54 protein-coding genes (1 of these 54 only partly in view) are annotated in these 57671 nt (G+C 70.1%); 36 read left to right on the forward strand and 18 right to left on the reverse strand.

Annotated features, from left to right (window positions below; translation table 11 throughout):
- The 5 genes from ABD211_RS00935 to ABD211_RS00955 all read left to right on the forward strand — a co-directional run.
- On the forward strand, positions 1–120 hold the final stretch of the coding sequence (locus ABD211_RS00935) for an amidohydrolase (protein ID WP_344125138.1). The gene continues 1512 nt to the left of window position 1, outside the view; 120 of the gene's 1632 nt are visible here — the last part of the coding sequence; its start codon lies beyond the left edge, outside the window; its stop codon occupies positions 118–120.
- A gap of 258 nt (positions 121–378) precedes the next feature.
- Positions 379–894, forward strand: a complete 516-nt coding sequence (locus ABD211_RS00940; RefSeq protein WP_344125141.1) for a hypothetical protein — start codon at positions 379–381, stop codon at positions 892–894.
- A 92-nt stretch (positions 895–986) separates the two neighbouring features.
- Entirely contained in the window at positions 987–2117 is a 1131-nt protein-coding gene (locus tag ABD211_RS00945; protein WP_344125143.1) for a carboxylate-amine ligase, read from the forward strand.
- A gap of 30 nt (positions 2118–2147) precedes the next feature.
- Complete coding sequence (locus ABD211_RS00950) at positions 2148–2804, forward strand: UbiA prenyltransferase family protein (protein WP_344125145.1); 657 nt, start codon at positions 2148–2150, stop codon at positions 2802–2804.
- A gap of 39 nt (positions 2805–2843) precedes the next feature.
- The gene (locus tag ABD211_RS00955; RefSeq protein ID WP_486336254.1) at positions 2844–4211 is read left to right on the forward strand and encodes a glutamate-cysteine ligase family protein; all 1368 of its coding nucleotides are present in this window, start codon (positions 2844–2846) and stop codon (positions 4209–4211) included.
- Positions 4212–5172: 961 nt separating this feature from the next.
- On the opposite strand, the gene ABD211_RS00960 is transcribed toward ABD211_RS00955, so the two are convergent.
- On the reverse strand, positions 5173–6819 hold the full coding sequence (locus ABD211_RS00960; RefSeq protein WP_344125147.1) for a pectate lyase family protein: 1647 nt from the start codon (positions 6817–6819) through the stop codon (positions 5173–5175).
- A gap of 157 nt (positions 6820–6976) precedes the next feature.
- Here ABD211_RS00960 and ABD211_RS00965 point away from each other — a divergent pair, with 157 nt between their 5' ends.
- Positions 6977–7885, forward strand: a complete 909-nt coding sequence (locus ABD211_RS00965; protein ID WP_344125149.1) for an SEC-C domain-containing protein — start codon at positions 6977–6979, stop codon at positions 7883–7885.
- A gap of 68 nt (positions 7886–7953) precedes the next feature.
- Positions 7954–8724, forward strand: a complete 771-nt coding sequence (locus tag ABD211_RS00970) for a hypothetical protein (protein ID WP_344125151.1) — start codon at positions 7954–7956, stop codon at positions 8722–8724.
- Here the strand turns inward: ABD211_RS00970 and ABD211_RS00975 are convergent.
- Positions 8700–10670, reverse strand: coding sequence for a GTP-binding protein (locus ABD211_RS00975; protein WP_344125153.1), 1971 nt, complete (start codon positions 10668–10670; stop codon positions 8700–8702). The genes ABD211_RS00970 and ABD211_RS00975 overlap by 25 nt on opposite strands.
- 174 nt (positions 10671–10844) lie before the next feature.
- Between ABD211_RS00975 and ABD211_RS00980 the strand changes: the two genes are divergently transcribed.
- A complete protein-coding gene (locus tag ABD211_RS00980; protein WP_344125155.1) occupies positions 10845–13127 on the forward strand; it encodes an MMPL family transporter in 2283 nt (760 codons plus the stop codon).
- Positions 13128–13129: 2 nt separating this feature from the next.
- On the opposite strand, the gene ABD211_RS00985 is transcribed toward ABD211_RS00980, so the two are convergent.
- Entirely contained in the window at positions 13130–14215 is a 1086-nt protein-coding gene (locus tag ABD211_RS00985) for a branched-chain amino acid aminotransferase (protein WP_344125157.1), read from the reverse strand.
- 95 nt (positions 14216–14310) lie between these two features.
- Here ABD211_RS00985 and acpS point away from each other — a divergent pair, with 95 nt between their 5' ends.
- The 15 genes from acpS to ABD211_RS01060 all read left to right on the forward strand — a co-directional run bounded on the left by acpS (position 14311) and on the right by ABD211_RS01060 (position 29439).
- Positions 14311–14766 (forward strand): holo-ACP synthase, encoded by a 456-nt coding sequence (gene acpS / locus ABD211_RS00990; protein WP_344125159.1) that lies wholly within the window; start codon positions 14311–14313, stop codon positions 14764–14766.
- Between the two features lie 309 nt (positions 14767–15075).
- Positions 15076–16230 (forward strand): DUF6421 family protein, encoded by a 1155-nt coding sequence (locus ABD211_RS00995; protein ID WP_344125161.1) that lies wholly within the window; start codon positions 15076–15078, stop codon positions 16228–16230.
- The gene (locus ABD211_RS01000) at positions 16223–17341 is read left to right on the forward strand and encodes a branched-chain amino acid aminotransferase (RefSeq protein ID WP_344125164.1); all 1119 of its coding nucleotides are present in this window, start codon (positions 16223–16225) and stop codon (positions 17339–17341) included. Before ABD211_RS00995 ends, ABD211_RS01000 begins: the two co-directional genes overlap by 8 nt.
- A gap of 31 nt (positions 17342–17372) precedes the next feature.
- Positions 17373–17891, forward strand: a complete 519-nt coding sequence (locus ABD211_RS01005) for a type 2 periplasmic-binding domain-containing protein (RefSeq protein ID WP_344125167.1) — start codon at positions 17373–17375, stop codon at positions 17889–17891.
- The gene (locus tag ABD211_RS01010) at positions 17885–19108 is read left to right on the forward strand and encodes an ATP-grasp domain-containing protein (protein WP_344125169.1); all 1224 of its coding nucleotides are present in this window, start codon (positions 17885–17887) and stop codon (positions 19106–19108) included. The genes ABD211_RS01005 and ABD211_RS01010 overlap by 7 nt, the downstream gene beginning before the upstream one ends.
- Positions 19105–20196 carry an aminotransferase class IV gene (locus ABD211_RS01015; RefSeq protein WP_344125171.1) on the forward strand — a complete coding sequence of 364 codons (1092 nt, stop codon included), beginning with the start codon at positions 19105–19107 and terminating at the stop codon, positions 20194–20196. The genes ABD211_RS01010 and ABD211_RS01015 overlap by 4 nt, the downstream gene beginning before the upstream one ends.
- Positions 20197–20229: 33 nt before the next feature.
- Positions 20230–20517, forward strand: a complete 288-nt coding sequence (locus ABD211_RS01020) for a 4Fe-4S dicluster domain-containing protein (RefSeq protein ID WP_344125173.1) — start codon at positions 20230–20232, stop codon at positions 20515–20517.
- Between the two features lie 17 nt (positions 20518–20534).
- Positions 20535–22091, forward strand: a complete 1557-nt coding sequence (locus ABD211_RS01025) for a coproporphyrinogen-III oxidase family protein (protein WP_344125175.1) — start codon at positions 20535–20537, stop codon at positions 22089–22091.
- 2 nt (positions 22092–22093) lie between these two features.
- Positions 22094–22375 (forward strand): acyl carrier protein, encoded by a 282-nt coding sequence (locus ABD211_RS01030; RefSeq protein ID WP_344125177.1) that lies wholly within the window; start codon positions 22094–22096, stop codon positions 22373–22375.
- Positions 22368–22946, forward strand: coding sequence for an RBBP9/YdeN family alpha/beta hydrolase (locus ABD211_RS01035; protein ID WP_344125179.1), 579 nt, complete (start codon positions 22368–22370; stop codon positions 22944–22946). The genes ABD211_RS01030 and ABD211_RS01035 overlap by 8 nt, the downstream gene beginning before the upstream one ends.
- On the forward strand, positions 22927–24414 hold the full coding sequence (locus tag ABD211_RS01040) for an amino acid adenylation domain-containing protein (protein WP_344125181.1): 1488 nt from the start codon (positions 22927–22929) through the stop codon (positions 24412–24414). The genes ABD211_RS01035 and ABD211_RS01040 overlap by 20 nt, the downstream gene beginning before the upstream one ends.
- The gene (locus tag ABD211_RS01045) at positions 24411–25784 is read left to right on the forward strand and encodes a S8 family serine peptidase (RefSeq protein ID WP_344125183.1); all 1374 of its coding nucleotides are present in this window, start codon (positions 24411–24413) and stop codon (positions 25782–25784) included. Before ABD211_RS01040 ends, ABD211_RS01045 begins: the two co-directional genes overlap by 4 nt.
- Before the next feature lie 98 nt (positions 25785–25882).
- A complete protein-coding gene (locus ABD211_RS01050) occupies positions 25883–27211 on the forward strand; it encodes an MFS transporter (RefSeq protein WP_344125185.1) in 1329 nt (442 codons plus the stop codon).
- Complete coding sequence (locus ABD211_RS01055; RefSeq protein WP_344125187.1) at positions 27171–28274, forward strand: ATP-grasp domain-containing protein; 1104 nt, start codon at positions 27171–27173, stop codon at positions 28272–28274. The genes ABD211_RS01050 and ABD211_RS01055 overlap by 41 nt, the downstream gene beginning before the upstream one ends.
- Entirely contained in the window at positions 28267–29439 is a 1173-nt protein-coding gene (locus ABD211_RS01060) for an ATP-grasp domain-containing protein (RefSeq protein WP_344125189.1), read from the forward strand. Before ABD211_RS01055 ends, ABD211_RS01060 begins: the two co-directional genes overlap by 8 nt.
- A 7-nt stretch (positions 29440–29446) precedes the next feature.
- Here the strand turns inward: ABD211_RS01060 and ABD211_RS01065 are convergent, their stop codons facing one another.
- On the reverse strand, positions 29447–30112 hold the full coding sequence (locus tag ABD211_RS01065) for a response regulator (RefSeq protein ID WP_344125191.1): 666 nt from the start codon (positions 30110–30112) through the stop codon (positions 29447–29449).
- Positions 30109–30906 carry a sensor histidine kinase gene (locus ABD211_RS01070; protein ID WP_344125387.1) on the reverse strand — a complete coding sequence of 266 codons (798 nt, stop codon included), beginning with the start codon at positions 30904–30906 and terminating at the stop codon, positions 30109–30111. The genes ABD211_RS01065 and ABD211_RS01070 overlap by 4 nt, the downstream gene beginning before the upstream one ends.
- A 158-nt stretch (positions 30907–31064) precedes the next feature.
- Here ABD211_RS01070 and ABD211_RS01075 point away from each other — a divergent pair, with 158 nt between their 5' ends.
- The 3 genes from ABD211_RS01075 to ABD211_RS01085 all read left to right on the forward strand — a co-directional run bounded on the left by ABD211_RS01075 (position 31065) and on the right by ABD211_RS01085 (position 34999).
- Positions 31065–31784, forward strand: coding sequence for an ABC transporter ATP-binding protein (locus ABD211_RS01075; protein ID WP_344125193.1), 720 nt, complete (start codon positions 31065–31067; stop codon positions 31782–31784).
- Positions 31781–34144 carry an ABC transporter permease gene (locus ABD211_RS01080; RefSeq protein WP_344125195.1) on the forward strand — a complete coding sequence of 788 codons (2364 nt, stop codon included), beginning with the start codon at positions 31781–31783 and terminating at the stop codon, positions 34142–34144. Before ABD211_RS01075 ends, ABD211_RS01080 begins: the two co-directional genes overlap by 4 nt.
- Before the next feature lie 84 nt (positions 34145–34228).
- Positions 34229–34999: a hypothetical protein gene (locus ABD211_RS01085; protein ID WP_344125197.1), complete on the forward strand. Its 771-nt coding sequence runs from the start codon at positions 34229–34231 to the stop codon at positions 34997–34999.
- A gap of 22 nt (positions 35000–35021) precedes the next feature.
- On the opposite strand, the gene ABD211_RS01090 is transcribed toward ABD211_RS01085, so the two are convergent.
- Positions 35022–35702, reverse strand: coding sequence for a hypothetical protein (locus tag ABD211_RS01090; RefSeq protein ID WP_344125199.1), 681 nt, complete (start codon positions 35700–35702; stop codon positions 35022–35024).
- 157 nt (positions 35703–35859) lie between these two features.
- Here ABD211_RS01090 and yidD point away from each other — a divergent pair, with 157 nt between their 5' ends.
- Positions 35860–36177, forward strand: coding sequence for a membrane protein insertion efficiency factor YidD (gene yidD, locus ABD211_RS01095; protein ID WP_344125202.1), 318 nt, complete (start codon positions 35860–35862; stop codon positions 36175–36177).
- A 39-nt stretch (positions 36178–36216) separates the two neighbouring features.
- Here yidD and ABD211_RS01100 read toward each other — a convergent pair whose 3' ends face one another.
- The 4 genes from ABD211_RS01100 to ABD211_RS01115 all read right to left on the reverse strand — a co-directional run bounded on the left by ABD211_RS01100 (position 36217) and on the right by ABD211_RS01115 (position 39302).
- On the reverse strand, positions 36217–36504 hold the full coding sequence (locus ABD211_RS01100; protein WP_344125205.1) for a branched-chain amino acid transporter permease: 288 nt from the start codon (positions 36502–36504) through the stop codon (positions 36217–36219).
- Positions 36443–37228, reverse strand: coding sequence for an AzlC family ABC transporter permease (locus ABD211_RS01105; RefSeq protein ID WP_344125207.1), 786 nt, complete (start codon positions 37226–37228; stop codon positions 36443–36445). The genes ABD211_RS01100 and ABD211_RS01105 overlap by 62 nt, the downstream gene beginning before the upstream one ends.
- A gap of 351 nt (positions 37229–37579) precedes the next feature.
- Positions 37580–38029: a DUF2000 domain-containing protein gene (locus tag ABD211_RS01110; RefSeq protein WP_344125209.1), complete on the reverse strand. Its 450-nt coding sequence runs from the start codon at positions 38027–38029 to the stop codon at positions 37580–37582.
- Complete coding sequence (locus ABD211_RS01115; RefSeq protein WP_344125211.1) at positions 38013–39302, reverse strand: hypothetical protein; 1290 nt, start codon at positions 39300–39302, stop codon at positions 38013–38015. The genes ABD211_RS01110 and ABD211_RS01115 overlap by 17 nt, the downstream gene beginning before the upstream one ends.
- A gap of 904 nt (positions 39303–40206) precedes the next feature.
- Here ABD211_RS01115 and ABD211_RS01120 point away from each other — a divergent pair.
- Genes ABD211_RS01120 through ABD211_RS01135 form a run of 4 tightly spaced genes read left to right on the forward strand, consistent with a single transcriptional unit; the run spans position 40207 to position 44362 of the window.
- A complete protein-coding gene (locus ABD211_RS01120; protein ID WP_344125213.1) occupies positions 40207–41466 on the forward strand; it encodes a M20 metallopeptidase family protein in 1260 nt (419 codons plus the stop codon).
- The gene (locus ABD211_RS01125) at positions 41450–42640 is read left to right on the forward strand and encodes an NAD(P)/FAD-dependent oxidoreductase (protein ID WP_344125215.1); all 1191 of its coding nucleotides are present in this window, start codon (positions 41450–41452) and stop codon (positions 42638–42640) included. The genes ABD211_RS01120 and ABD211_RS01125 overlap by 17 nt, the downstream gene beginning before the upstream one ends.
- The gene (locus ABD211_RS01130) at positions 42633–43250 is read left to right on the forward strand and encodes a class I SAM-dependent methyltransferase (RefSeq protein WP_344125217.1); all 618 of its coding nucleotides are present in this window, start codon (positions 42633–42635) and stop codon (positions 43248–43250) included. Before ABD211_RS01125 ends, ABD211_RS01130 begins: the two co-directional genes overlap by 8 nt.
- Positions 43247–44362, forward strand: coding sequence for an aminotransferase class I/II-fold pyridoxal phosphate-dependent enzyme (locus ABD211_RS01135; RefSeq protein ID WP_344125219.1), 1116 nt, complete (start codon positions 43247–43249; stop codon positions 44360–44362). Before ABD211_RS01130 ends, ABD211_RS01135 begins: the two co-directional genes overlap by 4 nt.
- Before the next feature lie 54 nt (positions 44363–44416).
- Here the strand turns inward: ABD211_RS01135 and ABD211_RS01140 are convergent, their stop codons facing one another.
- From ABD211_RS01140 to ABD211_RS01150, 3 genes are all read right to left on the reverse strand, one after another.
- Complete coding sequence (locus ABD211_RS01140; RefSeq protein ID WP_344125221.1) at positions 44417–45838, reverse strand: hypothetical protein; 1422 nt, start codon at positions 45836–45838, stop codon at positions 44417–44419.
- A gap of 248 nt (positions 45839–46086) precedes the next feature.
- Positions 46087–46749, reverse strand: coding sequence for a hypothetical protein (locus ABD211_RS01145; RefSeq protein WP_344125223.1), 663 nt, complete (start codon positions 46747–46749; stop codon positions 46087–46089).
- A gap of 9 nt (positions 46750–46758) precedes the next feature.
- The gene (locus ABD211_RS01150) at positions 46759–49290 is read right to left on the reverse strand and encodes a glycoside hydrolase family 5 protein (RefSeq protein WP_344125225.1); all 2532 of its coding nucleotides are present in this window, start codon (positions 49288–49290) and stop codon (positions 46759–46761) included.
- Between the two features lie 325 nt (positions 49291–49615).
- Here ABD211_RS01150 and ABD211_RS01155 point away from each other — a divergent pair, with 325 nt between their 5' ends.
- The gene (locus ABD211_RS01155) at positions 49616–50332 is read left to right on the forward strand and encodes a hypothetical protein (protein ID WP_344125227.1); all 717 of its coding nucleotides are present in this window, start codon (positions 49616–49618) and stop codon (positions 50330–50332) included.
- 55 nt (positions 50333–50387) lie between these two features.
- Here the strand turns inward: ABD211_RS01155 and ABD211_RS01160 are convergent, their stop codons facing one another.
- Entirely contained in the window at positions 50388–51470 is a 1083-nt protein-coding gene (locus ABD211_RS01160; RefSeq protein ID WP_344125229.1) for an LLM class flavin-dependent oxidoreductase, read from the reverse strand.
- Between the two features lie 46 nt (positions 51471–51516).
- Here ABD211_RS01160 and ABD211_RS01165 point away from each other — a divergent pair, with 46 nt between their 5' ends.
- Complete coding sequence (locus ABD211_RS01165; RefSeq protein WP_344125231.1) at positions 51517–52314, forward strand: NADPH-dependent oxidoreductase; 798 nt, start codon at positions 51517–51519, stop codon at positions 52312–52314.
- Here the strand turns inward: ABD211_RS01165 and ABD211_RS01170 are convergent.
- Positions 52238–52765 carry a hypothetical protein gene (locus ABD211_RS01170; RefSeq protein WP_344125233.1) on the reverse strand — a complete coding sequence of 176 codons (528 nt, stop codon included), beginning with the start codon at positions 52763–52765 and terminating at the stop codon, positions 52238–52240. The two genes, ABD211_RS01165 and ABD211_RS01170, sit on opposite strands and share 77 nt — an antisense overlap.
- 322 nt (positions 52766–53087) lie before the next feature.
- On the opposite strand from ABD211_RS01170, the gene epsC reads away from it, so the two are divergent.
- Positions 53088–53630 carry a serine O-acetyltransferase EpsC gene (epsC, locus tag ABD211_RS01175; protein ID WP_344125235.1) on the forward strand — a complete coding sequence of 181 codons (543 nt, stop codon included), beginning with the start codon at positions 53088–53090 and terminating at the stop codon, positions 53628–53630.
- Positions 53605–54519, forward strand: a complete 915-nt coding sequence (gene cysK, locus ABD211_RS01180) for a cysteine synthase A (RefSeq protein WP_344125237.1) — start codon at positions 53605–53607, stop codon at positions 54517–54519. Before epsC ends, cysK begins: the two co-directional genes overlap by 26 nt.
- Positions 54520–54682: 163 nt before the next feature.
- Here cysK and ABD211_RS01185 read toward each other — a convergent pair whose 3' ends face one another.
- Positions 54683–55444, reverse strand: coding sequence for an ABC transporter ATP-binding protein (locus tag ABD211_RS01185; protein WP_344125239.1), 762 nt, complete (start codon positions 55442–55444; stop codon positions 54683–54685).
- Positions 55437–56327, reverse strand: a complete 891-nt coding sequence (locus ABD211_RS01190; protein ID WP_344125241.1) for an ABC transporter permease — start codon at positions 56325–56327, stop codon at positions 55437–55439. Before ABD211_RS01190 ends, ABD211_RS01185 begins: the two co-directional genes overlap by 8 nt.
- A gap of 126 nt (positions 56328–56453) precedes the next feature.
- Between ABD211_RS01190 and ABD211_RS01195 the strand changes: the two genes are divergently transcribed.
- On the forward strand, positions 56454–57020 hold the full coding sequence (locus ABD211_RS01195; protein WP_344125389.1) for a TetR/AcrR family transcriptional regulator: 567 nt from the start codon (positions 56454–56456) through the stop codon (positions 57018–57020).
- 259 nt (positions 57021–57279) lie between these two features.
- Here the strand turns inward: ABD211_RS01195 and ABD211_RS01200 are convergent, their stop codons facing one another.
- Entirely contained in the window at positions 57280–57633 is a 354-nt protein-coding gene (locus tag ABD211_RS01200; protein WP_344125243.1) for a hypothetical protein, read from the reverse strand.
- Positions 57634–57671: the final 38 nt, after the last annotated feature.

The following is a 57671-nucleotide window of genomic DNA, read 5'->3' on the forward strand; positions in this document are numbered from 1 at the left end:
AAGGACGCCGACCTCACGGTCCTCGACCGCGACCCGTTCGACCACCCTGCGGACGAGATCGGCGCGACCCGCGTCGCGCGCACCTACATGCAGGGCGAACTCGTATACACGGCCAGTTGAACCGATGGCGTCTCAGATTGCGTGCGTCACCGGCATCATCTATTAGATCAAGATCAATGTGACGGTGACCTCTACTCCCCCAAACCGGGACGTGATGACCGCGCGCCACGCGCGTCGATCGGCCGGCCCAGGTGCTCGCGAGTGTCTGGGTAGCTTCCCGTGAACTTCTCCACGGTCGGACCGTACATTCGGCCAATGGTCGCGTCTGCTATTGCCAGCTAATGTAGGCGACCTAGTCAAGCTGGAACGAGGTCAGCGATGGACGGCAATAGTCTCACCTTAGCTTTTTCGCTGCTGTCCGTTCTTCTGGCGGGAATCGCGCTTGCGCGAACATGGTGGCACACCAGCCGTGATGTCCGGATTTCGACAACTGCGACCGAGGTGCAAGTCGTTGCAGATTTGTACCGCCAGGTTCGCGAACCAGAATTTCTCGCACACCTGAACGCGGTCCTCAGCTGTCCAAAGGATTTGAAGCTCGACAAGGGTTTCGAATCACTACCTGACCCGGTCAAGAAGAGCGCATACTCGGTTTGCTACTTCTTTGAGCATCTCGGCGTCCTGATTGCCAACGAACTGATCCCGTCAGACACCATTCTCGCGACGATGTCCTCTCTCATGTCGCGCGCCTGGATCTCGCTCGAGGAAGCGATTACGGCGGAGCGCCAGTATCGTCAGCGGACCTATCCGCCTGACGTCAGTAGTACGTTCCTTCCGCACTATGAGATCGCCGTCCGGATGGCAAAAGAGCGAGCTGCCAGGCTCAGTTCTTCCTGATTGAAGTGCACTTCAAATTCAGGAATTGACAAGAGCGAATCGCAGAGATATTCTCGATGTCCGTACATTACCGTGTTGTCCTCTAGTCATCGGTGGAGTCATCGACCAATCCGGGGGGCTGGCTCTTGGGGTGGCAGCTAGGAGTCGAAGAAGAGTTCTTCGTGGTCGATACAAATACTCTCCATGTTGCTCCGCTCGCCCCGAGTATAATCGACGCACTTCCGCCGCACATGCGTCAGTTTATTAAGCTCGAATTAACCCCACTGCAGGTTGAGTTGGCTACGCCCATCTGTCGTTCGGTAGAAGAACTCGGGGTGGCGATAGCCGAACTCCGGCAGTACGCTGTCGACGCTGCGGCGAAGTTGGGTTGCCGCCTACTAGCGTCGGGGACGCCACCGCTCGACCGGGCGGGTCCGCCTCCGATTTCTGTCGGTGAGCGATACGCCGTTCTGCACCGTAGGTTCGGAAACCTTATCAATGAGCAGGGCACGTGTGGAACCCATGTTCACGTCGCAGTGCCGAATCTAGCTGCGGCGGCACGCGCGTGCTCGTACATAAGGCCGTGGCTGCCGGCGCTTGCATGTCTCACCGCTAACTCACCTTTTTACGAGGGGACAGATACTGGCTACGCGAGTTGGCGGACAGTGCTGTTGTCTCGATGGCCGACCATTACACCGCCGCCTCCGATGAATTCTGACCTAGACTACGCTCTTGCGCTGGAATCGCTGAATGCGCACGGTGTCGCGTTCAATCCGCAAACCGTTTATTGGTGGGTTCGGCCAGCACCGCATTATTCAACCGTGGAGATCCGCATTGCGGACAGCCAGCAGGACGTCTCGGCGGTTCTACTCTACGCATCTATTGCTGCCGCGCTCGTCGACGCGGCGCTTGCACCCGGTGCCACTAATGTTCCGGTCACGCTGGACACCGACGAGCTACGACTCGAGATCTGGCGGGCCGCCCGCTATGGAACCGAAACAATTCTTCGTTCGCCGGTGTCCGGACTGCGAGTAGGTTTCTGGCAGCTCTTTGACGAGCTAATTGCCACATTGGCCCCATACTTTGCGGCCACGGCGGACGCGGAGGCAATCTTCGGCCTCATCTCGGCGATGAGGGGTGCTGCCAATGGTGCGATACGACGGCGGGTGGCGCGTAATGGCAGATATCTCAGCGACATTGCAGGTGAATTTGCTATCGACGGTCGAAAACGGACACCACACTGACGTAACGCCGGATCGCCGGGAGTTCCTTCAATGGAAGACCAAGACGTTCGCCGGGCTCGCACCGATAGGGCCGTACTGAACTATTTCGGCCAGTTGCGAATGTATTCATACGTCGATCTGTTACTGCTGTTCGGCGCGGTTCGTAGCGGCATCATCCATGCTGTGCTGGCCAGCCTGCTGTGGTTCGGATTTCTCATTCACCTTGAATGGCGCCATCGTGACCGCGGGAGGGCACTATGGCCCTGGTACATGTGGGCTGTGCCGTGGCTCCTCGTGGTTCTGTTGTGGCATGATTTGACGGTTTTGATCTTTCTGGCCTGCGCCTGCTTCTATTCGCTTAAAAAGCGATTCAGGCCCATCGCTGCCGTATCCCCGGTACTTAATGGTGCGTTGAAGGCGATGCTGATTTTGGGGGCATCCGTTACTGCGGGAATGCTAGCGTTAGTGTTTGTGCTGACAGCCATTCGAAACCTTCTCGGTGACGTGCGGGATGCTGCAAAGGACGCCCGCGAGGGTGTGCGGTCTATTCCGGTTCTACTTGGCTACGTCGGGTCAAATAGGTATGTCTATCCGGCCGGCCTGATTACCACATCGGTTGTCTGGACGCTAGTCGGTGAAATCCCCATCTACTGGCTGGCTGCCGCAATCGTTGTTCAGGCGGCCACGTATCGCCTCACGCCCCGTTGATCGTATCTCTACGGATGTATAGTTGTAGCAAGGAGTGACATGGAGTCTCGATCAGGATTGACGCGAGACGAACTCACGCGCTACTTTTCGGGTTCGCAATCTGGATCAGCGCGCGTCGGGATCGAGGTCGAGTGCGGAGTCGTCGATCGGCAAACGGGCCTGAGCGCTGCGTATCACGGAGAGCTGGGAACCCGCCGGCTTCTCGAGTGTATTAGTTCCGAACTTGCTGGCACTCCCTACGTGGACGAGGGGCACCTGATGGGTGTCGCGTTACCTACGGGAGCGCGCTTCTCACTCGAATTGGGTGGCGCACTTGAGTATTCCTCTGCAGCTTTTTCTTCGCTTGGTGCCCTGATCCCATCCGCGGTTCGCGATATAGGTCATGCCGCAAGGGTCGCTGATCGAATCGGGCTGGCTCTCCTGGCAACGGGCATGCTCCCCGTTACCCCGGTCGACCGCATACCGTGGATTCCGAAAGCCAGAGTTGAGATCATGCGCAACTATTTTCGGGAGCTCGGCATCGCCGGATCTCTGGCTGAAAGCGTGATGGGTCTAACGCTTTCAATACAGACCACTCTTGATTATTTTTCGGAGGAGGACCTTGCTTCGAAGCTCTCGCTACTTGTCCTCGCTTCACCTATCCTTGCGGCAGCGTTTGTCAATTCACCGTTTGAGGCGGGCGCGGTGACGGGAGTCTTGTCCCGGCGACTTCACTGCTGGCAGCGCGTAGATCCCGCGAGATGCGGCGTTTTGCCCTTTGGCGTCCGATCAGCGGCGCCCGGAGGTGACTTGGTCGATTGGGCGCTGCAACTGCCGATGATTTACCGAGTTCACGCCGGGCGGACGACGACGGTGCCCCCCGTGGCGTTCTCCCAGATCCTGCTCAACGGCTTCGACGATGGCTCCCGTCCCGACCTGTTTGACTGGGAGTGCCATCTTTCGCAAGTCTGGCCACACGTCCGGGTTCGAAAGACGCTTGAGACACGGGCCTTTGACGCCCTGCCATGGCCAATGTTCTCCGCCGCACCCGCGTTTTGGGCGGGTCTGGCGTACGACGATCGCTCGCTGGCGGAGGCGTTGGAGTTGCTTTCATGCGTCACGGTGGAGCATCTTAGAGATCTCACTAGTGAGGTCCCGATCAAGGGGTTGGGGGCGACCTGCGGCGGTCGATCGGTTCTGCACCTCAGCGCTGAGCTGTTAAGACTGGCACACCGAGGGCTGCTCAGACGTGTCGAGCAGAATATCGAGCCTAGTTGGGTACCTGACCTCCTGGATCCGTTGCTGGACGTTGTTACCTCCGGTGTCACCTTTGCCGAACGTAGTCTGCGCGAGTGGGGTGAATCCGTGTCATCGTCGCCACTGTCCTTTGTGGATGCGGTTACTATCGGCGGGGCCCGGCGGCGGTAGAGGCCGTCCAGACGACCTGTGGATTCGGCGTAGCGGTATTCGGTGCAGAGGGGGTCAAGCTAACCGGTCGCCATCGAGGTGACGTCGGCCATTGCGGCGACGCAAGTCAGCCGGTTTCGAGCTGGTCGACTGGCTTCTTGCGGCGCCCGGCGCGACGTTCGAGGACGTTGTCCGGCGTTCGGCGCCGTCCGACGCTGGTTCTTCCCAGGCACACCGCCCACCCGAGCGCGGCGGTTCAGGTAAGCGGCCTGTTCCTGCCCCGGCCTGGTCATCGAGGTGGAGGAGGTCACGGCCAGGGTAACGGCGTGACCGGCGGCGCGGCGCGCTCGATCAGCGTCTCATCATCACGGTGCGCCGAAGCCGACCGATTGCGTGATCCACCGGCGGTACAACGAGTCGGCGCTGGTCAGAGCTGGTCCGGACGGGAATGTCGGTAAGGATCGTGGTCGCTGAGTGGACCATCTAATACCATATTTACCGGATAGGTTCAATCGACTGCTCTTGGACCTTCCCCTTGAGGGCAACCGCCTCGATGAGACATGTCCGCACGCGCAAACTGCCGGCCAGTGGGCTGGCCTTGGCCGTCCTGGCGACCGCTGCCGCCGCCTGCGGCGACAGCATCACCGGGTCGTCGACCGCCGCCGGCGAGCCGGTCTCCGGGGCACGCTGACCTTCGACGACCCCGTGCCGTACGCGACGTGGGTTCCCACCAACTCGATCTGGTCCAACAGCCAGATCCCCGGCAACGTCGGCGAGCGACCCGCTCGACGGCGGAGGATGTCAATACATCCGCCACTACAACGCCGATGTCTGGATCTCCAACAGTGCCGGCGCTGCCGGCACCGCCCAGACCGCGACCGCGTGGGCGCAGGACAGCACCTGGTACATCGCGGCGCCCTGGGTGCCGTAACGACAGCGACGCGGCCGCCCCATCAATCGGGGCGGCCGCGCACCGACCGGATCAGATCTTGCCGACGCCCGCCTGGGCGGTCACCGTCGCCTTGACGGTGCCCGAGTTCTGCGCGGTGTAGCTGTACGGGACCGCGGCCACCGAGCCGTTGGTCTCGCACGGCCCGGAGTTGGTCAGCGCGTTGTCGCGCGCCACCAGCCGGCCCGGGTCGGAGTCCGCGTACCCGCTCGCGGACCAGCACGCCTGCTGCACGTTCTCGAAGACGTTGCCCTCGACGAGCACCCCGGCGTTCATCGTGGACGCGATCGCGTACGACGAGGTGTTGTTGTTGATGTTGGTGTAGTAGTTGTTGAACACGTGGACGGTCTCGCCGAAGCGGACCCGGGGGCTGCGCTCGAAGGTGCGGTCGAACCAGTTGTGGTGGTACGTGATCCGCAGGTGTCCGGTGTCCTCGCCGGAGTTGCCGTCGGAGTGGCCGACGAGCGAGGTCTTCCAGTGGTCGCGGATGATGTTCCACGAGACCGTGATGTAGTCACCCGCGTGGGTGATGTCGATCATGCCGTCGTAGAAGTCGACGTCGCTCTCGATGGTGCTCCACATGGTGTTGTGGTCGATCCAGATGTGGTCAGCGTTCTCGATCTGGATCGCGTCCGTGCCGGGCACGCCGCGGATGTTCAGGTTCTGGATGATCACGTTGGCCGGCGACATGTCCTCGATGTTGAGGGTCGTGCCGGACAGACCCGAGCTCGCGCCGACGCCCCGGATCGTCTTGTTAGCCGTGACCTCCACCGTGCCCGAGCCGGCGAGCATGCCGCTGACCAGGATCGTCCGCGCGCCCGCCGCCTGCGCCTGGGTCCGGAAGTCGGCCCAGGTCGTCACCGTGACCGTGCTGCCGCCGGCGCCGCCGGTGGTGCCGCCGGCCTGCGACGCCCAGCCGACGAGTCCGGTGGGCACCGGCGGCTGTGACGTCGGCGGTGCGGAGGTGGGCGGGGCGCTCGTCGGCGGCCGGCTGGTCGGCGTCGACGAGGTGGGCGCCGCGCTCGTCGGCGCCGCGCTGGTCGGGGTCGGGCCGCCCACGTCGCTGACCACGACGTTGTCGAACGTACCCGCGGCGTAGTTGGACAGCAGGCCCGCGCGCCCCGCGGCGTACGAGCTGTCCGAGGCGGACACGACCGGGGTGCCGTTGACCGAGCCGACCAGCGAGCTGCCGGTCGCGCTCAACGACAGGGTGTAGGTCGTGCCGGTGGTCGCCGCGAAGGCCGCCGAGGCGAGCGTGGTGGTCGCTCCCTTGCGGATCTGCACGGCGGTGGGGGTGAGCACGAGCGCGTAGAAGTTCGACGTGCTCTGGGCGCGTGCGGCGACGCCGATGCCGCGCGAGGTGGAGCTGCCGAAGGTGGTGGGCCGCACGGCTGCCGACACCGTGACCGTGGTCCACGACGTGGACCCGGCCAGCGCCTTGGCGCTGGCGCTGCCGCTGGTCTGGACGTACGCGCCGGAGGAGGCCGACCAGCTGCCGCCGGAGGTCGTCCAGCCGTTGGCGTTGCCGTCGCTGAAGTCGTCCGAGAACAGGGTGGCCGCGCTGGCCGGGGCGGTGATGACGAAGGCCAGCGCCACGGCTGCGGCGCTGACACCGGCCGCGAGCGCGATGCGCGTTCGCCTTCCCGGCCGGCGGAGGGGGACGGGTTGCGCTGTCTGCACGGTAGGACCTCTCTCTACGTCGGAAAGCGCTTTCCAAGACGGTAGGGAGAAATACTGACGAGAGTCAATAAAAAGAACGTGCAGATTTGTTGCAATGACATGGGTGACCTCGTCGCGTCGCGTCGCCCCGGTTCCCGCCAGCGGGTACGTTCTTGACGTGCGGAAGACGGTGCGGGAAGCGGCGGCGCTCGAGGCCGAAGCGCGGGAATACCCCGAGCAGCGCGGCGAGATCCTGCTCGAGGCGGCCGGCGCCTGGCGCGCGGCGGGCCGGCCGGAGCGGGCGCTCGAGGTGTTGGCCGAGGTGCTGGCGGATGGCGGCGACGACGGCTGCTTCGCCCGGATAGACCTCGCCGAGATGGCCCTGGATCGCGGCGCGCGCGACGAGGCGGACGCGCACCTGGCGGCCCTGGCCCGCGACCCCGCCCTGCACGTGGGCCACTGCGAGTTCGCCGCCGAGCTGCTCGCGGAGCACGGCGACCTGGCGGCTGCGCTGCGGTGGTACGACCGGGGCGTCGCCCGGATGGCGCCGGCGGACATGGAGGCGCTGACCGGCCCGGACGGCTGGCGACAGCTCGCGGCCTCGCTGGTGCGGGGGCGCAGTAAGGTGCGCAGCCAGCTCGGACTCCCGGCCGACGCCACCGACGGGATGGTGCCCGATCTGCCGGAGCCCGACGCCCGCCTGTTCGACGTGGACGAGCCGGCCGGCGCGGCGCCGGGGCGGGTCCGCATGCTCGTCTTTCAGCGTTCGGAGCGGGCGCTGGCCGTGAAGACCTGGCCGGAGATCTACGACGCGCCGGACGAGGAGCACTACCCGGCGGCGGAGCGGGGCTGGCGCGAACTCGCCGACAGCGGCGTCCCGTCGATCAGCGCGGTGCCGGCCACCGTGGCGGGCCTGCTCGAGTACGCCGAGGAGACGGGCGAGGACCCGACGGACCCGCAGGTGAAGACCGCCTACCTGGACACCCTTCCCCGCCAGCTGGACATCGCCTGGCCCCCCGGCCGCAACGCCCCCTGCTGGTGCGGGTCCGGCGCCAAGTACAAGAAATGCTGCGGCCGCGCGACCTGATCGAGCGTGGTGGGTGGTTTCCGAATAACGGCGTTCATCAACCGACGCGACCGCGTACCTTGCCGGATGTGATTGCTCGAAAGCTCATGGCGGCCGCGATCGGACTGGCCGCGCTCGCCGGCTGCACGCCAGCGCCCACTCCCACGCCGCCCACCCAGGCCGAACCGACCCTCGGTCGTACCGTCGTGGACACCGTGAAGAGCCACCGGACCGCGACCGTGACCCTTGCCATGGAGAGTCGCAACCGCGAGGGCAACAGGCTGACGGGAACGGTCGAGTTCACCGCCACCGGCGTTAATGCCGACCTGTCCGGCACGATCGACGCGACCTACCAGGGGACCCAGGCGCCGGCGCGCATCCGCCTCGTCGACGGAACCATGTACGTCGCCGACTACTTCACGCTGCCCGCGGGCAGGACCTGGGTGGCCATACCGCTCCACCAGAAACTGCCCGACGCCGGGCAGTGGAGATGGGCGCTGCTGGACCAGATCGCCGGCTTCCTCGGTTACATCGCGGACGAGCGCCTCATGCGCGAGCTGACCTACAACCCCGGGTCGACCACGGCGCCGGACGGGGTGCCGGTCCGTGGCGCCCGGGCCAAGGGGTCCGTCGAGGACCTGCTCGCCACGATGTCCCAGGCACAGCAGGCGCGCCTCCGCGACTCGGTGATGGGCGTGCAGTTCGTGGCCTACCTGGACGAGGGGAGCCTGCCGCACCGACTCGTGGCCAGTTGGATCAACGGTCCCGCCGCCGACATCGCGTTCACCGAATGGTCGCGCCCCCAGCCGGTGCGGGCACCACCGGCGGATGAGGTTCATTCCGGTGGGACGGTCGCCTGACCGAGCCCTCCGGGTGAGGCACCGCGACGGACGTGGAGCAGGTAGTGCCTGCGGTCGAGGGGGTTGGCGTCCGTACGGGGACGGGTCGGCGGGGAGCCCTGGACCGGGCGGTAGTGGTCGAAGGTGGTGTCCAGGGCGGCCTCGCCGCGGGTCAGGGCGGGCAGGCGTCGGCGCAGCTCGTGGACTGAAGCGGCGGGCAGCTCGCCGTCCAGGCGCAGAACGGCGCCGCGCGCCTCGTGCTCGTACGCGACCGCGCCCAGCCGGGCGAGCGCGGGCAGCACGACGCCGATCGTGTCCGCCGGGATCTCGGCCTCGAACCGGTGTACCGGCTCGCACACCCGCGTCCCGGCGGCCCGCAGCGCCGCCATGAGCACCAGCGGGGTCAGCCACCGGAAGTCGCTGGCCGAACTGGAGACCGAACTCCACCCGTACGGCGGAGGTGGGACGTACCCGGAGTGGGTCAGCACCACCGCGCAGTCCGTGACCTGCCAGCCGCGCAGACCCTGGCGCAGGGTGCGGCGCGCGCTCTGCTCCACCGCGCGGATGAACGCCATCGGCAGTGAGCCCAGCTCGATGTCCAGCCCGAACGTGACGCCGGACCCGGCCGGCAGCGGCGAGACGCTCAGCCCCACACCGGCCCGGAACGGGTTGCCGTCGGCACCGATGGGGTCGACCGAGGCACCCGTGCCGACCGGGCGCTCGACGCACACCGTGGTCGTCTCCTGGAACGACACCTCCAGGCCGTACTCCTCGGCGAGGGTGGCCTGGATGACCTCCTTCTGCACCTCGCCGTACAGCGACACGGCTATCTCGTGCCGGGTGTCGTCCTGGCGCAGGTTGATCAGCGGGTCCTGTTCGGCGAGGTCGGTCAGCGCGGCGTGCAGCGCGCCCAGGTCCGTCGCCCGGCGCGGCACGATGACGGTCTCCAGGCTCGGCGGCGCGAACTGCGGTGACAGGTCGCCGGCCGAACCGATGGCGTCGCCGACGCGGATGCCGGCCAGGCCGCGCACCGTGGCGATCTCGCCCGCGGTGACGCTGTCGCGCGGCCCGGCGCCCACCACCGACAGCGCGGTGACCTTCGCCGCGCTGCCGTCGGGCAGCGTGAGCCGGTCGCGTACCCGGACCGTGCCGGCGAACATCCGCACGTAGGCGATCTTCTCGCCGGCCGGGCCGCGCTCCACCTTGAACACGGTGCCGCGCAGCGGCCCGTCGGCCGTCGCGGGCGGGAGCAGTTCCGCGATGCCGGACATGAGGGTCTCGACCCCCGCGCCGGTGACGGCCGAGCCGGCGAACACCGGGTGCACCAGGCCCCGGGCCGTCTGGGCCGCCAGTTCGGCGCGCAGCCGCGCGTACCCGGGAGGGTGGTTCACGCAGTCCGCGAGCAGGGCGTCGTCGTGCTCGGTGAGCAGGTCCACCAGCCGATCGGTGAACGCGCTGTCCGACGGGCCGAACGGGCGGTAGGACGCGTCGCGGACCGCGCCCATCGCCACGATGTCGGGCGTCAGGCGGCGGGCGATGTCGGCCAGCACCCGGTCCGGGTCCGCGCCCCGTCGGTCGATCTTGTTGATGAACAGCAGCGTCGGGATGCGCAGTCGGCGCAGCGCCCGCATGAGGACACGCGTCTGCGCCTGCACGCCCTCCACCGCCGACACGACAAGGACAACCCCGTCGAGTACGCCCAACGAGCGCTCCACCTCGGCGATGAAGTCCGGGTGACCCGGGGTGTCGATGAGGTTGACCGTCACGTCGCCGATGGCGAACGAGACGACGGCGGCCCTGATGGTGATGCCGCGCCGACGCTCCAGCTCGAGCGTGTCGGTCTGGGTGCTGCCCGCATCGACGCTACCGACTTCGTCGATAACGCCGGCGGCGTGCAGCAGCCGCTCGGTCAGGCTCGTCTTACCGGCGTCGACATGCGCCAGGATGCCCAGGTTCACGATGGTCACGACACGTCATGTCCTCTGCGTAGGCCGATACCAGTGGGAAGGACATGACAGCTCGCATCTTCGTGCTCCTCTCTGAGGTTGCGAGTCCATCACCGGCGGTGTCCGGCCGCAACCCGTTTCCGGGTCGGGGCCCTCGGGTACCCGAAGGCACCGATTCGAGGGGGAGGGCAAGCCATGGACGGGGCGGTTCCGCGCAGCAGGTGGCGTCCGAGCTGGGTGTTGGCTGCCTACGCCCGCGTGATCGTCCGGCTGCGGTGGCTCGTCGTGCTCTTCTGGGCCGTCGCGGCGGCCGCGTCGGTCGTTTATCTGCCGGCCGTCGGGGCCGGCGGGCACGATCTCGACGAGCTGGTCTCCACGGACAACCCAGCGATCCAGAGCGAGATCCGCTCCTTCGAGAAATTCGGGTTTCCGCTGCTCAGCCGCGTCGCTGTCGTCCAGCGTAAGGCCGAAGGGCTGCCGCTGTCGACGCAGCGGGCGGCGGTCGAGCGGGCGCGGGCGGTGTCCGAGGGCAGGCTCCCCGACGTCAAGCCGGTCCTCGCCGCGGTGCCGGTCACCAACGTCGGCGGCCTGTTCCCCGGCTCCACCGAGAACGGCACGACGATCATCACGCTGCTGTTCACCGCGCCGGACGTGAGCCTCGCCGACCAGGTCGAGGCGGCGGAGAAGTTCGTCGCCGACCACTACGGCCCCGAGGACGCCGTGGTCGGGGTGACCGGCTCGGTGCCCGCCCGGGTCGGGCAGGGCGACCTGGTGCTGTCGTCGCTGCCCTGGCTGGAGACGGCCACCGTCGTCGCGGTGTTCCTGATCATCGCCGTCGCGTTCCGGTCACTCGTCGCGCCGCTGCTCGCCCTGGCCGTGTCCGGCGTGGCGATCGTGCTGACCCTGCACATCGGCGGGGCGGTCGCGCAGCGCCTGGGCGTGCCGGTGCCCCAGGAGACCCAGCCGCTGCTGGTCGCCCTGCTGCTCGGCGTCGTCACCGACTACGTCGTCTTCTACCTCTCCGGAGTACGCGCTGAGTTCGCCGAGGGGGCCGGGCGGCTCGCGGCGGCGGAGCGCGCCACCGCCCGGTTCACCTCGATCATCGTGACGGCCGGCGCCACGGCGGCGGCCGGTACGGGCGCGCTGATCGTCGCCGACTCGCCGGCGTTCCGGGCGTTCGGGCCCGGCATGGCGCTGGCCGTGTTCACCGGCATGGTGGTCGCGGTGACGCTCGTGCCCGCGCTGCTGGCCATCCTCGGGCCGGCCGCGCTGTGGTCGCGGCGCAAGCGGTCCGCGCCGGACATCGCGGCCGCCGAGGCCGAGCGGGTCGGGAACGGGCGCGGCGCCTGGCTGCTCACCCGGCGGTGGTTCGCGCCCGTGGTCGTGCTCGCCTGCGTCGGCGCGCTGGCCGCGGCCGCGTACCCGCTCAGGGACATCGCGCTCGGGGTGTCGTTCGTCGAGGCGCTGCCCGGCAGCCACGCCACCCGCAAGGCCGCGGACCAGGCCGAGAAGGGCTTCGTCGAGGGCATCCTGTCGCCCACGGAGGTGCTCGTGGAGGGGCCCGGCGTGGCGTCGCGCGCCGAGCAGCTGCGCGCGCTGCAGGCGGCGCTCGGCAAGCAGCCGGGCGTGGCCGCCGTGGTCGGGCCGGGCGACGACGCGATCCCGCAGGAGCTGGCGCTGTTCCAGGCGCCGGACGGCACCGCCGCGCGCTACCTGCTCGTACTCGATGATGAACCGCTCGGCGCGCGGGCCGTGCACACGCTCGCGGGCCTCAACCAGCGACTGCCCGCGTTGCTCAAGGATGCCGGGCTGACCGACGTGCGGGCCAGCCTCGGCGGGGACACCGCCGTCGCCCGGGTGGTCGTCGACCAGACGGTGCACGACCTCGGCCGCATCGCGCTCGCGGCGCTGCTGGCCAACCTGCTGTTCCTCGCGCTCTACCTGCGGGCGCTCGTGGCGCCGGTCGCGCTGGTCGTGTGCAGCGTGCTGGCCATCGGGGCGACGCTGGGCCTGACCACGTGGCTGTTCCAGGACGTGCTCGGCGGGGACGGGCTGACGTTCTACGTGCCGTTCGCGGTGGCGGTGCTGCTGCTCGCGCTGGGGTCCGACTACAACATTTTCGGGGTGGGGCCGGCGTGGAAGGAGGCGCGGGGCCGGCCGTTGGCCGACGCGCTCGCGATCACCCTGCCGCAGTCCGCCCGGGCCATCCGCATCGCGGCGTTCACCCTGGCCATCAGCTTCGGGCTGCTCGTTCTCGTGCCGCTGCGGCCGTTCCAGGAGCTGGCCTTCGCGCTGTCCGTCGGCATCCTCATCGACGCGTTCATCGTCCGCTCCCTGCTGGCGCCCGCGCTGCTCACCGTGCTCGGCACGGGGCGCGGGGAGCCGGCGGCAGCCCCGGAGCCGGACGAGCCGGAGCCGGACGAGACGGAGCCGCCCGCGTCGAAGCCGGCGGCTCCGGAGCCGACCACCACGGCCTGAGATCAGGCCAGGCGGGTCATCCAGCCGTACGGGTCGGCGGCCCGGCCGTACTGGATGTCGACGAGCTGACGGCGGATCCGCATGGTCACCGAGTCCTCCGTGCCGGCCTTCTCGGCGGTCACCTCGCCGCCGTCCCAGACCAGCCGACCGACCGGGGTGACCACGGCGCCCGTGCCGCAGGCGAAGACCTCGGTGATCGTGCCGTCGGCCGCGCCCTGCTGCCACTCGGTGATCTCGACCGGGCGCTCCTCGACCTCGAGCCCCAGCTCCTTGGCGAGGATGAGGATGGAGCCGCGGGTGACGCCCTCGAGGATGGTGCCCAGCTCGGGTGTGATGATCCGGCCGTCGGAGGTGACGAAGTAGAGGTTCATGCCGCCGAGCTCCTCGACGTAGCGGCCGTGCGCGGCGTCGAGGAAGCAGACCTGCTCGCAGCCGTGCGCGGCCGCCTCGATCATGGGGGCCAGGCTGGCCGCGTAGTTGCCGCCGCACTTCGCCTCGCCGGTGCCGCCCCGGGCCGCCCGCGTGTACTGCGTCGACAGCCAGATGGAGACGGGCTTGACCCCGCCCGAGAAGTACGAGCCGACCGGGCAGGCGATCACCATGTAGGTGATCTCCTGGGCCGGGCGGACCCCGAGGAAGGGCTCGGACGCGAACATGAACGGCCGCAGGTAGAGGCTGTGCTCACCCTCGTCCGGCACCCACGCGGCGTCGGCGCTGACGAGCGCCTTCGTCGAGGCCATGAAGTCCGCCACCGGCAGCTCCGGCAGGGCCAGCCGCCGGGCGGAACGGGCGAACCGCTCGCCGTTGGCCTCCGGCCGGAACGACCAGATCGAGCCGTCGGCGTGCCGGTACGCTTTCATGCCCTCGAAGATCTCCTGCGCGTAGTGCAGGACGGCCGCTGCCGGGTGCATCGGGATGGGGCCGAAGGGGACGACCTCCGAGTTGGCCCAGCCTCCGTCGGCCGTCCATACGGCCCGCGCCATGTGGTCGGTGAAGTGCTTGCCGAATCCGGGGTTCGCCAGAATCTCGGCGCGCCGCTGCGGGCTCGCCGGGTTCGGGTTCTGCTGCAACGGAAACGGCAGGCTCATGGCGGTTCCTCTCACTGGCCGCGCACAGCGGGCACACACAGGGGAGAATTACGTCGGATGATACGTGCAGGATAGCGGCAGTACCGTCGCTGTTCGTGGGAACTCTACGACCCCCGGGCGAGGACCCGGTCGCCGCGTCCGCCGCCGGCGCGGCGCGCCGCTTGTTGGGCCGCGCGGTGGTGTGCGTCGGCACGGACCTGGTCGACATCGACGACATCCGGGGGCTCCTGGCGCGGCGACCGGCGTTCGCGGAGCGGCACTTCACCGCCCGCGAACGTGAGTACTGCCTACGCGCGACCGACCCGGCGGAGCGCTTCGCGGTCCGGTTCGCCGCCAAGGAGGCGGTCCTGAAGGCGTTCGGGACGGGTCTGCGTGGTGCCGCCCTGCACGAGATCGAGGTGGTCCGCGCCGACTCCGGCCAGCCGGCGCTGCTGCTGGCCGGGCGGGCGGTCGCGCTCGCCGAGGCGGCCGGGGTGCGGTCGTGGCTGATCACTTTGACGCACAGCCGCCACCTGGCCCACGCCCTCGTCGCAGGGCTTTCGGAAGAATAGACAGATCGGTCTCATGTGGACAGTCACCCATAGTTAGTTGTGACGTCAGCTATGAGGGGATCGCTTCGGTAAGGTTTCGGACTCTTGCTTGACCTGCGCGCGAATGAGGCGGCTCCCGAATGATGAGAGTCAATTGCGCTCCAGGGAATTGCTGCGAACAATTTCGATCTGTGGCTCCTGGGGAGGGTCCGTAACTTCGCGCGCTCCTCCAGGGGCGACGTCATCGGTTCTCGTGTCGGTGTCGAAGCTGCTGGAGGGCAATTGGAGCCACGCGCGCTTTCGCAGATCCTGGAATTCGAGCGTCGTGTCGTGCCGGCCGTCGGGTCGATCCGCGCGGCGCAGGTCCGTGGCGAGGGCGACGCGGCGGAAGGGCTCGACCGGCTCTGCCGCGACATCGAGCGGCTCAGCGCCCTGATGCCGGCCGACCAGATCGAGGCCACCGTGCACGACCTACGTTCCTGGTCAGAGGCGGGTTTTCAGGGGAAGCCGACGTTCGACGCGACGCGGGACACGGTGCCGGCGCCCGAGGACGGACAGGTCGCGGCGTTCGTCGGCCCGGTGACGCTGCCGAACGGCGACGGCTCCTTCGGCGCCTTCCTCGAGGCGTTCACGGTCGTCCGTCAGGACCCGGACTGCACCGCGCGGCTGCAGGCCGACTATCCGCATCCCAAGGCGGTTTTCCAGTCGACCCGGCTGCTGTCGGCCTCGTCGGGATTGCGCGACGGAAATTGCGTCGTCTTCTTTCCCGAAAACATTCCCACCGCCACGCCGACAGTCGATCAGAGTTTTGCCTGGTTCTTCTTCAACCGGCACGTGAGCATCTATGCCGGCACGCTGGAAATCGCATCCCGGCTCTGCGGACCCGGATCACCGTTCGCCGGAGAAACGGAACTCCGCTCCGCCGACGTGGATGAAGAGGATACCTACCAGGCGCGCTGCGTGTGGGGCTACATGCACGACTACTTCCACCACACCGGCCCGCGGCCGCTCGACCTGAACCTGTCGCTGAAGACCAAGTGGCGCCCGGGCCTGGTCGAGGAGCTGAAGGTCGACCTGAAGTCCGCGATCGCCTGCTACGAGGAGTCCGTCCCGTACGGCGACATCATCTTCGAGTACATCATCCTGGAGCGGCTGTTCCGGTATCCCGCGGAGCCGCGACCGTTTCGCAACTTCGACGCCGGCACCGGCTTCGCCCTCGGCACCTGGCTCGCCGAGCACAAGCTGTTCACCGTGGCCGACGACGGGCGCCGCCGGCTCGCCAGCAAGGCGGACATCGTGGCCTCCGCGAAGGACCTCGTGGGCCTGATCGAGGAGATCGAGTCGATCGCCGAGGACGAGGTCTACCGCGAGACGGTGACCGACTTCCTGTACGACCGGCTGCTCCGCCGGCCCGAGAACGCGACCGACCGGTGCGGCGGCCCACGGGCATCGCTGGAGCTGTGGGGCACTGAGGTCCATGTCTGACGCGGCCGCGGCCCGTCGCGACCCGGGGTTCTGCCGGTTCCACACGGAGCACACGATCGTCGTCGACTGGTCGGCGGAGGCGGGCTGGTCCGACTGGTCCGTCGAGCCGTACGGGTCGATCGTGCTCGACCCGGCCGCCATGGTGCTGCACTATGGGCAGAGCGTCTTCGAGGGCCTCAAGGCGTTCCGGCAGCCGGACGGTTCCGCGGCCCTGTTCCGGCCCGCCGACCACGCCCGCCGCCTGGGGCGGTCGGCGAGCCGGCTGGCGATGCCCGAGATGCCGGTCGACCTGTTCCTGGAGGCCTGCGCCGAGCTCGTCGCCCTCGACGACGACTGGATCCCCGACGAGCCGGGCCAGGCGCTGTACCTGCGCCCATTGATGATCGCGACGGAGGCCCAGGTCGGGCTGCGCGACTCGCGGCGTTACCGCTGCGTCTTTCTGGCGTACCCGGTCGATCCGTGCTTCGGGCGCGACTTCGCGCCGATCTCGGTGGAGACCTCCGGGGAGTCGGTGCGCGCGGTGCGCGGCGGCATGGGCGAGGCCAAGTGCTCCGGCAACTACGCCGCCAGCCTCATGGTCCGCAGGGAGGCGCTCGCGCGCGGCTTCAACGAGGTCCTCTGGCTCGACGGCCTGGAGCGCCGCTGGGTCGAGGAACTCAGCGGCATGAACGTCTTCTTCGTCTGGCGCGACGGCGACGGACCCGACGGCGTCCGGCTGACCACGCCGCCGTGCCAGGGCACCATCGTGCGCGGGATAACCCGCGACTGCGTCCTCACCCTCGCCCGTGACCTGGGCATCCGGGTCGCCGAGGAGCCGACCACGATCGACGGCGTCATGGCCGGCGCCCGGTCCGGTCGGCTCGTCGAGATGTTCGCCTGCGGCACCGCCGCCGTGGTCGTGCCCGTGGGCCGGGTCGCCGACGCCGGCGCCTCCGCGGTCTTCGGCGACGGGCGGGAGGGCCCCGTGACGGCCCGGCTGCGCAACGCGTTCATCGAGATCCAGCACGGGATCCGGCCGGACACCCACGGCTGGCTCCGCACAGTCCGCAACGACCTTGCGTCCGTTCACGGCTCGACCGACCGACAGCTAAGGAGCTGGGCTGATGCCTGACAGCGGCCTCACATCGCCTCCACTGCCGAACGTGGCGACGATCCACACCCTCGGACCGAGCGGCACCAACCTGGAGAAGGCGGCGCACCGGTGGTTCGCGGACCGGCGGCGCCAGGGCACGGTCGTGCTCCACGGCGAGGTGGAGGACGGGCTCGACGTGATGAAGTTCGACGGCACGGAGGCGATCCTCGCCTGCGCCGTCTACCCGCGCCTGCACGATCTCGTCTTCAGCAACCTGCACCGGCTGGAGATGGCCGACAGCTTCATCCTCGACACGTACGACATGGTGCTGGCCACGCGGCCGGACCAGGGCCCCGTGACAACCATCATCACGCACCCGGCGCCGAGCTGCCTGGTGGCGGACCGGGGCACGATCACGTACGCCAGCAGCAACTCGGTGGCCGCGGCGGAGTGCGCCGCCGGCCGCTACGACGCCTGCGTGACCACCGGGCAGGCGGCCCAGGCCGAAGGCCTGCGCACCCTGGAGAACTTCGGGCCCGTGCCGATGGTGTTCACCCTGCACGTGGGGAAGGTCGGCGCCGGGTGCTGATCATCGTTCAACCGCTGTCGGCCGGGACCGCGGCGACGCGCCGGCTGGTGGCCGCCGGGGTGCGTTGCCTCGTCCCGACGCAGTACCCCGAACTGCTGCCGCCCGATGTGCACGCCGGCGCGCGGGTCGTCGCGTGGCATCCGGACCAGGGCGTGCGCGGGCTGCTCGACCTCGTCGAGGAGGCGGGGGAGCCGCCGACCGGCGTGGTCGCCGGCTTCGAGTACGTCGTGGACGTGGCGGCCGAACTGGCCCGGGCCCTCGGGCTGCCGGCGCTGAGCCGGGACACGGGGGAGGCCGTCCGGCAGAAGGACGTCATGCGGGAGCGGTGCGTCAAGCACGACATCGCCGTCCCAGGGTCGGTCGCGGTCGGGCCCGGGCAGGTCGACGAGCCGCCGTTCGCGTTCCCGGTCGTGGTCAAGCCGGCCGACTGGGGCGGCAGCCTGGGGGTGAGCCTCGCCCGCGACGCCGCGGAGTACCACCGGGCCTGCGCCGAGATCCACGAGTACGGCGACGTGCTGTTCCACCACAACCCGCGCCGCGTCGCGCTGGTGGAGGAGTACGTCGAGGGGCCCGAGTTCTCCATCGAGGGCTGGGTGGACGCCGCCGGGATGCATCTGGCGAGCATCACGACGAAGTTCGTCTCCGCGCCGCCGCGCTTCTACGAGATGGGCCACGTCGCCACGCCGCCCGACGACTCGCCGCACGGTCCGCTGCTGCGCGCCTTCGCCGAGCAGGTGGTCGCCGCGTTCGACATCACCGTCGGGCCGTTCCACATCGAGACCCGCATCGCGGGCGACGGCCGTCCGGTGCTCATCGAGGTGGGCGCCCGGCTCGCCGGCGACTGCATTCCCGAGCTGGTCAAGGCGGGCCCGGGCGTCGACCTGTACCTGGCGGCCGCCGAGGCCGCCCGGGGCGGTCGCTACGACGCCACAGCGCCGGCGCCGCGCACGGCCGGCCTGGCGTTTGTCACCGCCGACCGGGCGGGCGTGTTCGCCGGGAGCCTGTCCGGCCTGGAGCGCTTCGCCGCGGCCGACGAGTTCGTCCGGGTGGAGTTCGAGGTCGGGCCCGGCGCCGCGCTCGACCCCGACGACATCTTCAACAACCGGGTCGCCCAGGTGTACTTCACCGGCGACCGGGCCCGAGTCGAGGAACTGGTCGCCGCCGTGCTCTCCGACGTGCGGGTCGACATCGCGGACAAGGAAGGCAGCCGATCGTGAGCACCGACAACGACCTGACCGTCAACGAGACGGCCACCCCCCGCCCGAAGCCGGAGGCCGGCGCCGAGCTGGGCCTGGGCCTGGTCACCGACCACGCGTACGTGATGCGGTGGACCAGGCGTCGCTCCTGGCGGGGCATGACGATCGCCGACCGCGACGAGCTGCCGGCGACGAAGCCGACGGCCGCGGCGCTGCACCTCGGTCAGGCGGTGTTCGACAGCCTCAAGGCCTACCGCATGGCCGACGGCAGCATCGCGGTGTACCGGCCGGACAGCCACATCAAGCGGCTCAACAACGCGGCCCGGCGGATGGCGCTGCCGCAGGTCGACTTCGACCGCGTCTGGTTCGCGATCCGCCGGCTGGTGGAGCTGGACGCGGCCTGGCTGCCGCAGCAGCCCGGCGCGGCGCTGCACCTGCGCTGCCTGCTGGCCGGCAACGGCACCACGCTCGAGGTCGCCCCGGCGGAGGAGTGCCTGTTCACCGTCCTGGCGAGCCCGGTGGGCCGGCCGACGCAGCCCGACGCGCCGACCCGGGCCATGGTCGTGGACGGCTACACGCGGGCCTGGCCGGGCGGCACCGGCGACATCAACGCCGTCGGCAACCAGGGCCAGGGCCTCGTGCCCCGCGAGATCGCGGCCAACTACGGGTACGACCACGTGCTGTGGGTCGGCGGCGAGCCGCAGCGGCGCGTCCAGCAGGTCGGCGCCATGAACGTCTTCTTCGTGATCGACGGGGTGCTGACCACGCCGACCCTGGACGGGACGCTGCTGCCCGGCATCACCCGCGACTCGGTCATCAAGCTGGCCCGCGACGCCGGCACCCGGGTCGACGAGCGGCCCATCGAGCTGGCCGAGGTGCTCGCGGGCATCAGCGACGGGCGGATCACCGAGTGCTTCGGCACCGGCACCGCCGAGGGCGTCGTGTCCATCAGCGGCCTCGGCTACCAGGCGGAGGAGTACCGCCTGCCCGCCGGCACCGCCGTGGCCTCGGGGTACCGCGACCTGCTCGACGGTGTGCGCGACGGCAGCCTGGTCGACCGGTTCGGCTGGATGCGGCGGCTCACCGAGGTCTCAACGGTGAACGCCTGACGGCGGCGGCGACAGAAACAGGAGATCAAGAACATGGCGTACGTCGTCACCGACGCGTGCATCGGCTGCAAGTACACGGACTGCGTGGACGTGTGCCCGGTCAGTTGCTTCCACGAGGGTCCCGAGATGCTCTACATCAACCCCGAGGAGTGCATCGACTGCAACGCCTGCGTGGCCGAGTGCCCGCCGGAGGCCATCTGGGCGGACGTCGATCTGCCCGAGGACAAGTTCGAGTGGATCCAGATCAACGGGGAGATGAGCCAGCAGCTCCCGATCATCTACCAGAGCCACGGCAAGGCCGCCAAAGAGTCCGCCTCGTAGAGATGGGATCGACAGACATGACCATTACCGAGAACGCGTTCATGCTCGGTCTCGATTCGAACTTCTACCTGAAGGACGACTTCGAGAGCCCGGAGAAGCGCACCAACGTCACCTGGTTCTACCCCAAGATCTGCGCCTTCCAGGACGCGCTGCGCACCGAGGAGGAGAAGGCGGAGTACTTCTCGTTCCTCGACCGGCAGACGCACCCGCAGCAGACGGACATCCTGCTGTACTTCCACATCCCGTTCTGCGAGGCGTTCTGCAACTTCTGCGCCTGCTTCAAGGAGTCCTCGGCCAAGTACCAGGGCTCGCAGCGGGTGCGGTTCGTGAAGGCCATGGTGAAGGAGATCGAGCGCAACGCCCGCTCGAAGTACTTCGAGGGCACGAAGATCAAGTACGTGCAGTTCGGCGGGGGTACGCCCTCCGCGCTCGACCAGGACTCGATGAGCGAGATCATCGAGGCGGTGCACCGCGAGTTCGACCTGAGCGAGGTCGACGGGATCTCGCTGGAGGGCAGCCCGCTGGGCCTGTCCGCCGACGGGTACATCGAGATGCTGCGCGACCTCGGCGTCACGCGCATCTCGTTCGGCGTGCAGACGCTCAACGAGGACCTGCGCCGCAAGCTCACCATCAAGGCCTCGGTCGAGCAGGTCTACCAGACCGCCGAGAACATCCGTAAGGCCGGCATCAAGACCTTCGCCCTCGACCTGATGTACAACCTGGCCGGGCAGACCGACGAGATCCTCGCCGCCGACGTGCACGGCATCTGCGCCGAGCTGCGGCCGAGCTTCGTCCAGACGTACCGGTTCAACCAGTGGGAGGGCACCCGCCTCGACCAGCAGATCCGGGCCGGCAAGGTCAGCGACGTCCTGCCCTCGGGCAGCATCGAGCGCGCCCAGTACCGCCAGATCAAGGAGAGCCTGGCCGCGTACGGGTACGACAAGCAGTTGCTCATCAACTTCTTCACGCACCTCGACGACACCGGCCCGATCGGCCTGAACCACGCCTGCGGCGGCAACGGCTACCGGGCGAGCTACACCCTGGGCATCGGCCCGGCCGCCGAGAACTACATGGGCGAGCGCAGCTACCGCAACCACACCAACGTGGACCGGTGGATCGCCGACGTGGAGAACGGGATCATCCCGATCGAGCAGGGCCGCATCTGCAGCGAGGACGAGGTCGAGAACCGCGTCATGGTGTTCTTCCCGGTGTTCGGCACGGTCCGCAAGGCCGACGTCGCCAACCTGGAGAAGTACCGTCGCGAGATCGACTGGATGGTCGAGCGCGGCTACGCGGTCGAGACCGACGAGGACATCACGCTGACCGAGGTCGGCCGCGAGAACGCCGGCAACATCGCGTTCCTGTTCTACTCCGACGAGGAGAAGGCGCGCGCCCGCCGCACCATGTACCTCTCCCTGAAGAACAAGCGCAACCCGTTCCACCAGGACGAGATGAACATCCCGCGGACCTCGGTCTTCATGCAGTCCAAGCTGGCGGTCCGCACTGCCGACCCGGCGGCCACGCCGACGCCGACGCCGGCGCCGACGCCTGCACCGACGCCGCAGGGGAGCTGACCATGACCATGGCCGGCCCGAAGACCCGCGCGGACATCGAGGACGACCTGCGCAAGATCGCGGCGGAGGTGTTCCCGAGGCACAACGTGGACCTGCGCTCGGACACGCCGCTGTTCAACGGCGGACTGTCGCTGAACTCGACCCAGATGATCGAGCTGACGCTGGCGTTCGAGTCCTTCTACGACATCGAACTCGAACCGGAGCTGCTCACGGTGGAGAACTTCGCCACGCTCGGCTCGCTGGCCGAGCTGCTCGAGGATCAGCTCAACGACTCCGATGACTGATGAGGTACGGATCGTCCTGATCCACGGCAACGCCGGCGCGACCATCGACGGCATCTGGTTCCCGTACCTGAAGCGGGAGTTGGAGGGGCGGGGCCACCACGTGGTGGCCCACACCTTCCCCGACCCGATCAAGGGCCGGATGCGGTACTGGCTGCCGTACCTGACGGACGTCATCAAGCCCGACGAGCGGACGGTGATCGTCGGCCACTCGTCGGGCGCGCTGACCGCCCTGCGGTACGCGGAGTCGGCGCCGCTGCTGGGCACGTTCGTGGTCGCCGGGCACCACACCGACTGCGGGTTCGAGCTGGAGCGGCGCAGCGGCTTCTTCGACACCCCCTGGGACTGGGCGGCGATCAAGCGCAACCAGCGGTTCATCGTCCAGTTCCACTCGACGGACGACCCGTGGGTGCCCGTCGAGGTCGCCAAGGAGCTGCACGGGCTCGCCGACAGCCGGCTGATCCTGATGGAGGGGATGGGCCACTTCGGGTCGTACGACCAGCAGATGGAGACCTTCCCCGAGCTGTTGGAGGCCGTGTGCCAGGAGCTCGAGAATGACCCTTCGTTTCGTTGACGAGGTCCTCGACCGCCTCGACGACGAGGACGCCGTGGCGGCGGGCGACGTGGCCACCGGCGCCGAGGTGTCCTACCGGACGCTGGCCCGGCGCACCCAGGCGCTGACCGACCGGCTCGCGCCGCACGTCGGGCGGCACGGCACGGTCGCCATGGTGCTGGACAAGTCCATCGACTCGGTGGTGTGCATGTGGGCGGCGCTGCGCCTGGGCGCCCGCTACGTGCCCATCGACGAGTCGCTGCCGCCGGCCCGGGTGGCGCTGCTGCTCGACACGTGCCGCCCGGCGGTGACGGTGGTGCACCCGCAGCACCGCCACCTGGTAGCCGGTCCCGTCGTCATCCCCGACGAGGCCGAGGCCGACTACCTCGCTTCGCAGTACGGGGACCGGGACCCGGACGACCAGGCGTACGTCATCTTCACGTCGGGGTCGACCGGCGGCCCCAAGGGCGTGATGATCAGCCACCGCAGCGTGTGTGCGCTGCTGGAGGGCGTACAAGAGGTTGTCGGTTTTGCCGAGGGCATGCGCTACCTGAACGTGGCGCCGCTGTTCTTCGACGCGTCCGTCGTCGACCTGTACTCGACGTTCCTCGTCGGCGGCAGCGTGCACCTGCTGCCCCGGCTGTCGATGGCCGGACAGGTGACGCAGGCGTTGGAGCGGTGGCGCATCACCGACACCCTGCTCGTGCCGTCGGTGATCCGCATGCTGCTGGGCCGGTTCAGCGACATCGACCGCCGCGACCTCAGCGCGTTGCGGCGGCTGTGGTTCGGCGGCGAGTCGTGTCCGGTCTCGCTGCTGCGCGCCCTGGACAAGAAGGTCCCCGGCCTCACGTACGTGCACGGCTACGGGCCGACCGAGACGACGCACAGCGCGACTCTCTATCTCACCGACGACATCGCGTCGCACGAGGGCGAGTACCTGCCGATCGGCACGCCGCTGCCGGCCGTCGACGTGCTGGTCGTCGACGACGACCTGCGCCCGGTGCCCGACGGCGGGACCGGCGAGCTGCTCATCGGCGGCCCGCAGGTCATGGTGGGGTACTGCGAGGAGCCGGCGAAGACCGACGAGGTGCTGGTCACGCTGGATAAGCGGTACTACCGCTCGGGCGACTTCGTGCACCGCGACGCGGCCGGCCAGCTGGTGTTCGTCGGGCGTCGCGACGACGCCGTGAAGATCGCCGGCAACCTTGTGCACACCTCGGAGGTCGAGGCCGCCGCGCTGGCCGTCGACTGGGTGGGGGACTGCTGCGCGGTCGTGACCGAGCACCCGGTGGCGGGCCGGGCCATCACCCTGTTCGTGCTGGGCGACGACCCCGACGGCGGCGACGCGCTGCGCGACGAGCTGGCCCGGGTCCTGCCCGCGTACATGGTGCCGGCGCGCATCGTCGTGGTCGGCGAGGGGGACGTGGGCCTCACCCCGACCGGCAAGCTCGACCGCGGTCGGCTGCGCGACCTGGCGGGAACCGCGTGATCGAGGACGAGATCGCCGCGTTCACCGAGCGCGGCGTGCTGACGGTCGTCCCGCGCTCCGCGTCGGGACGCGGCCTGGCCGGCGACCCCGCCGAGCTGCTGCGCCACCCCGTCGAGGAGTTCCTGCCGGCACCCGGCACCGTCGACCGGGTGGCCGAGGCGCTCCTGCGCGAGGGCCTCACCGTCGAGGCGCGCACCGACGTCGGCCTGACCGTCAGCGGCGGACAGGCCCTGCTCGCGGACGTCTTCGGCCACGGCGTCGCCGTGGTGCGCAACAAGTACATCCGCGACTCGCCCCGGTACGAGCTGGTGGCCGACGGGCCGCTGCGCTCGCGGGTGTGCCCCGACCTGATCGCCGAGGTGTCCGCCCCCCGGTCCGGGTTCGAGCTGACCGCGCCCCCGGCCGTCGTCGCCGGCCACCACCTGCGCCTGCCCGACGACGCGGTCCGCGTGGCCGGCGCGGGGCCGTTGCACGACGCAGGGATCCGGGGTGAGGGCGTACGGGTCGTCATGGTCGACACCGGCCTCTACGACCACCCGCACCACCGCGCGCACGGCTACCGGACCTCCGTCGTCGCGGCACTGTCGCACCTGGACCCCGCCGTCGACGAGCGCGGCCACGGCACGGCGATGTCGGCGCTGCTGCTCGCGGTCGCGCCGGACGTGTCGCTGACGATGGTGAAGATGGCCACCGAGGGCTTCTCGTTCCCGGTCGCCGCGTTCCAGCGCGCCGTCGCGGTGGCGCCGGACATCATCTCCTGCAGCTGGGGCACCATGCGGGCGGAGCCCCACCTGCACCTGGAGGTCGCCAACGCGATCCGGCGCGGCATCACGGTGCTGTTCGCGGCCGGCAACGGGTCGACCGACCGCCCCACCGCGATGTTCCAGTCCGTCGCCACGCCCGGCACCATCACCGTCGGCGGCGTGCACGTGGGACCCGACGGCGAGCTGCGGGCCGCCGACCTCGCGTCCAGCTACCGGTCGGACGTGTTCCCCGGCCGCGCCGTGCCGGACGTGTCCGGCCCGTGCGGGATGCTGCCCAACGGCAACTACATCCTGTTCCCGACCCAGCCGGGCTGCATGTTCGACCGCCGTAACAGCGCCTATGACGGGACGGCCCCGGACGACGGCTGGCTCGTGTCCAGCGGCACCTCGGGCGCGACGGCGTACGCCGCCGGCGTGCTCGCCCTCGGCGTGCAACAGGGCTGGAAGTTGAGCGCCGACGCGCTGGCGGAGCGGTGCGTGCCCGTCACCGAGGGGAACTCCATCACGGGCGACGAATGCGGCGGAGTGAGCCCTAACCCCGCGACCGGCCACGGTCTGCTCACTGCGGGACCAACCACCTTGTCTGTCCACATGGCACGTTGTTAAGCTCGCCGGTGGACAGACGGGGGATCTCCGCATGACTGGACTCTTCCGTGTTGGCTGCTAGCGGACCCGATACGGCGGAAATTCGGCAGCAACACGTCGTGCGGTTCGTTGCCGGTCGCGGCCTCGCCGCACTGGCTGACCAGTTCCTGTTGTTCGCGATCCCGCTGCTGGTCTACAAGACCACGGGCAGCGTCGCCGCGAGCGGCCTGGTCTTCCTGATCGAATGGTTGCCCCGCGTCCTGTTCGTGCCCGTCGCGGGGGTGCTCGCCGACCGGATCGACGGCTACAAGCTCTACGTCGGCGCCGACAGCGTCCGCGCCCTGCTCGCCATGGGGGCCTTCGCGGCCGTCCAGGCGTGGCCCGGCGCGAGCGTGGTGACGCTGAGCATCCTGGCCGCGTCGATGTCGCTCGCCAGCGCCCAGGCGTACATCGCGATGGAGACGACGCTGCCCCGCTTCGTGCCGCCGGAGCACATGGTGCGCGCCCAGTCCGTCATCCAAGGCACCGAGCAGGCCAGCACGGTGCTCGGGCCGGCCGTCGCGGCGGCGGGTGCCGCGCTGCTCGGCACCGTCGACCTGCTGCTGGCCACGGGCGTGCTGTTCGCGCTGACGACAGTCAACGTGGTCACGCTGCGGTCCACCCTGCGCCGGGCGGTGACCAACGAGGAGCCGACGAGCCTGCGCAGCGTCGTCGCCGGGGTGGCCGAGGGGGCGCGGACGCTGTTCAAGCTCCCCGCCATGGTCGGCCTCGTCGGGTTGACCATGATGGTGAACCTGATGGTCGGTGTCGGCATGGCCACCAGCGCCGCCATCACCACGGGCACGTTCGGCAAGTCGGACGGGTTCTTCGCGGTGCTGTCCTTCGCCGAGGGCCTGCTGTCGCTGCTCATCTTCTTCGTGATCCCGAAGCTGTCGCAGCACGTCACGTCGCTGGTCGCCATCCTCGGCGCCTTCGTCGTCATCTGCCTGGGCGGGCTGACGATCGGTCAGGCGTCCTCGTTCGGGCAGTTCGTCATCGGGTACGTGCTGCTGATCGGCACGGTCGGCGTGCTGAACGTCTTCATCCGGGCCGAGCGGATCAAGCGGATCCCCCGCGAACATCTCGGCAAGACCATCGGCCTCATCGTCCTGCTGAACCAGGCCTCGCTGCCGGTCTCCGGTCTCGTCGTCGCGACCTTCGCCAAGGCGCACGGCGCGCAGGCGGTGATGACCGGCTCGGTGGTCGGGGCCGTCCTCGTCGCCGCATCCCTCCTTCCGCTCGTCCTAAAACTGAGGTACTCCGATGCGCATTTTGATCCTTCACCGCATCACCGACGACATCGTCCGGTACGCGGACGGCATCGACTTCACGGCTCACGACGTGACGTTTATCGGTACACCCGAACGGATGGCGACGCTGCCGCCGCACCTGCCGGGAACCCGGATTGAGCGACCCGGCATCGACGCGACGGAGACCGAGGTCATCGCGGCCATGGCCGGCCGGCCCCGGCCGGACCTGGTCATCGCGCAGTCGGAGTTCGACCTGATCGCGGCCGCCCGGGTCCGGGAGGCGCTGAACGTGCCCGGCCCCTGGGAGGCCGACGTGCTCCCCGTGCGCGACAAGGTCGTCATGAAGGACGCCGCCGCGCGCGCCGGCCTGCGCGTACCCCGGTACCTGTCCCTTCCGGCCGCCCTCGCCGGGGCGGAGGTCCCGTGGCAGGGCCGCACGGTCCTCAAGCCGCTCGACGGCGCCTCCAGCCTGGGCGTCGCCACGTTCGACACGGTCGCGGAAGCGCTCGCCGGCCTGCCCGCCGGCGCGGACCCCGACGGCTTCGAGGTCGAGGAGTTTATCGACGGCGCGATCATCCACGTGGACGGCCTGGCCGTCGACGGCGTCCCGGTGGTTGTCCAGGCCAGCCGCTACGTCGGCACCCTCCTCGGGTACGCCCAGGGCAGCCCGGCCGGTTCGGTGCAGATCGACACCCCGCCGTCGCTGGTGGAGTGGACCACCGACTGCCTGCGCGCGGTCGGCATCACCACCAGCCTGTTCCACCTGGAGGGGTTCGAGACGCCCGACGGCCCGGTGTTCCTCGAGGTGGCCGCCCGGTTCGGCGGCGCGGGCGTCGCCGAGTCGTTCGAGCTGGCCACCGGTGTGCACATGCCGTCGGTGCAGCTGCGCGCCCTGTCGGAGGCCGGCGCGGCGAAGTTCGACGTCCGCGACTGCGGCCCGGACGCCCGCTACGGCTGGTTCGTCTGGCCCGGTCACCTGCTCGGCGACAAGTTCTGCGAGATCACGGGCACGGACCGGTTCCGGGACGACCCGCGCGTGTACCGCTGGGTCGAGCGTGCCGCCGACGAACCGGTCAGCCAGACGCTCAGCTACGCCGACTACGACGTGCCGATCGCCGGCATCGTCGGCCCGGCCCCAACGGAGGAGCTCGACCGGTTCCTGCGCGAGATGTTCGCCGCCGTCACGGTGACCGCGGCGGGGAAGGCGGCCACCGATGTCTGAGCTGCTGATGGTCGGGGTCGGCTTCATGGGCCAGCCGTACCTGGCCGCCGCGCGGCGGCTGGGCCTGCGCGTCGTCGCCGTCGAGGGCGCCGCCCGCGCGGCCCACACCGGCACCCTCGTCGACGACCTCCACGTGAGCCCCGGCCCGCACGACGAGCAGTGGGCGCAGGCCGCCTGGGCCGCCGCCGCGGCCGGCAAGCCCACCGGCGTCGTCGCCTTCACCGAGGCCAACGTGCTCGGGGCGGCGCTCCTGCAGGACGGCCTCGGCCTGTCGGGGCCTTCGCTGCACGCGGCGACCATCTCCCGCAACAAGGCGCTGCAGCGCGGCATCTTCGCGACCGCCGGCATCCGGCAGCCGGAGTACCTGATGGTCGATCGGCTCGAGGCGGCGCGCGACTGGGCGGCCGCGCGGTTCCCGGTGGTGGTGAAGCCGCTGTCGGCGGCCGGCAGCGAGGGCGTCGAGCTGGTCGCGGACGCGGACGCCTTCGACGAGGCCGTCGTCCGGCGCGAGACCGGGCCGTTGCTGGTGGAGACCGCCGTAGACGGACCGGAGTACAGCTGGGAGGCGCTGGTCCACGAGGGCCGGGTGTGGCTGACCAACCTGACCGCCAAGGAGACGACCGACCCGCCGTACTTCGTCGAGGTGGCGCACCGCACGGGCGTCGAGCTCGGTGCCGAGGTGGACGACTTCTGCACCGCGGTCCTGACCGCGCTCGGCATGCGGACGGGGATCGTGCACCTGGAGTTCCGGATGGCGGCCGACGGGCCGACGCTCATGGAGGTCGCCGTCCGCACGCCGGGGGACTACCTCATGGACCTGCTCGGCCTCACGTACGGGGTGGACTGGTTCGAGATGGTCGTCCGGCTCGCGACGGGGCTGCCGTTGCCGTCCGCGCCGGCCGGCCCGGTCGCCTACGCCGCCAGCTACCTGCCGGTGGCGCCGACCGGGCTCCTGGTCGGGTTCGAGGGCCTGGCCGAGATCGAGGCGCACCCGGCGTTCGTGTCGGCGGGCTGGTGGAAGAACCCCGGCGACGTCGTCGCGCCGACCACCTGGAGCGCCGACCGGGCCGGCTACGTCATCGTCTCGGCCGAGACGCCGCAACTGCGTGACGAGGCGCTGGAGTTCGTCCGCCGCACGCTGGTCATCCGTACCCGCCCGGAGTAACGGTGCCTCACGCCTCGCCGGGGCTCACCAGACCCGTCTCGTACGCCAGCACGACCGCCTGGGCCCGGTCGCGCAACGACAGTTTGGCGAAGATCCGGGCCACGTGGGTCTTCACCGTCGCCTCGCTCAGCGTCAGCCGCCGGGCCAGCTCGGTGTTGGACAGCCCACGACCCAGCAGCGTGAGGACCTCCAGCTCCCGCGGCGTCAACGCGGCCAGCTCCCGGTGCGTCGCGGCAGGGGCGTCGGGTTCGTCGGCGGCGAACCGTTCCACCAGCCGTCGGGTGATCGAGGGCGACAGCAGCGCGTCACCCGTGCCGACCAGCCGCACGGCCGCCGCGAGATGGTCGGCGGTGACGTCCTTGAGCAGGAAGCCGCTCGCGCCGATGGCGAGCGCGGCGTAGACGTACCGGTCGAGGTCGAACGTGGTGAGCATGAGCACCCGGCAGTGCGGGTCGTGGTCGAGGATCCGCCGGGTCGCCTCCAGGCCGTCCATCGTCGGCATGCGGATGTCCATGAGTACGACGTCGGGCCGCAGCCGCCCCGCCGCCGCGACCGCCTCGGCCCCGTCGCCGGCCTCGCCGACGACGTCGATGCCCCGCATCGTCAGGATGAGGCGGAACCCGGCCCGGATCAGCTCCTGGTCGTCGACGATGAGAACCCTCGGCTCGGTCATCGCGGGTCCACCGGGATGCGGGCGCGGACCCGGTACCCGCCGCCGAGCCGGCGGCGCCCGTCGAGGTCGCCGACGTAGACGCCGACCCGCTGGCGCAGCCCGAGCAGGCCGCGCCCGGCGCCGTCACCGGGCTGCGGCCGGGCACCGCCGGTCAGCACACTGGGTCCGGTGTTGAGCACCTCGATCCGCAGGGTGCGCTCGGCGTAACGGATGGTCACCTCGGCCGAGCCGCCGGCGCCGTGCTTGAGCGCGTTCGTCAGCGCCTCCTGGATGATGCGGTACGCGGTGACGTCCACCCCGCTGGGCAGCGGGCGTGGTTCGCCCGAGATGCGCACCTCCACCGGCAGGCCGGCGAATGCGATCCGGTCGATAAGCGGGGTGAGCCGGCTCAGGCTGGGCTGCGGCGTGAGCCCGCCGGCGTCGCCGTCATCGTCCCCGTCAGCGGGCGGGGCCAGCACGCCGAGGAGATGGCGCAGCTCGGTCATGGTGGCGCGGCCGGCGCCCTCGACGGCGGCCAGCGCGGCCGCGGCCTCCTCGGGCATGGTGGCGAGCACCTCGCGCGCCGCCGACGCCTGGACGATCATGAGGCTGACGTTGTGGCTGACGATATCGTGCAGTTCGCGGGCGATCCGGGCGCGTTCCGCGTCGACGGCCGTACGTGCGGCGCTCTCCCGCTCGCGTTCGAGCAGCCAGCCACGCTCCTCCAGCGCGCGGCGGTGCCGACGCCGGGCGCGCGCGTACGCCACGGCGAGCCCTGCGGCGACCGCGCAGGCCACCGCGAGCGCGCCGCCCAGCCATACCGTCGCGGATCCCACGCGCCTACCCTCGCAGATCACGCCCGGACCGGCGTCATGCCCGGGGTGCAGTCGCGTACATCCCGAGGATGACGTCGCGCCGAGGTTGCATCCACCGGCCGATGCGCCGCAGGTCAGAGCGCCCGTAGCGTGCTGGCATGACCTCAGACACCTGCGTCGTGCGGCTCGATGACGTGCGCAAGGAGTACCGCGACACGGTCGCGCTGGACGGCGTGTCCCTCGAGATCCACACGGGCGAGGCGGTGGCCGTGATGGGCCCGTCCGGGTGCGGGAAGTCCACCCTGCTGAACATGATCGCCGGGCTGGACCGGCCGACGGCCGGGTCCGTACGCGTCCACGGGGAGGACCTGGGACGGCTCAACGAGTCCCGGCTGGCCCTGTTCCGCCGGCACCGCATCGGCATGATCTTCCAATTCTTCAACCTGCTCGACGACCTGCCCGCGCTGGACAACGTGGCGCTCGCGGCCCAGCTGACCGGCACCGCCGCCGCGCCCGCCCGCCGGCGCGCGCTCGAACTGCTCGACGAGCTGGGCATCGCCGACCGCCGAGACACCTACCCGGCCGCGCTGAGCGGCGGCGAGCGGCAGCGCGTCGCCGTCGCGCGGGCGCTGATGAACCGGCCCGCCCTGCTGCTGGCGGACGAGCCGACCGGCGCGCTGGACAGCAGGGCGGGCGAGCAGGTGATGGACCTGCTGCTCGACCTCAACCAGATCGGACAGACGCTGCTCATCGTCACCCACGACGAGCGGCTCGCCACCCGGTGCGCGAGCCGGGTGGTCGACCTGGCCGACGGCCGGATCGTGCGCGAGCGGGCCATCAACCCGGAGGTTCCCGTGGGCGCGGGGGACCGGGCGTGAGGGCCGTCTGGCGGGCGGCCCGGGCGGCGGTGCGCCGGCGCCGGCTGCAGACGTTCGTCGTCGGCCTGGTCGTCCTGCTCTCCACCACGACGATCATGGTCGCCCTTGTCCTGCTCGACGCCTCGTCCGCGCCGTTCGAGCGGGCCTTCGCCGCCCAGAGCGGCCCGCACGCCGTCGCGGTCTTCGACGCCGCGAAGGTCGACGGCGTCGACCTGGCCGCCCGGCGGACCGGGGTCGCCGCGGCGGCCGGGCCGTTCCGGCTGGCCCGACTCCAGAGCGGACAGGGCGAGCTGTTCGGCCCGCGCCGCCCGCTGACCGTCGTGGGCCGCGCCGATCCCGGCGGGCCGGTCGACCAGCTGGATCTGTGGCAGGGCCGCTGGCCCACCGGACCCGGCGAGGTGGTGCTCAACCAACCTCCGGACGCGAACGGTCCGCCACGGGTCACCGAACTCACCCTCGGCGGTCGGACGTTCACGGTGGTGGGCAGCGCGTTCAGCCTCAGCCAGACGGCCGACGCCTGGGTCACCCCCGACCAGGTCGCGGCCCTGAACCCCACCGGCGTGCAGATGCTCTACCGGTTCGCCGGCGACGTGTCGACGAGGGCGGCGATCGACGCCGACGTCGCGGCGGTCACCAGCGGCCTGCCGGCCGGGGCGCTCGTCGCCGCCCGGCCGTACCTCGCCGTGAAGGAGGAACTCGCCGAGGACATCGACGTGTTCGTGCCGCTGCTCGCCACGTTCGGCGTACTCGGGCTGGTGGTCTCGGTCGTCATCGTCGGCAACGTGGTCAGCGGCGCGGTCGTCTCCGGGTTCCGGCACATCGGGGTGCTCAAGGCGCTCGGGTACACGCCCCGTCAGGTCGTGGCGGTATACCTCATCATGGTCCTGGTGCCCGCCGTCGTCGGCTGCGTCGTCGGCACCATCCTCGGCGTGCTCGCCGCGCAGCCGCTGCTCACCGAAGGGTTCGAAGGGATGGGCCTCGGCGGCGGCATCGGCGCGGCCCCGTGGGCGGTCGCCGTCGGGCTGCTCGCCGTGCCGGCCCTCGTCGCGCTGACCGCGTTCGTGCCGGCAGTCCGGGCGTACCGGCTGTCGGCGGCCGAAGCGATCAGCGCCGGCAGCGCCCCCCGTACCGGCCACGGCGTGCGCGTGCAGCGGCGACTCGCCGGCGCCCGGCTGCCCCGCGCCGTCAGCCTCGGGCTCGGGCTGCCCTTCGCGCGGCCGGGCCGCACCGCCTTCACGATCGCCGCCGTGCTGCTGGGCGTCACCACGGTGACGTTCGCGACCGGGCTCACCGACACGTTGAACCGCCTGACCGACATCGACAACCGCGTCTCCGGGCAGATCGGCGTCGCGCCCTCCGACGGCACCAGCCGGGTGGGCGGCCCCGGCCAACCGCCGCCTCCGGACGCTGTGCCGCAGACCACCAGCCGGACCGACGCCCAGGTGGAGCAGCTCCTGCGCGACCTGCCGGGCGCCGCCCGGGTGGCCCCTATCCTGGGGCTGCTGGTGCCGGTCCTCGGGCATACGCAACCGGTCCCCGTGACCTTCGTGCGCGGGGACATCGCCGCGATGGGCTACCAGGATCTGTTGACCTCCGGCCGCTGGATGGCCGATCCCGACGAGACCGTGGTGCCCACGGAGGTCCTGCTCTCGCTCGGGCTCGACGTCGGCGACCGGCTCACGCTGGACCTCGACGGCCGGCGCACGGAACTCACGATCGTCGGCGAGACGATCGACGGCGCGCCCGTCGGGTCGCCGGCCGCCTTCGTCGACTGGCAGGTCCTCACCGCGCTGAGCCCGGACCGCGTCGTCGCGCCCGCGGAGGTGTACTACCAGGTCCAGCTCGTCGACGGTGCCGACGTGACCGCGTACATCAAGGCTGTCCGGGCGGCCGACCCCGCGCTCGACGCGTTCGACCGGTCGAGGGTGAGCGACTTCGCGGTGATCGTGCTGAGCTTCTCGACGGTGCTGGCGCTGCTGTTGTCGACGGTCGCAGCGTTGGGCGTGTTCAACACGGTGGTGCTCAACGTCCATGAGCGCCGGCGCGACCTCGGCATGCTCAAGTCCATCGGCATGACCCCGCGCCAGGTGGTGACCATGGTGCTGACCTCGATGGCGCTGCTGGGCATGGTCGGCGGCGCGCTCGGCATTCCACTGGGGATGCTCGCGCACGGTCGCATCATCCCGGCCACCGCGGCCGCGGCCCGGTCCAGCATCCCGGCCGCGGCCCTGGACGTGTGGCACGCGCCGACGTTGGCGCTGCTCGCCCTGGCCGGCCTCGTCATCGCGCTCCTGGGTGCCCTGGTGCCCGCACGGCGCGCGGCCCGTTTGCGGATCGCTGAGGTGCTCCACAACGAGTAGCGCTCACCTGATGGTGCGCACCGTCCCCGGCGGCCCTGTTCGCGGGCCGCCGGGGTACCGTCCCGGTCGACTTGGGGGGTACGGGTGAGCACCGATACGCGACGACAGGTGGGTGCCACGCTGTGGCTGCTGGGCGGCCTGGCCGCCGTCTGCTTCGGACTGAGTACGGCGTCGAGCGAGAACGCCATGTGCGGCGACAAGGTGATGGAACCCGACGACGTCTGTGTCACCATCGACCGGGACACCGGCGAGTCCGACAGGTCCGATCAGGATGAACAGCGCGAGTCGAACAAGGTCGGATACCTCATCGCGGTGGCCGGTGGCCTGGTGGCCGTGGGCAGCGGCGTCTCCCTCTTCCGGCAGAGCCGCCCGCGACAGGGCGACCCGGACGCCGGCAGCGGACCCGACCGGGCGCTGCTGGCGGTCCAGCGCGGGTGGCAGTTCCGCCCGTCCGACCCGGCGATGATCGCCGGCCTCGAGGTCGGGCCGATCAGCGCCGAGCGGCTGGCTCGGGGCCCGTGGGACGTCCGCGACGTGCTGATCGGCGAGCACAACGGGTTCCGGTTCGCGATCTTCGACTTCTGCAGCCGGTACCGGTGGTCCGACCGGATCAGCGTGGACGTCGTCTGGATCGTCTACGTGCCGGGCGCCGACCCCGCGCGGCTGGCCGCCTGGTTCGACGGCGGCGGCAAGCAGCGCTTCACGAGGAAGCCCGTCATCGCCAGCTACGTCACCGGCAACGTACTGTGCGGCGTCCGGGGCGGCAGCCTCGGCCGTAGGCCGGCCGAGGCGCTGGTCGCGGGGCTGGAACAGATGACCGGTATGGCCGCCGCGTTCCGGTCGGAGACCGCCTAGCCCCGACCGGACGGCGGACCTGTCAGAGCGTGGTCACGTACGCCCTTGCGGTGAACAGCACGTTGTCCGGGCTGCTCGGCACGTAGTTGTAGTCCGGTGTGCGGTCGAACGAGAGGACGACCTTGAACTCGCCGCGGCGGAACTCCGTGCGACAGAGGAAGTCCCAGCACGAGTTGGTGAAGAAGTCGTTGGAGACGCCCTCCGCCCCGGCGCGCGTGGCCCACGTGACAAGCGAGACCACCGGGTCGGTGGGGCAACGGCCCCGGGGACAGTGCAGTTCGTAGGTGTTCTCGATGGTGGTGATCCGGCCCTTGTAACCACTCTCGTCGGGCCGGGCGTCCGCTCCGAAGCCGACGGGCGTACCGATGGTCTCGAACACCGCGCGGATCGACTCGTTGTGCTTGTCGGGCAGGTAGCTGTACCGGTACCAGGCGCCGCCGCCGCACGCGACCAGCACGAACACCACGACGAGCGAGACGATCAGGCCGGTGTGCTTCTTGCGCGGCGCCGCCGGGGGCGCCCACCCCGGACCGGGTGGGTAGCCCGGCGGATACCCCGGTGGGTAGCCCGGCGGCGCGGCCTGCGGCGGGTAGCCGGGCGGCGTGGCCTGATGCGGGTACCCGGCAGGCGGGTAGTACGTCGGTGGCGGGCTTCCCTGTGCCGGGGGTTGCGGTGGTCCGGGCGGCAGGTTCGGCTGATTCACACGCGTGATGGTAGGCCCAGACCGCCCACGTCGTGGCCCCAGTGTCTTCCAGGCCTTCCATGCTGGTTCTCCAGCACTATCGCGTGGCCGGGCACTCTGTCATGATCGCGGCGTGCTGACCGAGCCACCGTTCCCGGGTTGTCCATGCTGGATCTGCATGGGCGACTTCACGTGCTGCTACCTGGCCTGCGGGCAGGACCTGCCGGAAGCGCTGTTGACGCTGGCCACGGTGCCACCGTGGCTCTGGCTCACCGCGACCCGCGATCAGGCGGTCGCGGCGATCCGCCGCTACCAGACCGAGATCTCCGCTAAACGCGGCCCGGTGTGTCGGTACACGCCGTCGTGCAGCCACTACGGCGTCGCGGCCCTGCAGCGGTTCGGCCTGGTGCGCGGTTCCTGGCTCACCGTCCGCCGACTCGCACGCTGCCGCGCCTCGGTGCCCTGGGGCACCCCGGACCCGGTCCCGCAGCCGTAGCCGTCGACTCGCGGCTGTCGCTACCCGAAGATGCTGTCGCTACCCGAAGAGGTGGAGCGACACCATGTACGTGGCGGTCCCGACCACGATGCTGAGCAGCGGATTGCGCCGCCACGCGTGGATGAGCAGCGTGACCGTCACGGCGATCAGGCTCGGCAGCCCGTACGGGTAGGTGGTCAGGCGGATGCCGTTCAGGCTGTAGATGACCAGGATCACCATGATCCCGGCCGGCATGATCCGGCCGAGGTAGCGGACGACCGGAGCGTCAGCGGCTTTCTGCAGCGCTAGGAACGGCGTCGCTCGCAGCAGGAGCGTCGTCGACGCCATGATCAGGACTGCCGGAAGTACGTAGGCCAGACTCACGCGACGCCTTTCTGCTCACAATGGGATAGTTCGCGAGGACGAGGCACAGGAAGACGCCCATGGCGACGGACAGGAACTGCTTGCCTCCGATGGCGAAGGCGACCGCGCTGGCCAGCACGCCCATGACGACGGCCGGCAGGTTCTCCCGCTTGATCGCGTGCTCGTACGTCAGTACCAGGAACAGCGCGGTCAGGGAGAACTCGATGCCGGCGATGCTGTCCGGCAGCGCCATCGCGCCGAGCGCGCCGACGAAGCTGCCGAGGATCCAGTAGCCGTGGCTGAAGAGCTGGATCAGCGTGATGCGCCGGCCGCTGATGTTCTGGTCGGCCTTGCCGGCCAGCAGTGAGTACGTCTCGTCGGTGAGTGCGAAGACGCCGTACACCCGCGCGGGTGTCCGCTTCAGCTTGTCCATGGGATAGGACAGGCCGTAGAAGACGTGCCGGAAGTTGACCAGCAGCGTGGCGATGAAGATCTCGGCGAGAGGGGTATGCGCCGCCAGCAGCCCGACCGAGAGGAACTGCATGGCGCCGGCAAAGATGAGCAGGCTCGACACCGGTGCCCACCACCAGTCGATGCCGGTGTTGGCGAGCATCAGTCCATAGGCTGCGGCGAGCGGGAGATATCCCATCGCGACCGGGATGGTGTCCCGGAGTGCGTCGCGCGCGTCAGCGCGCATGCCGGTGGACACGTTCACCGCGCCGTACGCACAGAGTCAGCTGGCGGCGTTGTGCTCGCCGGGAGCAGATTGAACACGACATCCCCCACGTCTGTTCGAGGCGGTCGGGTCGGCGGCGAGCACCGTAAACGGCTGCCTGGAGCGACGCGTCCGCGGGCGCGTAAAGTGCATCACTGCATCGATACGCAAACAAGGATATTCCCGATATTTGAGACATCGGAGATCGTCTATTCCCGTTGCGATGCAACGGGTTTCGCCGCCCTGTGTGCCGCCCGGATGGACATGGTGAAGTACTGGCGTCCGCCCGTTAGGACGGACGCCAGTGATGTTGAGCGGTGCTAGCTAATTATCGGATCGAGCAGGTCAGGGCTGGGGCGTCTCTGCGGCGGTGCGGAACAGCGAGAATTTGCGCGTCAGCGGGTCGGTGACAGCGGACGCCCCGAAGAAGGTGATGCCCATGAAGTCCAGGTCGGCGAGGTCCGCGCTCTTCGTCGCCTGCAACTGATCGGCAGCCGAGGCGCCGAGCATTGTGGAGACGAACACGTTGTGCGCGATGTCGGCCTTGGCCAGCTCGTCGCGCAAGGTGCGGATCTGGTTGCCGTTCTTGGCCGAGAGAACGATGTACGGGTACTGACTGATCGCCGAGACGAATCCGCCGGCCGGGCACTCGTAGTCCAGGAATGCCGACTCCTCGGCCGGGACGAGGCTGGACAGCCCTGAGGCAAGGTGGGCAAGCGCATTCATCAGCACGGCCACGTCGTACTTCTTGTTCAACACGGCCGTGAACTTCATGGCGTTATCGGAGTACAGCATGCCCCGTCCGGTCCTCTTGGTTGTATGTGCGGATTTCGCCCACGCTACCACCGCCGAATTCGGTGCTGTTGCTCACCATCGCACGAGTTGGTTGTGATGAGGTGATGTTGACCGGCGATGTGCTGATCGCGGTCAGAACCCGCGTGATGGCGTCACCGAGGCTGAGTTCGCGCGATTCCATCCCCGATGGGTGACCCTCGGCAATGAGGCGCTGCCGGACCCAGAGCGCCGTGGTCCATTCGTGCTCAGCGGGCGCGACGTGATGCAGGTCGTGCACCGGAAGATCGTTGACGAGTACGCCGAACCGACCGGGCACCTGCACGAAGACGGTGCGCGCGGCCCAACGGACCCAGCCCGCAACCGGCGCGCCCGGGGTCGGCAGCGGCTCCAGGCAGAAGCGGCCCCAGCACCGGTTCGCATAGTCGGCCTTGCTGGTCGGCGCCTGTTCGCTGGCGAGCCACAGGTGCTCGGAGAGGAACTGGATCAGTGCCGAGATGTGGTAGAGCGGGAAGAACGGCACGACGACGCCGAGGATGAACTCCCACGGCCCGATCGACCAGGCCAGCCAGGCGAGGCCGGCGGTCCAGAGGATCGCGAGGCCGATCCGCGGCAGGGTCGCCGTGATGAAGTTGGTCCGGATGCGCGCCAGGATGAACAGTGCGTGGAACCGCGGGGACACCGGCGTGAGCCACAGCCGGCGACGCAGTTCCCGCATGTCCTGTCCGGGCAGGAAGCCGAGCCGGACCAGAAACGCCGCGTCAGGGTCGATCATCGTGGTGAAGACCTTGCGGCTGTGGTGGCTGCGGACGTGCTCGTCGAAGTAGTCCTCGTAGCTGTGGGTAAAGCTGGCGGTGCTCGAGATGACCTGGATCATGCGGTTGAGCACCGTGCTCTCGCACATCTCCCGATGTACGGCGTGGTGGCTGAAGGTCACCTGCAGCTTGCGCAGCGAGTTGACCGTCGTCAGCCAGGTGATCGGCAGCACGAAGATGGCGTAGATACCGAGGAACCGGACCGCCAGCACGCTGATCGCAACGGAGATGGGAAGCTGTGCCAGGCCCAGAAGCCATGACACGACGGGGTGCAGGGTCATCCGCGGTGGGCGTTGATTATCCGCGGCCTTTCCTGAGACGACTGTGATGAGCTGCTGCGACCATTGGGGAAACCGGACTGCGTAGTCATGCCGGATCTCCGCGATGGTCGGTGAACTCTGCGCGGACACACGTGCTCCTTCGTTTATACGGCATGTGCGTGAATGGCTTTTTGGGCACACGCATACGTCGCACGAGCCTTGTGGCCCGGACGTGAGGTAAGAATGTGTGGCTGCGACCGTCAGCGCTTGTCGCTCACGACGTCAACAGTGAATTCGGTACGGGAAACGAGGTCTCGATATCGGACTTGACAGTGTCCTCTCTTCTGAGGCAGGCACGCGCCGTGTCCGGTTCAATGAGGGGACGTCGCGTTGCCTATCTGATTTCCGCGCGGGCATGGCGAACTGCTGGCGCTCGCCCCCAGGCGTGCACCAGTAGTTGATGCGTCAGTAATTGTTGGGCCGTAGTACCGGTATCAGCAGACGCGCTGGCTGTCCGGTAGAGAAACGCCCAGAAGATGGCGCGCGCTGGTGGCGCCGATCGGCGGTCGCTGCATGTCAATCACCCCGTGTGGTTGGCAGACGTTCGCGCATCCGTAACGCGTCTTCGCTACTACGGATCGACGTGTACCGTAGCGGACCGTTCATAGCGACCGTCAATGTTGTCTCGAAAATTGAGAACTTGCGATCGAGATTGCGCGGTTGAACTGGGGAAACATGCACGATCTCGAGGCGCCGTCGAAGCTGGGACCAAGCTTAGCGTCCAGCCAATCATCCCATCTTTAATCGCGTCAACATATTGACATGACTCGACGGGCCTCGATGTGAGGTGTGCTTCCCGGACATTTCCGATGCCTTTTTGCAGGTCATCGGCGGTCCACAATGGATGAGTCTCGCAAAGTTGTGATCACATCGGTGGGAAGTGGCTCGGCCATGCTAGCGTCGGCCGCACTTGTTTCAGTACGGGGAGATCTGAAATGGTAGCTGCGCAGCCATGTGCCGATAACGGCCACAAGGAATGCCGAAGAGGCAGGATCCCAGCCGCAGATCTATCAGCTCCGGCATCTGCAATGAGCGGCGCGCCGCGGTGACCGCAGCGACGTGCGACGCGGACACGCTGCGCCAGCTGAGAGCGATCAGGCGCGCGTTGCACCGGGTTCCCGAGCTCGGGCTGCACCTGCCGCAAACGCAGCGGCTGGTGGTGGAGGCTCTGGCAGGGCTCCCGGTGGAGATCCACACCGGTCGGGGTCTGTCGTCCATTGTGGCGGTCCTGCGCGGCGGCCGCCCGACCGGCAGCGACCGGCCCGCGATCCTGCTGCGGGCCGACATGGACGCGCTGCCGATCGACGAGAAGACCGACCTGCCGTATGCGTCGACGGAGGCGGGCAAGATGCACGCCTGCGGCCACGACCTGCACACCGCGATGCTGATCGGTGCCGCGCGTCTGCTGGCCGAGCGGCGTGGCGAGCTGTCCGGTGACGTCGTGTTCATGTTCCAGCCCGGCGAGGAGGGCGACGCCGGCGCCCGACACATGATCGAGGAAGGAGTGCTGGACGCCGCCGGCGACCGTGTACGCGCGGCACTGGCGCTGCACGTGTTCGCTGGTCTCGCCGCGTTCGGCACGGTCACCACCAGGCCAGGCCCGATCATGGCCGCCTCCGACGCACTGATGGTCACCGTCCAGGGCCGCGGCGGACACGCCTCGATGCCGCACGCCGCCCGCGACCCGGTCACCGCCGCGGCGGACATGGTGGTCGGGCTGCAGACCGCCGTTACCCGCCGGGTCGACGCGATGGACCCGGTCGTCTGCACTGTCGGCATCCTGCGGGCGGGAACGCGGCGCAACGTCATCCCCGACTCGGCGTACTTCGAAGCCACGGTGCGCACCTTCAGCCGCGTCCAACGGGAGGCGGTCCGGCAGCTGCTGCCGCAGGTGATCCACGGGATCGCGGCCGCACATGGCGTCACCGCCGAGGTCGTTATCGAGCCGTTCTACCCGGCGACCGTCAACGACGCAGCCGAGGTCACGCTCGTCCGCGACGTCGTCGCCGCCCTCCCGGGCACGCGGTACCAGGAACTCGCCGGGCCGCTGACCACGGCGGAGGACTTTTCGTACGTGCTTGAGCAGGTGCCCGGAGCGATGGTGCTCCTGGGCGCGGGGCCGCGCGGGATCGACCTCGACCGGCAGGCACCCAACCACTCCGCCTCGGTTGTCTTCGACGACGACGTCCTGGCCCTGGGCGCGCGGCTGTACGCCGAGTGGGCGGTGCGGCGACTGCGTGACGCTGTGCCGGCCTCCCACCACTTCCATCCCACCGGAGGTGCCGAACATGCCCACCTTGTGTGACACGGTCGTCGTAGGCGCGGGAATCGTCGGTACCGCGGTTGCGCGACTCCTCGGCCGCAGCAGCGTCCACGTCCTCGACGCCGGCGGTCCGGATCTCGCCGGCGCCACGGGTCATTCCCCGGGCTACATCAGCGAACTCGGCTACCACCCGGTGCTGACCGCCCTCGCCACCGAGACGATGTCGTTGTGCGAGCGTCTGACGGGCGCCGACCCACGAGTGTTCGACAGGGTCGGCAGCATCGAGGCCGTCACGACCGAGTGTGGTGTCGACGCACAGCAGGCGCGGCGCGCGCTTGCCGCGAAATCGGGCGTCACCGTCCACTGCCTCGACCCGCGGGAGGCGGAGGCCCTCACGCCGCAGTGTGTCGACTCGCGCACGGCGCTCGCCGCGCTGCACTTCCCCGACGACGCCGTCACCGACGCACCGCAGCTCACCGCCATGCTGCGCGCACAGGCCGAAAAGGCCGGTGTGCGTTTCCACTGGCACACGCCGGCGATCCGGATCACCGAGCGCGCCGACCACGTCGAGATCACCACCCCGTCAGGAACGTTCGCGGCCGCCCGGCTCGTGCTGGCCACGAGTGTCTGGGCCCGTGCACTGGCGGATCCGCTCGGCGTGCTCGTGCCCGTCGTGCCGATCAGGCATCCGTTCGTCTACGGTCCCACCGGGCACGCCGCACCGGACCGGCAGCCGTTCGTCCGGTTCCCGGAGCACTCCATATACGGACGCTGGCATGGCGACCGCTGGGGGTTCGGCACGCGGGCGCACGCCGACCACGTGGCGGACATGGTCGGGCGGGAGCGCGCGGACCTGCGGTGGGACGGGACGTTCGAGGAGACGATGCACCAGCTGAGTCAGCACTTCAAGGACCGGCGGCTGTTCGCGCCCACCAAGCGGCTGGACGGGGTGTTCCCGGCCACGCCGGACGGCCTGCCGATGGTCGGTCAGCTCACCGACAACGTGTGGGTCGCGGTCGGCGCACTGGTCACGCACGCGCTCGCCAGTGCGCGGGTCCTCACGGAACTCATGACCGGGCCAGCCGATGTGGCGGACGAAGCCGCCCAGGCGCTCGCACCCGCGCGCTTCGCCGACCTCGACGCCGAGGCCGCCACGGCGCTGGCTATCGACGCCTACCACGGCCGTGTCGCGATCGCGCGGAGCCAACATGCCTGAGCCGTCCCTGTGGCAGGAGCTCACGACCCGCGACCCCGGCCATGCCCCCGCGTACATCGAGCGGTTCCGCACCTACGAGCGCACGGGCGTCGACCTGGGCGGCGAGGCGCGCCTGGTCGACGCCCTGGCCCCCCGTCGCGCGCGCATCCTGGACGCCGGCTGCGGGACCGGACGCGTCGGCGCGCGCCTGCACCGTCTGGGCCACCGTGTCGTCGGCGTGGACTCCGACGCCCAGCTGCTCCACGCCGCCCGCGCGGACTATCCGGGCCCGTGCTGGGTCCAGGGGGACCTGGCCGAGCTGGACATCGTCCCGGAAGCCACGGACGAGCCCTTCGACGTTGTCGTCGCGGCCGGCAACGTCATGGCGTTCCTGGCCCCGTCGTCGCGTCGTCGCGTCCTGGGCCAGCTTCGCCGGCGTCTCGTGGCGGACGGGCGGATGATCGCGGGGTTCGACCTCGACCGTGGCTACCTGAGGTCGGAGTTCGAGGAGGACGCGCGGAGCAGCGGCCTCGTCGTGGAGCATGCGTTCTGCACCTGGGACCTGCGGCCGACGCGGGCGGACTCGACCTACGTGGTCTACGTCCTGACGCCGGGGGTCACCGCGGAATGAGCAACTTCGAACCGAGCCTCGAGCGGTTGTGGGAGCGCGGCTCGCTGCGTTGGCAACGCAGGTCCGCTCCGGACGCGATCCCGCTCACCATCGCCGAACTCGACGTGCGCACCCCGGCCTTCGTGGCCGAGGCCGTCACCGAGCGGTTGGCGGAGCGTGGCATCGGCTACTTCGACCCCGCGATGCTGAGCGAACGGCATGGGGATCTCGCCAAACAGCTGTTCGGGTTCACCGAGTTCGCCTGGTCGCGAACGTGCTCGGACGCCCTTCAGGCCTGCCGGACGGCGCTGGACGCGCTGGTCACCGCGGGCGGCACGGTTGCCGTCGAGACGCCGCTGTACCCCGACCTGACGCGGCTGGCGCCGTACCCGCGCCGTCGGCTCCTGACCGTGCCGGCGCCGGGCGCGCCGGGCTCGTCGGTGGACTGGGCGGCCGTCGCATCGACGCTCGAGCTCAGCGACTGTGTCGTGCTGTGCCATCCGCATAATCCCTTCGCCACGGCGCGATCGGTTGCGGAGATGGACCGGATCCTGGATCTCGCCGCGCAGGCGCGGTGCGCGGTCGTCGTCGACGAGGTACACCTTCCGTTGTCGGGTTGCCCGTCGTTCCTGTCCCGGGCGGATGACCACGATGCCGCGGTGGTCGTGTGCACCTCACTGTCCAAGACGTTCGGATCGAGCGGCATGCGCACCGGCTTCCTGTACGCCAACGCCGCGGCCGCCGAATACCTCGGCGGCCTTCCCGACGTCGCGCTCCCGGCCCCGGACACGTTCGGCGTGGCCGCCTCGTTGGCGTGCCTGGACCACGGTGACGACTGGCTGGCACAGACGCGGGCAGAACTCGAGGTCAACCGCGTCGCCCTCGGGTCCTTCCTGCCTGGCCTGGACGTCGGGGTGGCGCTGGCCCCGGGGGTGCCGGGCCTCATCGGATGGATCGAGGACGACGGGTCCGATCGCCTGTCCGCCCTGCTGCGGCGCGCCCGCGTCGACCTGCTTCCCGCCGGCCACTACGGGCCGGATGCGGAACCCGGCTGGCGCATCAGCTACGGCATCCACCGCGGCATTCTGGACGTCGTGTTCGACCGCCTGTCCCAGGCACGGCGCGCACTCTGATCGATAGGTCGTGGACCGCGTCGGCGGCGGGGACGCCGACGCGGCCGGCTGTCGTCAGCCCAGCGGCATGACGCGGGCGATGCGGATCGATGTGCCGTTGCTGCCCGCGGCCGGGTAGGCGGCGCTGCCGTCCGGGTACGCCTTGAATGCCTGGTAGTCGTGGTCGCGGGCGTTGATGGTGAACGTGCCGCCGACCTTGGCGCCCGTGCCCGAGTCGTAGACCTGCGCGGTCATCCCGGAGCCCGACGCCCAGGACAGCAGCATCCGGCCGCTCCCGTAGGTGACCAGGTGCGGGTGGCGTGAGCTGAAGCCCGTACTGACGCGTTTGTCCGACGCGCCGGTGGTGAAGTGCTCCAGGCGGATCTTGCCGCCCTGGCTCCACGCCGTCCAGTAACCCTTGGACTTCGCGAGCACCAGGTCTCCGCCGAACAGCGTGCCGTCGCACGTCCCGGACGCGACCGTGCGGTACGGGCTGGGCTGCGCGATGCGGCAGTCGTTGTCCGTCGCGCACACCATGGCGAACTTCTTGGCACGCGGATCCCACACGATGCGCGACGTCCACGCGTGGCTGCAGCCGACCTCGAACGCGTCGCGGTGCGACACCAGCTTGCCGCTCGAGCTGACGACCTGCATGCGGTCGCCCTCGTGGATGTCGACGCAGTTGCCGTTCTGGACGGTGATGGCCACGCCGAAGTACGCCGCCCAGTTCCTGCCGTCGGTGGCGAGGCGGCCGTGGTGCTGGTACCACCAGACGAACCGGGCGCCGTTGTCGTAGCCCTGGCGGCTGCTGGACAGGTTCGTGACCTGGCGCTCCCAGACCATCGTGCCGTTGTTGTCGAACCGGACCATGTGCATGGTGTTGCACGGGCTCGACGAGCCGCCGCACAGCGGGCCGCTGCCGCAGGAGCCCTTGCGGGTGAGCAGCAGGACGCCGCCGTTCGCGTCGGCCTGCACGTCCTGCAGGTCGATGCCCGTAAACGTGGTGGGCTTGCCGACCAGCTTGTCGTCGCAGTCGAGCTTGCCGAGGTAGATCTTGCCGCCGGCCAGCCAGGCGAGCCATGACCCGCCCGACGGGGTGGACGCGATGGCCATCGGCAGCGGCTCGGTGTCGCCCTCGCCGCCGTACCCCTTCACGCTGACGCCCACGTTGACGTTGGTGACCTTCACGACCGGCTTGGCGCCGGCCTTGCGCCCGCACGGGCCGGTCGGCATCGGGGCGGCCGAGGTCGGCGCGGCGCCCGGCGTCGTGGTCGCGGACGGCGCGCCGCTGCCGATGGGCGCGCCGTTGCTGTCCGTCGCGCCGGCCGACGTCCCGTTCCGGGCGTCGGTGGTCGACGGGTTGGCCGACGACAGCGCGGCGAACGCGGCGATCGACGCGGCGGCGATGGCCGCCACGACGGAGATGATGACGATGCGTCGTCGGGTCGGCGAGGAACCCGCGCGGTGCCTGGTTGACGGTGGCCGAGTGTCACTCATGCCTCATTTGTCCATTCGTTGCGATGGATGTCGTCCAGGCTCCGTCGCACGACTCTACCGAGATCCCTGAACCGGTCAACCGGGAGGTCTCGCAGGTCGGACGCCGAAAAGGTTTCGGGTGCGGGCCAACCGACCGGGCAGAACCTCCGTCCGGCAAACGACACAGTGGACAGTGCCGGCCAGCGCCCCAGGGACGGCACCGTGCGCCGGGACGGGTCGGTCGTCACGCTGGCTCAGGCGACGCGAACCTACCGCTCAGTCGGGTAGCCGGGCTGTCGGGTCCACCGGCCGCCGACGTGGGTGCGGTACGCGCTGTGGCCCGCCGGCAGGTCGAGGATCTCGATCAGCGTCGGGTCCTCGTCGATGTTGTGCGACAGGTGCCCGACCTTGCCGTCGTCGCCTGCTCTTGTGGCGCCGATGAGCTGCCAGACGCCGTCCTCGTCGTTGCCGACCAGCAGGACGGGCTCGCGGTGCTCGAAGACCTCCGGCGTCTGGATGCTGTGGGTGCCCAGCACCCAGTGCCGCATCCACCACGCGCGGCGGTCGCGCTCCATGACCTGGTCCACGACCCACCAGACGAACGGCAGGTCCTCGTGGGCACGGGCCTGCTGCGCCGTGAGGTGCGGGCCGCCCTGCGGGACCCGTTCGAAGGGCTCGTCGGTCAGCGAGTACGCGCAGTCGCCCTCGTGCGCGAACACGACGGCGTGGAACGTGCCGCCGCCGGGGTTGCCGGCGCCGATGCCGACCGACACCCGGCCGACGTGCGGGTCGGCCCCGGTGGTCCAGCCGAACGCGTACGACGCGAGTTCGCCGCGTGGGCTGACGAACTCGCCGAAGGCGCGCCGGTCCATGCCCGTCGCGTCGGCCGTCGGCACCTCGTCGAACCGGTCCGGTAACACCTCGATCTTCACGGTGCCAACCTAGCCGCGCGCCGTCAGGGAGTACGCGCCGGAGGCGTTGGCGGTCAGCCGCCACCCGCCGTCGGGACCCTGGCTGACGGTCAGACCGGTGAGCCCGGTGGAGGTGACGGTCGGCGCCGTGGCGCCGGGGACCCAGACGTCCAGCGACCCGGTGCCGTCGCCGGTGAGCGACAGGTCCACGCCGGTCGGCGACGAGCTCAGTGACGTGAGCCGACCGGGGACCGCCCGCGGGTACGCCTGCGACAGGGCCGGCTGCAGGAACGCCGGGTTCGGCATCGGCGAGCGGGACGGGCACGCCAGCGGGTTGAGGCTGCCCGACGACGGGGAGTCGGCGCCGGTCTGCGGGTCGCCGCACGACTTCTTCCACACCCACACGGCCGAGCCGAGCAGATCGGTGTTCTGCCGGGCGAGGAACCGGTCGTAGCGGCCGCGCACCTTGTCCAGGTCGCCGAACCAGCCCCACTCGCCGGACCACAACGGCACGTCGTACGCGTCGGCGGCGCGCCTGGCCAGTTCGTACCCGTGCTCGATGGTGGTGAGGGTGACGCCGAGGCCCTGGTCCATGGTGATGGACTCGTTGTAGAGGTGCGGCGAGAAGACCAGCGCCGGGTCGTCGGAGAAGCCCACCGGCGGGGTGGCGTCGAAGCCCATCCCGGACCAGAGGATCGACGGCTCGAAGAAGATCAGGTGGTGGTACGCGCCCGCCTCCGCCGCCCGGATCGACGTGATGATCTGCTGGTAGAGCCGGCCGAGCAGCACCCCGGACGTGATGCCGGGGGCGTTGCCCGGGCCGGGCTCGTTGAGCAGGTCGTACCCCGCGACAGCGGTGTCGGCGGCGAACTCCGTCGCCAGCACGCCCCAGGCCCGGGCGAACTCCGCGCCGAGGTCGTCCGTGTCGGCGTACAGGTTCGTGAAGGCCTGCTGCACGTTGGGGGACAGGTCGCGGCCCATGAAGCCGCAGCCCTTGGCCCCGTTGGTGAGCGTGGCCCACTGCGGGGCGCCGTCGTTGCCGAACTCGGGCTCGGCGCCGGAGCGGCACGTCGTGCCGGGGGTCGCCGTGACGTACTTGGAGTAGGTGTCCTGGTGCATGTCGAGCACGGTGTAGATGCCGTGCTTGGCGGCCTGGTCGACGGCGGCGCGCACCCGGGCGATGTACGCCCGGTCGAACACGCCCCGGCTCGGCTCCAGCGCCGACCAGGACAGGTTGAGCCGCTGCACGTTGAAGCCCCAGTCGCCGGCCATCCGCGCGTAGTCGTCCTCGGCGAGCGGCATGACCGTCGGCGAGGCCGGGTCGCGCTGGCCGTAGTCGACGAGCTGGTTCACGTTGACCCCGCGCAGCAGGACCTGCCGGCCCGAACTGTCGGCGATGACCGGGTCGCCGCCGCGGTCGATCGTCAGCGGGAGCAGACCCCCGGCGTCGGCGCTGGCGGCGGTCGGCACGGCGTAGGTCGTCGATCCGCCCGGCCAGGGGAGGTAGGGCAGGAGCGCGGCGACGATGGCGAGGATGATGGCGGCGATCTCGACACGGCGCGAACCGGCGGCCCGGGCCCGCAACGCCCCGGCGATCCGGCCGGCCGGCGTGCGCGCGCTCACCGCCGACCAGCACAGGCCGGCGGCGCAGGTGACGACGCCGGCGAGCACGCCCACGCCGACGTGGACCAGGGCGCCGATCAGCGGGAACAGGCCGCCGCCGAACCCGTTGAACAGCGCGTCGCGCAGCCACTGGAGCAGGAAGCCCAGCCCGGAGGCGCCGCAGGTCGTGGCCCACAGCGCGACGCGGGCGATCCCGGTGAGCCGCGCGCCCAGGCGACGCCACAGGAAAAGGGTCAGGAAGAAGGCGCCGACCACTCCGATGACCGGGGGGAACCCGGTGTCGACGGCGACCCAGCCGAAGATCGTCTCGGCCGCCTTGTCGGCCACGATCGCGCCGAGCACGAACAGGACCGGCGACCACAACGGCGCGGGGGCGCCGGCCGGCGGGTCGGTTGCCGTCCGCTCGCCGCCGCCGGCACGGCGCCGCCCACGCCAGGCACTGATCGAGTACGCCGCGGCGGCGGGCCCGGCCGCGAGCAGACCGAAGAAGCCGTACTTGGCGGCGGACAGCCCGCACGCGGCGAGCACCGCGCCGACCGTGGGCCAGACGTGCAGCCCGTGCGGGCCGGCGATCACGAGCAGCAGCAGCGTGTAGACCAGCTTGGCGCCGAAGGCGGCCAGCACGAGGGCGGACCAGGCGCCCCAGAACGCCCACCGCCCCGGCGTGCCCGGCGTCAGGCTCCGCAGGGCCCGGTGGCACAGCAGCGCGCCGCCCGCGACCAGGAGCGGCAGGAACACCACCGTGCCCCATGCCGGACTCGTCGCGAACGTCGGGAAGAAGCCGGTGTCGACCCAGTTGAGCGGGGCGAACAGGCCGGTGCCGTCGACGTACCCGAGGCCGGCGGTCAGCACCACCAGCGCGACGGCGAGGGTCACCGCCGCCGCGCGTGCGGGCCTGCCGTCGTTGGGCGTCGTCTCGTCCTGTCCACTGCTCACCATGGCCGCATACCGTAGATCACCGTCCCGCTACCTGGGAAGATCCGTGTCCCAGCTGTGTCCGGACCCGGTGTCAACTCGTTCGGTAGCGGATCAGTGGACATGAGTGGAATGTCAACTCGTCAGGCGACTGGCGGCGAATCCGCCACCGGCGCCGCGCCGCGCCTATATCCCGTACGACGACGATGATCTCGATATCCCGGACATTCCGCGCTGACCGATTGTCAACGTATTGACGTGCATCCAACAGCGTGCGCTACCCCGGGCGTGCGCGTTCCGAAGCCCATGCGAGTCGCCGGAAACCCCGGCGACCGCATAGGAGGAACGCATGAACAAGATCAGGAGTGCGCGCGCACTCTGGTCCGGGGCGGTCATCGCCGCTCTCGCGGCGACCGTCGTGGTCGCGGTGGCCGGCGCCTCATCGGCCGCCCCGGCGTCCGTCGGCGCCCGCGACGTGGTGACCGCCCATCCGGCCCTGACCACGGCTCCCGAGCCGACCACGGCGGCCGCGGGGCCCTCCGCGGTGCCCGGGCCCACGTCGCCGCCCGAGCCCACCGGGGAGCCGGTGCCCACCGGGGAGCCGGAGGCCACCGACGCCGTGTGCGCGGCGCCGGAGCCCACCGGGACGACCGTGCCGACCGGCGCCGGGCCGGTCATGACAGCGCCGGCCACGGCGTACGCGCTCGTCGCATACCGGGCGAAGGCCCCGGCCACGATCGACGTGACCTGGGTGCCGCTCAGCTCGCTGTTCAAGACGAAGACCAAGCCCGCGGTGGGCGACACGCTGCGCTTCGAGGTCGACATCTCCGTGCCCGGCAAGGCGAAGGACCTGGTCTTCGACCTGGTCACGAAGTGCGCCGGCAAGAAGAAGATCGGCACCATCGTGGTCACCTGCAAGGTGACCGCGGTCGACGACGGGTTCGACGCCGTCACGGTGACGTGCAAACCGGCGAACATCGCGGTGGAGATCGACGGAAAGAAGGTCAACATCCCGTTCCCGGCGACCACCCCGGACATCACGGCCGGCATCTCGATCGTCAAGTAGTCCGGACTCCGGCCCGCCCCGTTCGCGCTATCCCGCCGGGGCGGGCCGGGCCGGCTCACGCCGCAGCCGGGACCGCCTGTTCGCGCAGCAGCGGCAGCAGTTGGGCACCCTGGCGCCGGATCTCGTTCAGGTACGGGGTGTCGGACAGCACGAAGTGCGTGATGCCGAGGTCCCGGTACTTCTGCAGCGACCGGGCCACGTCCTCGGCCGAGCCGACCAGCCAGGTCGTCCCGGCGCCGCCGCCGCCGAACTTTCCCGGGGTGGTGTAGAGGTTGTCGTCGAGCACCTCGCCGCGCGCGGCCAGGTCGAGCAGCCGCTGCTGGCCGACGGCGGCGCGGCGGTGCGGATCGCGCGGGAAGGCGCTGGTGCCCTTCGCCATCTCGGCCACCTTCGCCTCGGCGTCGGCCCAGGCCTGCCCGGTCGTGTCGCGCACCAGCGTGGTGATGCGCAGCCCGAACTCCAGCGGGGCGTGCTCGCGCCCCAGTTCGTCGCTGAGCGCCGTGAGCCGCTCGATGCGCTCCCGGACCCCGTCGAGCGGCTCGCCCCAGAACAGCTGCACGTCGGCCTCCGTGGCCGAGACGCGCTCCGCGGCCGCCGAGGCGCCGCCGAAGTAGAGCCGCGGGTGGCGGCGCTCGCCGCGCACCACCGGGCGGGGCACCACCGTGGAGCCGGTGACCTTGAAGTGCCCGCCGTCGTGGGTGACGTTCTCCTCCGTCCACAGCCGCCGCACGAGGTGGATGAACTCCCTGGTGCGGCCGTAGCGGTGCGCCTGGTCGCCCTCGCTGTCCCCGTACGCGGCGAGGTTGTCCTGGCCCGACACGATGTTGATGAGGACCCGTCCGCCGGTGAGGTGGTCCAGCGTCGCGGCGGCGGACGCGAAGTTGGCCGGCCGCCAGTAGCCGGGGCGGATCGCGATGAGCGGCTGGAACGTCGTGGTGCGCGCGGCCAGCGCGGTGGCGACCGTGAACGTGTCCGGCCGGCCCCAGCCGGTGCCGATGAGCGCCCCGCCCCACCCGTACTCCTCGAGGGTGGTGGCGTGGCCGGACAGGGTGGCCAGTGTGTTGTGGTCGACCACCGTGTCGTCGCCGCGGTGACCGGGCTGGACCTGGTTCGGGATGTACCAGAGGTACTCGCCCATGTCGTCTCCCTATAAACCTATTAAGGCGATGGGTATAGTGCAGATTATGTCTGCTGCCGCCCGCTATGGCGACCCCACCGCCACCCTCGGCGTCGTCAACGACGTCCTCCGCCTGCAGCTCGCGCACCGCTCGGTGCGCAGATTCACCGACCGCGACGTGACCGACGCCGAGCTCACCGCCCTGATCGCGGCCGCGCAGTCCGCCTCGACGTCGTCCAACCTGCAGCCGTGGAGCGTCGTCGCGGTCCGCGACCCGCAGCGCAAGGCGCGGCTGTCGGCTCTGGCCGCCAACCAGGCGTTCATCGCCCAGGCGCCGCTGTTCCTCGTCTGGGTCGCCGACCTCGACCGGGCCCGCCGCCTCGCCGGGCGGGCCGGGGCGCACGTGGGCGCCGCCGACTACCTGGAGACCACCCTCATCGGGTTCGTCGACACGGCGCTCGCGGCTCAGAACGCCGTGGTCGCGGCCGAGTCGCTCGGCCTGGGCGCGGTGTTCGTCGGCGCGATCCGCAACAACCCGGAGCAGGTCGCCGCCGAGCTTGGCCTGCCGCCGCACACCGTGGCGACGTTCGGCCTGGCCGTCGGCGCGCCCGACCCGTCAGAGGCGGCGGACGTCAAGCCCCGCCTGCCCCAGGCCGCGGTCCTCCACCACGAGCGGTACGACGCGGACGCCGCCGACAAGCACATCCCGACCTACGACGAGCGGCTGGGCGCCTACAACGCCCGGTTCGGGCTGACCGGCGCCTGGAGCGGGCGGGTGCTGGAGCGCCTCAGGGGCCCGGAGTCGATGGCGGGGCGTCATCTGCTGCGGGCGACGTTGGGACGCCTGGGCTTGCCGTCCCGCTGACGGGTTCGCGTCCGATGGCCGCCGTCCAACTGCCCCATTGTTGCGCATCGGCGTCGTACGACCCGAGCGTGCACGAGTAGGTGTACGTGAAAGGGCCGGCGTCGCCCGTTCCGGCGGCGGACCCCATGACCCGAACGGCCCGGTCGCCAGCTTCGTTGACGCCGTTGATGAAACCGTCGTGGTATTCGACCGTGAAGCGGCCAGCGTGCTCGCGCGCGATGGTGCCGCCCGCCGACCGCCGGCACTGGGCGATGGCGGCGCGGCCCGACGCGTCCTGGTCGGCTGATCTGATCAGTCCGTCGACGAGCGACGTGGCGACCACGGACACCACCACGGTGCTCAGAACGAGGGCTACCGTTCCGAACCACTGGGGCCGGGACCGCCGGCGGGCAGGCGTGCCGCTTTCCGGCTCCGCCGATGTGGGTTCCGCCATCGACGCGTCGCCATCCATGATCTGACCCTACTGGCCACCGCAAATGTGTATTTGCTGCCTGCAAAGGTCGACCTTGTGCGCTTTGTGACGTGCGCCGGCGGGACTTTGGGCCCTACCCGCGGGGGGTGGCACGGACATAGCGTTGCTGGCATGTTCCGATCTTGTGTCGCGCTCGCCGGGCGGCGGTTTGCCGTGCCGATGAGTGGGCCGCACGTGCGACGGGACTTCGACGAGCGGTGTCCGGCCCGCTGAGCTGAGTCAGCCAGCGGGCCGGTGACCGGCCCGATCATCGTGATCCGCGCGCCCGACGCGCGGGTCCGCATCGTGCCGAGGACCGACCATGTTCGACGATCTACGTGCCGTGTGCCTGCGCGATCCCGCGCTCTACGGCGTACGACGGCTTGAGGTTCTGTTGTATCCCGGGCTGTGGGCGTTGTGGTGGCATCGGGTCGCGCACCGGCTCCACCTGTGGCGGGTGCCGTTCGTGCCGCGGGCGCTGTCGCAGGCGGTCCGGTCGGCCACCGGCATCGAGATCCATCCGGGCGCCACGATCGGGCGGCGCCTGTTCATCGACCACGGCTCCGGCGTCGTCATCGGCGAGACCGCCGTCATCGGCGACGACGTGACCATGTTCCACCAGGTGACGCTCGGGGGGCGCGGCTGGTGGCGGGACGCGAAGGGCAGCCGGCGGCATCCCAGCGTCGGCGACCGGGTCGTCCTCGGCGTCGGCGCCACCGTCCTCGGCCCCGTCCACGTGGGCGACGACGCCCGCGTCGGCGCGCACGCCCTGGTGCTTCGTGACGTTCCCCCTGGCGCGCGCGTTGACGCGCCCCCATCCACCATTGAGGAGACACCCCATGCCTACGTACTCCAGCGTTCTTGACCTGATCGGCCGCACGCCGCTCGTCGAGCTGTCCCGGTTCGGCGCCGGGCTGCCCGTGCGGCTGCTGGCCAAGCTCGAGTCGGCCAACCCGGCCGGCAGCGTGAAGGACCGCATCGCGCTCGCCATGGTCGAGGCGGCCGAGGCGCGCGGCCAGCTCGCGCCGGGCGCCCACATCGTCGAGCCGACCAGCGGAAACACCGGGATCGGGCTGGCCATGGTCGCGGCCGCGAAGGGCTACCGGGTCACGTTCACCATGCCGGAGAGCATGAGCGTGGAGCGCCGCGCGCTGCTCGCCGCGTACGGGGCGGAGCTGGTCCTCACCCCGGCCCCGCTGGGCATGTCCGGCGCCGTGGCGGAAGCCCGGCGGCTCGCCGAGGACAACGGCTGGTACCTGCCGGCCCAGTTCGACAACCCCGCCAACCCGGACGTGCACCGGCGCACCACCGCCCTGGAGATCTGGAACGACACGGACGGACTCGTGGACGTCGTCGTCGCGGGCGTCGGCACGGGCGGCACCGTGACCGGCGTCGGGCAGGTGCTCAAGGAGAAGAAGCCCGAGCTGCGCGTCGTGGCCGTCGAACCGGCCGAGTCGCCGGTCCTGTCGGGCGGCGCGCCGGGACCGCACGGCATCCAGGGCATCGGCGCCGGGTTCGTGCCCGCGGTGCTCGACACGGACGTCTACGACGAGATCGCCAAGGTCACCGTGGACGAGGCGCGGGCGGCGGCGCGGCGCCTGGCCACCACCGAGGGCATCCTCGCCGGGGTGTCCAGCGGCGCGGCCCTGCACGCCGCGACCCTGGTGACGCAGCCGGGCGCGACGGTCGTGGTCGTCCTGCCGGACACCGGCGAGCGCTACCTGAGCACCCCGCTGTTCGGCGGTGCCGCCTAGAGTCGAACCCATGTGGTACGCGCTGGACGAGGTTACGACGCCCGCCCCGGTGGTGGCGCTGTGACCTCGCCGCGCTCTATCCCGACGTCGCCGGCGCTGGCTGTCTGCGCGACGCGCTGCGGGCAGAACTCGACGACGTCGCGTGCGCGGCAATCCGCACGGATCAGCGGCTGAAGGATTCGTAGGCGGCGAGAACCTCGTCGGTGGGCCCGTCGAGCCGGAGCCGGCCGGACTCGATCCAGATCGTCCGCTCGCAGGTGTCGCGGATGGAGCGCAGCTGATGGCTGACCAGGATGACGGTGCCCGCCGTGGCCCGCAGCTCGCGGACGCGTTCCTCGCTGCGCGCCCGGAACCGTGCGTCGCCGGTCGCCAGGGCCTCGTCGATGAGCAGCACCTCATGCGGCTTGGCCGAGGCGATGGCGAAGCGCAGCCGCGCGGCCATCCCCGCGGAGTACGTCCGCATCGGCAGTGTGCCGAAGTCGCCCCGCTCGTTGATCCCGGAGAAGGCGAGGATGTCCGGAACGGCCCGCCGGGCGTCGGCGCGGCTCATCCCCATCGCGAGGCAGCCGAGGACGGCGTTGCGGTCGCCGGAGACGTCGGGCATGAGCGCGGCGTTGATGCCCAGCAGCGACGGCTGGCCCCGCGTGTAGACCTGCCCCCGGGCGGCCGGCAACAGGCCGGCGATCGCCTGTAGCAGGGTGGACTTGCCCGAGCCGTTCGTACCGACAATGCCGATGGCCTCACCCTCGTAGGCAACGAGAGTCACCCCACGCACCGCGTGGACCTCACGGATCGCCGCCGACGGCTTGCCGGTGACCAGGCGCCGGAGGCCGGCGGCCGGGCTGGCGGCCGCGCCCGGGCCGTGCACCCGGTAGACCACGTGCAGATCGTCAACGACGACCGTCGGGACCTTTGTCTCAGCCACGGCCGTAGCTCCGTTCTCCGTGCCAGAAGTAGACCAACCCGCCGACGCCCGCGACCAGCGCCCAGCCCGCCGCGAGCAGCCAGAGCTGCCAACCCGGTGAGGCCAACGGGACTCCGGTCAGCAGGGCGCCGCGGACGAGTTCGATGTAGACGAGCATCGGATTGGCGTGGGCCGCGGCCGCCAGGCCGGGTGGCAGGTGCGCGTCGAACGCCGACGTCGCGTACAGCACCCCGGACCCGTACATCCAGGCTCTGGTGATGAAGGGGACCACCTGTTTGAGGTCGGGGAGTGCGGCGCCGAGGCGGGCCATCACCATGGCCAGACCGGCGCTGAAGACGCATTGCAGCGCGAGCGCGGGCAGGGCGAGCAGCCATCCCACGCGGGGTGGTTCGCCGGTGAGCCTGATAATGCCGATGAGGACGATCATGGCGCCGGCCAGCGCCTTGACCTGGGTCAGCACGACCGAGAGCGGCAGGCACGCGCGCGGGAACCGCAGCGAACGGATCAGCCCCAGGTTGCCGCTGACGGCCTGGGTGGCCTGCTGGACGACGCTCTGGGTGAAGGCGAACACGAACACCCCGGTGCACAGGTAGGCCAGGAAGTTGCCCACGTCGCCGCGGGTGCCGAGCACGATGCCGAAGATCAGGTAGTAGACGGCCGCGTTCGCCAGCGGGGTGAGCACCTGCCAGAGCTGCCCGAGTCGGGTGCCGCCCAGGGTGGAGATCGTCTTTGCGTTGGCGTGGCTGGTGGTGAAGTGCCGGTACTCCCAGACCTGGCGCGCATAGTCCGTCAGGCGGGGCCGGACGCCGGCCGGCCGCAGCCCGAACCGCGTGGCCAGATCGTGCAGATCACCTGGCTCCGGGGCCACTGCCGTCTCACGCATGCGAACCTCCCGTGACGGATGCGTCGCGACGCTACCGTAGCGTCGTAACGGCAGCGTAGCACCGCACGGTATGATCCGCGAGTGACCGATTCGAGCGCCGGGAAGCGGAGCGCCGCGGGAGCGGCCGTGCTCCGGTCGGAGATCACGTCGGCCCTGCGTGACGCGTTGGTGGAGGAGCTCGCGGCCACCGGGTACGGGCGCCTGTCGATTGAGGCGGTCGCGCGACGGGCCGGGGTGGCCAAAACGGCGATCTACCGTCGATGGCCGTCAAAGCTCGAGATGGTGCTCGAGGTGGTCACCGCGATCGCCGGTCAGCGGCTCGAGCTGCCCGACACGGGCAGCCTGCGGGGCGACCTCGAGCTGGCGATGCGGGGCATGGCGTCGGCGCTACGCCACCCGCTGGCGTCGCAGATCATTCCCGACCTGCTGGCCGAGGCGGCGCGCAACCCGGACATCGGCGCCACGCTGCAGCAGACCCTGACCGAGACCGGCCGCACGGTCGGCGGCCAGGTCGTGGAACGCGCCATCGGTCGCGGCGAACTGCCGCCCGACACCCACGCGGACCTGGCTGCGGATCTTGTCATCGGCCCGCTCTACTGGCGGCTCGCCGTCCTGCGTAAGCCGTGCGGGAAGGCGGAGATCCGCGGCCTGGCCCAGGCCGCGGCCGCCGCCATCGCCGCCGGGGCCCACTGAGCCGTGCGGACTCAGCCGGTCACCTACCGGGGGCGGCCGGCCGGTAGACCTGGTGCAACTCACCCGCCGGACCGGCCTTCAGCCCGCGGATGGCCGTCAGGAGGTCACCGGAGAGAACGGTCGTGTCGGCCCAGTCCGGTTCGGTGAGCGTGGCGGAGACGACGTACCTGGGCTTCGTGTTCAGGGCGCCCCACCGCGGGCGGCCTCACCCCTGCTACGAACGGCCATGCCCCGATCGGACACGGACCGCGGCCCCTGCCTATCGGGTGAGCTTCACGACGAACTCGGTGTCGTTGTGGTGACCTTCGAACTCCATGAATCTGCCGGCGACGAATGTCCAGCCGCCGGCGTCGATGATGGCCCGCAGCTTCTCGATGGGGACGCGCACCGCGTCGTCAGGCACGTCCCATTCGTTGATGGATTCGCATGCCCGTTCCGTGAGCTCTTCGATCGTCGCTATGTCGTCCGCGTCCGGCTGGTAACCGGTGTGGGGCGTCCACTGACCCTCGGTGACGCGCCGCATCAGTTCCGCGTTCATCGCGTCGGGGCCATCGAGACTCTCGTCCCAGTCATGCTCGAAGAAGCTGAACATCAGCATCACCGTCTCGGCCATGCCGGTGAGCGTAGGTTGTCATCGGCATGGCCGGTTGA

The organism is Luedemannella flava (assembly GCF_039528515.1).
GTDB classification, from domain to species: Bacteria; Actinomycetota; Actinomycetes; order Mycobacteriales; family Micromonosporaceae; genus Luedemannella; species Luedemannella flava.

Coding starts and splice junctions, on each gene's coding strand:
- ABD211_RS01075 (WP_344125193.1), top strand. CDS start 31,065: ATGACCTCAGACACCTGCGTCGTGCGGCTCGATGACGTGCGCAAGGAG.
- ABD211_RS01165 (WP_344125231.1), top strand. CDS start 51,517: ATGTCTGCTGCCGCCCGCTATGGCGACCCCACCGCCACCCTCGGCGTC.
- ABD211_RS01170 (WP_344125233.1), bottom strand. CDS start 52,765: ATGGATGGCGACGCGTCGATGGCGGAACCCACATCGGCGGAGCCGGAA.
- yidD (WP_344125202.1), top strand. CDS start 35,860: ATGGGCGACTTCACGTGCTGCTACCTGGCCTGCGGGCAGGACCTGCCG.
- ABD211_RS01055 (WP_344125187.1), top strand. CDS start 27,171: ATGGCGACGCTGCCGCCGCACCTGCCGGGAACCCGGATTGAGCGACCC.
- ABD211_RS01035 (WP_344125179.1), top strand. CDS start 22,368: ATGACTGATGAGGTACGGATCGTCCTGATCCACGGCAACGCCGGCGCG.
- ABD211_RS00985 (WP_344125157.1), bottom strand. CDS start 14,215: ATGAGCCTGCCGTTTCCGTTGCAGCAGAACCCGAACCCGGCGAGCCCG.
- ABD211_RS01000 (WP_344125164.1), top strand. CDS start 16,223: ATGTCTGACGCGGCCGCGGCCCGTCGCGACCCGGGGTTCTGCCGGTTC.
- ABD211_RS01160 (WP_344125229.1), bottom strand. CDS start 51,470: ATGGGCGAGTACCTCTGGTACATCCCGAACCAGGTCCAGCCCGGTCAC.
- ABD211_RS01190 (WP_344125241.1), bottom strand. CDS start 56,327: ATGCGTGAGACGGCAGTGGCCCCGGAGCCAGGTGATCTGCACGATCTG.
- epsC (WP_344125235.1), top strand. CDS start 53,088: ATGTTCGACGATCTACGTGCCGTGTGCCTGCGCGATCCCGCGCTCTAC.
- ABD211_RS01200 (WP_344125243.1), bottom strand. CDS start 57,633: ATGGCCGAGACGGTGATGCTGATGTTCAGCTTCTTCGAGCATGACTGG.
- ABD211_RS01155 (WP_344125227.1), top strand. CDS start 49,616: ATGAACAAGATCAGGAGTGCGCGCGCACTCTGGTCCGGGGCGGTCATC.
- ABD211_RS01020 (WP_344125173.1), top strand. CDS start 20,230: ATGGCGTACGTCGTCACCGACGCGTGCATCGGCTGCAAGTACACGGAC.
- ABD211_RS01135 (WP_344125219.1), top strand. CDS start 43,247: ATGAGCAACTTCGAACCGAGCCTCGAGCGGTTGTGGGAGCGCGGCTCG.
- ABD211_RS00950 (WP_344125145.1), top strand. CDS start 2,148: ATGGAAGACCAAGACGTTCGCCGGGCTCGCACCGATAGGGCCGTACTG.
- ABD211_RS01030 (WP_344125177.1), top strand. CDS start 22,094: ATGACCATGGCCGGCCCGAAGACCCGCGCGGACATCGAGGACGACCTG.
- ABD211_RS00955 (WP_486336254.1), top strand. CDS start 2,844: ATGGAGTCTCGATCAGGATTGACGCGAGACGAACTCACGCGCTACTTT.
- cysK (WP_344125237.1), top strand. CDS start 53,605: ATGCCTACGTACTCCAGCGTTCTTGACCTGATCGGCCGCACGCCGCTC.
- ABD211_RS01060 (WP_344125189.1), top strand. CDS start 28,267: ATGTCTGAGCTGCTGATGGTCGGGGTCGGCTTCATGGGCCAGCCGTAC.
- ABD211_RS01065 (WP_344125191.1), bottom strand. CDS start 30,112: ATGACCGAGCCGAGGGTTCTCATCGTCGACGACCAGGAGCTGATCCGG.
- ABD211_RS00980 (WP_344125155.1), top strand. CDS start 10,845: ATGGACGGGGCGGTTCCGCGCAGCAGGTGGCGTCCGAGCTGGGTGTTG.
- ABD211_RS01025 (WP_344125175.1), top strand. CDS start 20,535: ATGACCATTACCGAGAACGCGTTCATGCTCGGTCTCGATTCGAACTTC.
- ABD211_RS01110 (WP_344125209.1), bottom strand. CDS start 38,029: ATGCTGTACTCCGATAACGCCATGAAGTTCACGGCCGTGTTGAACAAG.
- ABD211_RS00940 (WP_344125141.1), top strand. CDS start 379: ATGGACGGCAATAGTCTCACCTTAGCTTTTTCGCTGCTGTCCGTTCTT.
- ABD211_RS01140 (WP_344125221.1), bottom strand. CDS start 45,838: ATGAGTGACACTCGGCCACCGTCAACCAGGCACCGCGCGGGTTCCTCG.
- ABD211_RS01040 (WP_344125181.1), top strand. CDS start 22,927: ATGACCCTTCGTTTCGTTGACGAGGTCCTCGACCGCCTCGACGACGAG.
- ABD211_RS01100 (WP_344125205.1), bottom strand. CDS start 36,504: ATGGCGTCGACGACGCTCCTGCTGCGAGCGACGCCGTTCCTAGCGCTG.
- ABD211_RS01150 (WP_344125225.1), bottom strand. CDS start 49,290: ATGGTGAGCAGTGGACAGGACGAGACGACGCCCAACGACGGCAGGCCC.
- ABD211_RS01125 (WP_344125215.1), top strand. CDS start 41,450: ATGCCCACCTTGTGTGACACGGTCGTCGTAGGCGCGGGAATCGTCGGT.
- ABD211_RS01130 (WP_344125217.1), top strand. CDS start 42,633: ATGCCTGAGCCGTCCCTGTGGCAGGAGCTCACGACCCGCGACCCCGGC.